A 50,158-nucleotide genomic window follows, 5' to 3' on the forward strand; every position below is an offset into this window, starting at 1 on the left:
GAGCGCTACCGCACCCGCGCTGGCGTCGAGGGCAGCATCTCCCAGGCCAAGGCGCGCGATGTCAACCAGGTCGCGCCACACTCCTCTTCGAGGACAGGCTCAACGTCCAGTTGAACCCTATGGACTTACACAAAGATCCTTACACGCCCCTGGGCCTCGGCCAGCCTGTCACGTCACGGACTTACGCGACCTTTCGGACACGCTCGTGGCTGAATACGACGGTTGCGCCGGCAGGAATCGGATGCCCGTCCAGGCCGGCAAGCGACGAGGACGGCAAGAACACGGTGTCACCTCCCATGCTGCTGGGCGCACGGAAAGGGCTGACTGTCGGCGATGAGTGGCTCGCTGATGGCAGCGGGCGACTCATCGCCGCGTGTATGCGCAAGGCTAGTGTGGTGAGCTCACGGTGATGGTGAGCAGCGTGGGGTTGGAATCGGATACGGCGCCGGACTGGTTGGCGCCGCCTATGGGCGTGACATCATCGTATGGGAATGCATAGCCGAGGCCGTTGGTCTCGGTTGCGTGCACGATGCGTGCGTAGTGGTTGGTCGGGCTGTTCGTGTAGTACGTCGCCGGGTTTTCGCCGTCCGGTTGGTTCGAGTCGATCAGCAACGTGGTGCGGTTGAAGGCAGCTGCCAGCCGGGGGACGATCGCGAGCATGGTCTGATTCATGCCTGCGGTGTTGAACGGTCCAGTGGCGCAGCTGAAGATGTCGCTGGTGCTCGGAGCCGCGAAGGAGCCGGCGCCGTTGAATGTCAGCAGGTTGCCAGTGACGGTTCCGGTGACGTTGCCCGCGCTGTTCTGTGTGTCAACAGTCAGAGATGTTGACGAGTAGTGCTGCCATGCCTGGCTGACGTAGGGCTCGAAGTAGCCCTGGAAGAGCGACGAATCCATGACCATGCCGTTGTACGGGCTGAGCGCGCGCAGGTTGTGTCCGTTGGAGGTGACGATGAGTTTGTCCCATCCCTGGCCGTCGGAGGCGGCCTGCTGTTGCAGGCCCGAGCACACCTGGTCGACGCCACCGGTGGGCAGACCGGACACGTTCTGCTGTGCACCAGAGGCGTTGATGAGCGTCAGCCCGATCGGCAGGCACGCGAAATCGACCGCGCTGATGTTCGCGTAGAGCTGTGAGTCGTTGTAGGTGAGCTCGCAGAAGTCCCACGCGAGGTTGATGTTCGGGTCAGATGGGTTGCTGACCGACGGCTGTACCAGCGCGGGCCCGGGGTTGAGCAGGAACGTGAGCGGCGATCCTATGGAGAACCATACCCGCGCGGCGGCTAGGTGGGGGATGGTGACGGTGCGCGCGGCCGCACCCGAGGCGTTGAGCGCTATCGCGCAGTCCGCGCCCAGTGGGCTGAGCGTGGCCGACGGCGACGAGGGGTAGTACACCGTCGCGCCGTCCGATTCGAGCAGACAGAGGGCGTTGTTGTTGTCAATCGCCAGCCCTGTGACGTAGGCGTAGACGGTGTCTGATCCGGTGTTGTTGACCAGCGCGAGGTTCAGTGTGCTCGCAGTGAGCGGCTGGGTTGCCGCACGCGCCGCCGGGGCGTTGACTAACGACGGCGCGGCCGCTGCGGAGACTCCGAGGGCTGAGACTGTCAGGAATGTCCTTCGTGTCACCATGATGTACGCACTCTTTCCCGTTCGTTGTTTGGGCGTCTTGCCGGGCCTGCGTACGTAAGCGCAAACCGTACGTAGCCAGGGTGGGTGATTGGGCTCGTTGTTAACCGGTGCAGCGACGCCTGGCGAGTGTTCCTGTGTGGATGATGTTTGCGTACCATCGGGCGCTGTCCTTGGGAGTGCGTCGCTGGCTGGCGAAGTCGATGTGGACGAGGCCGAACCGTTTGGAGTAGCCGTGGGCCCATTCGAAGTTGTCCAGTAGCGACCAGACGAAGTAGCCCCGCACGTCGGCGCCGTCGGCACACGCCCGGTGCACGGCCTCGAGGTGTGCCTGGAGGTAGGCGATGCGTTCCGGGTCGTGCACGGTGCCGTTCGGTTCGCAGTGGTCCTCGTAGGCAGCGCCGTTCTCGGTGATGATGAGGGGTAGGGCGGGCAGCTCGTCACGCAGTCGCAGGAGTAGCTGGTGAAGGCCGCCGGAGTCCACGGGCCAGTCCATTGCGGTGCGTTGGCCGGGTACTGGCGGGAAGCTGATGTTGTCGCAGCCGGGCCAGGCTCCCGGCTGCGCTGTGTCTGGGGAGGGCCGTGAGGAATCTGCCGCGGCGACGGCGGTGGGGCTGTAGTAGTTGATGCCGAGGAAGTCGACGCGTTGTCCGATGTCTGCCAGGTCAGGCTCGTGGACGAAGGACCAGTCGGTGATGTGCGCGGTGTCCTTGAGCAGGTCGTCGGGGTACTGGCGGTGGAAGAGCGGGTTGAGGAAGATCCTGTTGGCCAAGCCGTCGATCCTGCGGGCCGCTTCCAGGTCCTCGGGTGAGGTGGTGTGGGCGCTGACGGCAGCGAGGTTGAGGGTGATGGACAGTTGTGCGGTGCTGGGGAGTACGGCGCGCAGTGCGATGGTGGCTCGGCCATGGGCGAGGTTGAGGTGGTGGGCGGCGCGCAGGGCGTCGGCGGCGTTGGTGCGACCGGGGGCGTGGACGCCGGAGCCGTAGCCGAGGAAGGCTGAGCACCATGGCTCGTTGAGCGTGGTCCACATCGGGACGCGGTCGCCGAGGGCGCGGGCGACCAGGGCCGCGTAGTCGGCGAATCGGCTGGCGGTGTCGCGGGCGGGCCAGCCGCCGGCGTCTTCAAGTTCTTGGGGGAGATCCCAGTGGTAGAGGGTGAGGAGGGGTGTGATCCCGGCGGTGAGGAGTTCGTCGACGAGGCGCCGGTAGAAGTCCAAGCCGCGTTCGAGGGCGGGGCCGCGGCCGGTGGGCTGGACGCGGGGCCAGGAGACGGAGAAGCGGTACGCCTTCAGGCCGAGGTCGGCCATGAGGGCGACGTCCTCACGGAAGTGGTGGTAGTGGTCGGTGGCGATGTCGCCGGTGTCGCCGGTGCGTACCCTGCCGGGCGTGCGGCTGAAGGTGTCCCAGATGGACGGGGTGCGACCGCCCTCAGTGGCTGCGCCCTCGATCTGGTAGGCGGCGGTGGCGGCGCCCCACAGGAAGTCGGCGGGAAAGCGGAGCGTGGCGGAAGTGGCGCCGGTCAGGACCTGGTACGTCATGGGATGGCCTTCCGTGCGGTCGGTGGATTGCAGGGAGGGTTCGGGGCGGCTCATCCCTTGACGGAGCCCTGCACGATACCGCTGACGATCTGCCGCCCCAGCAGGGTGAAGACGAGCAGCACCGGCAGTGTTCCCAGCAGGGCGCCGGTGAGGATGACGGACTGGTCGTGGACGTAGCCGTTGCCCAGGGCGTTGAGGGCGACCTGGACGGTGGGGTTGTCGCCGGTGAGGGCGATGACGGGCCAGAAGAAGTCGTTCCAGGCGGCCATGAAAGTGAGCATGCCGAGGACGGCCATGCCTGGGCGGGCGACGGGCAGCACGATGCGCAGGAAGATCCGCAAGAGGGAGGCGCCGTCCACCCGACCGGCCTCGACGAGCTCGTCGGGCAGCGCCTGCAGCAGATACTGTCGCATGAAGAACACCCCGAACGCGGATACGAGGGTTGGCAGGATCACGGACTGGAGCTGGTTCACCCAGTGCAGCTTGGCGATGACGATGAACAGCGGTATGACGCCCAGCTGGGGTGGGATCATCATGGTGCCAATGGTCAGGGCCAGCAGTGCGTGACGGCCGCGGAAGCGGAGTTTGGCGAAGGCGAAACCGGCGAGGGTGGAGCACAGCACGGTGCCGACGGTCACCGATCCTGCCACGATCAGTGAGTTGAGCAGGGCCTTGCCGAGATCGGTCTCGGCAAGGACTTCCTTGATGTTGCCGGTCAGCCTCCCGCCGGGCAGCAGCGCCGGAGGAACGGCGTTGATCGCGGTGTTCGGCTGGGTGGCGGCGACGACGGTCCAGTAGAACGGGAAGGCGAAGACCGCGGTCGCGGCGATCAACACGGTGTAGGCGAGCCAGCCGGGGCGCAGGTGACGTGCTCCGGGAGCGGCGGCTCGTCGGGCCTGCCGGGTGCGGCGCAGCCGGGCCGTGAGTGTGGCGGCGGTCAACGTAAGGCCCTCCCTTTCCGTCCGAGTGCGCGTTCGTCGCAGGAGCGCAGCCGGGCGATCCCCGTGTTGAGCGTGACGAGCACCACGATGATCAGGAACATCACCCACGCCACGGCGGCGGCCCGGCCCAGGTGGAAGAAACTCCAGCCCTGGTCGTACAGGTAGAGCCCGAGGGTCTGGTACTGGTGCGAGACACCTCCGCTGGGACCGCGGGTGCCGCCTTCGTACAGCAGAGGCTCGCCGAACAGCTGGGTGGCGCCGATGGTGGAGACGATGACGGTGAAGATGATCGTCGGGCGCAGCCCGCGTATGGTCACATGTCGGAACTGCTGCCAACGCGAGGCGCCGTCGATGGCGGCCGACTCGTACAGCTCGGCGGGGATGGACTGCATCCCGGCGAGGTAGATCAGCGCGTTGTAACCGGTCCAGCGCCAGGTGACGATCGTGGAGATGCCGACCTGTGAGGCCCAGGTGCCGTTCTGCCAGTCGATCCGGTGGACGCCTACGAGCCCCAGGGCCCAGTTGATCAGGCCGTAATCGCGACCGAAGAGCTGGGCGAAGACCAGCGTGGCGGCGGCAACCGAGGTGGCGTACGGCATCATCATGGCGACTCGGAAGAAGGTCCGCCCGCGCAGACGGTAGTTGAGCAGGTGGGCCAGGCCCAGCGCCATCAGCAGCTGCGGGATGGTGGAGATCGCCCCGATGGTGAAGGTGTTGCGCAGCGCGTTCCAGAAGAACGGATCGTGCAGCAGCCCGGCGTAGTTTCCCAGCCCCGCCCATACTCTCTGCCCGGGGTCGGTCAGCTCCACCCGGTACAACGAGATGTAGGCGGTGTAGATCAGCGGGAACAGCCCGAAGGCGGCGAAGAGCACGAAGAACGGTGCGACGAACGCGTACGGCGAGTACTTCACGTCCCACCGACCACGGCGCCGGACGTGGCCAGCGCCACGTCGCTGCGGTCCCACGGTGAACCGGGGAGGGGTTGCTGTCTGTGTCATTGGGCGACCGCGTTCGCGATGTTATTCATGGCGTTCTGCCAAGCTTGTTGCGGGGAGACGCCCTTCTGCTCGACCTCGGAAAGCGCGTTAGTCAGCGCGGTGTTGACATCCCCGTCATGCACCCCGAGCACCTGCACCGGCATGTTCTTCGCCGAGTCACCGAAGATCTGGCCGACTGGCGCGTTGTTGAAGTACGGGTCGGTGTAGTTCTGCACGGCGCCGATGGCCTGGGTGTTGGACGGGAAGTTGCCCTCCTTCTCGAACAGCGTTACCTGCTGATCCTTGGCGGTCAGCCATGCGATCAGGTCGTAGGCTTGCTTCTGATGCGGGGAGGTCTTCGGGATGGCCAGGTACGAGCCGCCCCAGTTGCCTGTGGCGCCCGGCCCCGGTGCGATGTCCCACCTGCCTTTCCCCGCCGCGCCGGCCTGGCCCTTGATGTAGCCGGTCATCCATGCCGGACAGGGAAGGGTAGCGAAGGCGCCGGTGCTGAACGCCTGGTTCCACTGCGGGGACCACTGGGTCAGCTTCGCGGTGATTCCGGCCCGCGCCGCCTCCACTGAGGTGTCCCAGGCGCTCTTCACCAGCGGATTGCTGCCGTACACCGGCTTGCCGCTCTGGTCGTAGTAGCGCACCGCCTGCTGGCCCGTCATCGCCGTGAACAAACCCGTCGCGCTGTCCGTCCAAGCACTGTGCGCGGGAGCGTGAGCCTGGTACTGCTTGCCCAGACCTACATACCCGGTCCAGGTGGACCACTTCTGGGCCAGGGCCGCCCGGTCGGTGGGGAGCCCCGCCTGCTTGAGCAGGTCCGAGCGATAGCAGATGGCCTCCGGCCCGATATCCGTACCCAGCCCCAGTACAGCCCCGGAGGGGGTGGTCGCGACCTTGATCTTCCACGGCAGGAAGTTCCTCGTCACCGAGGAGGCACCCAGGGTGTTCAGATCGGTGAAGTCGGATGCCTCCTGCCGCACCACCGTCGCGATCCGCCCGACCTCGACGCCCTGGATGTCCCCCAGGCCGCTGTCGGCTGCCAGGTGTGTCTGCAGTGCCTGCCAGTAGTCGGCCTCGTTCTCGGTATCGGTTTCCTTGATCACGATGTTCGGGTGCAGCTTCTCGTACTCGGCGTACAACCCCGCTTCCTTGTAGCCGAAGGTCCCAAACAGGTCGATGGTTAAGGTGATCTTGCCACCGCCGTTCGCGGAGGAGCCGCCTGACGAAGAGCCACAGCCGCTGAGCAACGCGGTGGCGGTCAGGACCGTACAACCCAGCGCAACAATCCCGGTTCGCCTCGTTCTGGCCGTGCGCATGAAAGCCTCCCTTGACTTCATCCATGCGTGAGAGCGCTCTCGAGCTCATTGCGGAGGAGAATGCCTTCCCTTGGAGTTCGCGTCAAGGGTCGAAGCCGCCGCAAGCAGAGCCCGCAGGCCCGCCCGGCCTGCCAACCGGGAGCCTCGGGGCGGCTGTTCCGGGGAGCCAGTGCAAGTTGTGTCGCGCGTATTGACAGAGGCGGGGTCCGCTTCTAGCGTCAGCGGCTTGAGAGCGCTCTCGATATGTTCCACCGCCCGGCCCGAGCCGCGGCCCGGCGAACACCCTCACCCCCGAGGTGCCTCGATCATGAGAACTAGAGTCGCTCGGACACCGGGGCCAAACACCCCACCAGGCCACCGTACCCAGCGCCGAACGCTGGCCCTGCTCCTGGCCTTCGCGCTGCCGCTGGCCGCCCTGATCGGCCTGACCGTCACGGCGAGCCCAGCGGCCGCCGGTGACGTGCCGCCCGCGCCCCCAGGCTGGACCACCGCCTTCAGTGACGACTTCAACGGTTCGGCCGGATCCCCCCTGAACAGCTCCAACTGGCTCTACGACACTGGCACCAGCTATCCGGGCGGTGCTGGCAACTGGGGTACCGGCGAGGTGGAGACGATGACTAACTCCACCAACAACGTCTACCTCGACGGCAACGGCCACCTGGTGATCAAACCGATCCGGGACGCGAACGGCAACTGGACCTCGGGCCGGGTGGAGACCCAGCGCACCGACTTCGCCGCTCCTCCCGGGGGCGAGATGGAGATGAGCGCCTCCATCGAGCAGCCGAACCCCACGAACGGTCTCGGTTACTGGCCCGCCTTCTGGGCGATGGGCGCCGCCGCCCGCCCGGTCGGCGCTACCAACTGGCCCTCCATCGGCGAGTTGGACATCATGGAGGACGTCAACGCGCTCAGCGAGCACTCCACCACCTTCCACTGTGGTGTGGACCCGGGCGGCCCCTGCAACGAGACCACTGGCATCAGCAGCGGTCTGCAGGCCTGTCCTGGCTGCCAGACTGGCTACCACACATACTCGGTGATCGTGGACCGCACCAATACCTCCGCCGAGCAGCTGCGTTTCTACCTTGACGGCACCCAGACCTTCGCCGTCAACGAAAGCCAGGTCCCCATCCAGACCTGGCAGGCCGCGGTCGACCACGGCTTCTTCGCCATCTTCGACCTCGCCATGGGCGGCGCCTACCCCAACGCCATCTGCGGTTGCAACTCACCCTCCGCGGCGACTTCCTCCGATGCAGGCATGAGCGTCGCCTGGTTCGCGGTGTACCAGACCAACGGCGGCTCCACACCGACTCCCACGCCCACACCGACTCCCACACCCACACCGTCTCCGGGTTCGTGCACCACTGTGGCGACCTCCGACATCTCGGCCGACTGCAACGACGCCGCGTCCTCGGGGCTCGCTGCGGCCACCCCGGCCACCGACGACACCAATCCCAGCGGCGTGGACGGCAACCAGATCGCCCAGCTGTCCAACGGCGCCTACCTGCGCTACGACAACATCGACTTCGGATCCACCGGATCCAGCCAGTTCGATGCCAGGGTTGCCTCAGGCGCCACAGGCGGAGTGAGCGGGCTGGTCGAAGTGGTACTCGACAGCCTCAGCAATCCGCCGATCGGGTCCTTCTCCGTCGGCAACACCGGTGGCTGGAACAACTGGACCACCATTCCGGCCAACATCGCAGAAACCACCGGCACTCACACCGTCTACCTGGTCTTCAACTCCGGAGCCAGCGCGCCCTACGTGAGCCTGCACTGGTTCACCTTCCCAACCAGATGAGAGCCGACCGGCTACGACAGCCCCGGCCCGGATGACCGGTAGAAGAAAGCTCCCGGCCTGCAGAGGCGAGGAAAGCCCGCATACCCCCTCTGCAGGCCGGGTCCCAGATCCCTGACGCGAAGAGTGCCGTCTCCCCACCCTGGAGGTCCGGATGCCCAGGCGATGAACACTTCCTGGCGGGCATGGCGGCCGCGGCCTCCATGCGCACACCGGTGGTACCCGGCTCCCGCGCGCCCGCCGCCCCGGCAGCCGTGGCGAGCCGGTCGCCGAAGTGAGGCCCATCGGCCGACGGAGCACCCCAGCCATCGAGCGACTGCGGCGGCGAATTCCACGACCGGCCTCTCAGGCCGACGCCCGTACTACCAGCCGAGTACCCGTGATCACCGATGACTGGGTGCCAATGACGGCAGCGGGATCACTGCCTTCCGCCCCCAGTCGTCGCAACAGCAATCGGGCCATGATCCGCCCCATGCCCTCAATTTCCTGACGGATCGTGGTCAGTGGCGGATCGGTCCATTGCGCCACTGACTCCACATCGTCGAACCCGACCACCGCCACGTCCTCGGGCACGCGCCGCCCCTTCTCGCGCAGTACGTACAACGCACCCGAAGCCATCAGATCAGACGCCACGAAAACCGCGTCAAGGTCCGGGCGTCGCGCCAGCAGGGCGGCCATCGCCCGTCCTCCCCCCTCCGGCGTGAAGTCACCACACTCCACAAGCTCGGGGTCGGCGGCGTCGATCAAGGCGTCGCGCCAGCCGTCCAGCCGGTCCATTGCCGAGGTCTGATCCATCGGCCCGGTGATCGTGGCGATCCTACGGCAGCCCCGATCGAGCAGGTACTGGGCGGCCAACCGCCCACCACCTCGATTGTCACTGTCGACATACAACACACTCGCGTCGGTCTCACCGCCCAGCCAGCCAGGGCGACCGCCGAACACGGTGGGCAGGCCGCTCTTCTTCGTCATCGCGGGCAGGGGGTCGTCCCCGTGGAGCGAGAACAGCAGCGCCCCGTCGACATGACTGCCGGCGAGATACCGCCCGACCCGCTCGTAGTCCTTCCGGTCCGCCACCAGCAACAGCACCAACTGGCAGTCGGCGGCCGACAGTTCCTTACTGATGCCGCGCAGTTGCTGGGCGAAGAACGGGTCAGAAAACACCCGGTCCTCGGGCTCGGCAATCACCACGGCGACTGCTCCGTTGCGACGGGTCACCAGGGTGCGCGCCGCCAAATTCGGCACGTAACCGAGCTCCTCGACAGCCCGCTGCACCTTATCCCGGAGCTCGGCCCGAACCCCCGCCCCACCGTTGACCACCCGGGACACGGTCGCCCGCGACACCCCGGCGAGTGCCGCCACCGCCTCTAGCGTCGGCCGCAACGTATCGGCCTGGGACCCTGGGATCGGCGGCTTGGTCACGTTCAGGCTCCTCGCTCACAGCGCGTCCGGCACGGCAGGTCGTGCTGGTGACAGGATACCTAGAACATCTGAGAGCGCTCACAGCATGCCTATTCTGTTCGCCCGACCCCAACGAGAGAGGCTTTCCGGCGGTTCGAACCGGTCTTGTCCGCCGACACCCACCAGGTCGGCAGAGTCCAGCAGAGTTCGACGGCGTCGAGTCCGAGCCCGGCCGTCTCAGCTGCGCTCGATGGTGAGTTTTAGGAAGTGGGTGGAGCAGGAGATGCACGGGTCGTGGTTGCGGATGGCCTTCTCGCACAGGTTGGTCAGCTCGGCGTCTGTGGGCTCGCCGCTGCCGAGGTGTTCTTGGACAAGGCGGCGCAGGTCCTCCTCGATCGCGCCTTGGTTCTGCGCGGTGGGCGGGACGAGGTTGGCATCGGTGACCGTGCCGTGGGCGCCGAGGGTGTAGCGGTGGTAGAGCAGGCCGCGGGGTGCCTCGGTGGCTCCGTGGCCCGTGGCAGCGCGAGGCGGCACATCGAGGTACGGGCGTGGTGGCGGTTCGTAGGTGTCGATGATGCGCAGCGCCTCGTCGACGGCGTAGAGCACCTCGACCGCCCTGACGATGATGGAGCGGAAGGGGTTGCGGCATACCGCGCCCTGGCGCGGGTCACCGAGCCCGGCGTCCTGTGCTGCCTGCAGAGCGATCGGGGAGAGCCACTGTCCGCTGATCGCGTAGCGGGCGAGGGAGCCGGTCAGGTGGCGGTGGCCGTCGAGCAGCGAGTTGAGTGCGGTTGAATGCGGCAGCTGAGTCTCCACGACGTGGTCACCGAACTCCCGGACGCCGAACGTGCGGGTGGGCAGCGCGCGGTCGGAGTCGGCGGGCAGCCCTGCCGTGCTCGGTGCGCTCATCGCGGTCGGGTTACCTGATTCGATGGCGTACGTGCCGGGTTCGGCGAGGGCCAACAGCTCATAGTCGCATCCGGCGTCGGGGAAGTCGAAACCCGCGACCCACTGCACGGTCTGTTCGGCGTCGTCACGGGCGCGGCGCAGCCTCTCGACGAGCGGGCGCAGTTCGGATGCGGCCGGGGTGCGGTAGAAGCCGCCCAGGCGGATGTTGACGGGATGGATGGCGCGGCCGCCGAGGAGTTCCATGACGGCGTTGCCGGCTTGCTTGAGGCGCAGGCCGCGCTCGACATCGGTGCGCCAGGTGCGCGCCAGGTCGATGGCGCTGTCGGCGCCGAGGAAGTCGGGTGCGTGCAGAAGGTAGATGTGCAGGGTCTGACTTTCGATCCATTCGCCGCAGTACAGCAGGCGGCGCAGCGCCGCGAGTTGTCCGTCCACGATCACGCCGCAGGCGTCCTCAACGGCACGGCAGGCGCTCATCTGGTAGGCAACCGGGCAGATCCCGCACACCCGCGAGGTGATGTCCGGCGGCTCGGTGTACGAGCGTCCGCGTAGGAACGCCTCGAAGAAGCGAGGTGGTTCGTAAATCTGCAGCCGGGCCTGGTCGACCTGGTCGTCGCGCAGGCGCAGGTGCAGTGCTCCCTCGCCTTCGACGCGGGCGAGGGAGCGGATGCGCAGCACCCTGGATTCGCGGTGGGTCACCCTCGCAGTTCCTTCCGTGAGGCCGCCTCGAATTCGGGGGCGGCGGTGTTGTAGGTGCGCAGCACCCGCACCACGTCCAGGGTGTTCATCCCGTCGCGGCGCAACAGCGGGATGAAGGCAGGGAAGTTAGTGGAGTTGGACGGTCCGAAGCAGCCGTAGCAGCCGCGCCCGTAGGCGGGGCACAGCGCGCCGCAGCCGGCGTGGGTGACCGGGCCGAGACAGGGCGTGCCGTGAGCGACGATCACACATACGGTGCCGCGTCGCTTGCACTCGAAGCAGACGCTGTGTTCCGGGACGTCCGGGGCGCGGCCGACGAGGTAGGCGGTGATGACCTCGATCAGCTGGCCGCGGTCGATCGGGCAGCCGCGCAGCTCGAAGTCGACCGGGACGTGGGCGCTGATGGGGGTGGAGGTCTCCAGCGTCTGGATGTAGTCCGGCCTGGCGTAGACGGCGGCGCGGAATTCGGCGACGTCGGCGTAGTTGCGCAGCGCCTGGACACCGCCTGCGGTTGCGCAGGCGCCGATGGTCACCAGGCGGCGGGAGACCTCACGGATGTGCCGGATACGCTCGATGTCCTGCTGCGTGGTGACCGAGCCCTCGACCAGCGACAGGTCGTACGGGCCGGGCCCGGGGGCACTGGAGGCCTCGAGGAAGTAGGAGATCTGCAACTTGTCAGCGATGCCGAGAAGTTCGTCTTCGCAGTCGAGCAGGGTTAGCTGGCAGCCGTCGCACGAGGCAAACTTCCATACGGCGAGCTTGGGGCGTCCCGCGGGCCGGTCGGTGTCGGCGGTCATCTCACAGCTCCCGTACGCCAAGAAGAGGTTGGGCACGGAACCAGTCGACGACAGGACCGTCGCGGCACAGCAGCAGGGGGCCGAGCTGGCAGTGGCCGCAGTGGCCGGTGCCGCAGTGCATGGTTCGCTCCAGCGACACGCGGATCCGGTCAGGAGCAAGGCCTCGATGGACGAGGTCGCGGGCGGTGGCTCGGATCATGACTTCGGGGCCGCAGACGAACGCCGCGGTCTCGTGCGGGTCGAAGGCCGCCCGCTCCAGCAGTGTGGTGACGACGCCGACGTCGCCCGTCCACTCCGCGTCCGGACGGTCGACGGTGACTAGGACCTGGGCGCCGGCCGCTTGCCAGTTGGCTGTCTCCTGGGTGTAGAGCAGGTCGCGGGGCGTGCGGGCGCCGATCAGGACGTTCAGCCGCCTGTATCGCTCGGGGGCGGCGAGCGCGGCGAGCACCACCGGCCGCAGCGGCGCCATTCCGATGCCGCCGGCCACCACCAGCACGTCCTGCCCGGTAGCGGCGGGCAGCTCCCAGCCAGTGCCGAACGGGCCTCGCACGCCGACCATCTCGTCGGTCCGCACCTGATGCAGCGCACCGGAGATCGCGCCGACGGTCCGGATGGTGTGGGTGAGGCGCCGGCCCTCGATCCCGCAGACGGACACCGGGATGTCGCCGACGCCGAACGCATAGACCATGGCGAACTGGCCGGGGGCGAACGGCGGCAGCGCCGTGCCCACCGGCTCCAGCGCGATCGTCGCGACGTCGGGCGCCTCGATCGCGTGCCCCACCACCCGGTACGGCAGGGGAACCCCGGCTGGGCATACCTGCACCTCGGGCGCGATCACGACGCATCACCACCGTGCGTGGCTGCTCCGGTGCCGGGTGGCCCGTACAGGTCGAGCAGGCGGATCCGGCAAGCCCGTAGTCTTCGTCCGATGGCTACCGATGCGACGCATTGGGTTACTGCCAGACCGAATGCGGGATCCTCCGTGATCGCTGCGCGCATCTGACGCGCGTCGAACTCGTACGCCTCCACCAGGTCGCGGGTGGTCGCGCCCAGGTGCCAGCGGTGCGGCTCGAACAGCCAGGACCAGCCGAGGAGTTCGCCCTCACCGAGGGTCTCCACGACGACCGCGCCGCGGCCCGGGTCGTGGACGTCGAGGGCGACATGCCCGCAACGCAGGATCCAGAACCGGTCGGCCGGGCCGTCCTCGTCGAAAATACGGGTGCCAGCCGGGAAGGACGTCTCACGGGAGAAGGAGAGCAGCCGCTCACGATGGCCGGGAGACAGCGCGCCCAGAAATCCATGGCCGACGGTCGTCCCCGCCTTTTCCGCGCGCTCGTGTGCGTCGTTCATGATGCCGCCTGCTCCGACGCGGCCGCCCGCTCGTCGTTGAGCGCATGCGCTTCCTCGACGATGTCGATACCGACCGGGCACCACACGATGCACCGCCCGCAGCCGACACACCCCGAGCTGCCGAACTGGTCATACCAGGTACCAAGCTTGTGAGTGCACCACTGCCGGTAGCGACTGCGCGAGGAGGCACGAACCGGTCCACCTTGCAGATGCGTGAACTCCAAGTCGAAGCACGACTCCCAGCGTCGCCACCGTTCGGCGTGATCTCCGGTGAGGTCGGTGACCTCCTCGGCGGTCGTACAGAAGCAGGTGGGACAGACCATGGTGCAATTCCCGCACGTCAAGCAGCGCGCGGCGACGTCGTTCCAGCGCTCCGCCTGCAACGTCTCCCGCATCAGAACCTGCAGGTCGACCGGAGGCATGGTCCGGCCCATGCGGCCGACGGCCTCGGCGACACGCTCGCGAGCCGCCGTCTCGGTGGCGGCATCCGCAAAGCGGCACGGCAGCTCGGCCAGCACCGCCTCGCCCTCCGCGCTGCCCACGCGTACCAGGAAGCGGTGCCCTTGGTCGTCGATCACCTCGGTCAGCGCCAGGTCGTAGCCATCATCCACGGCCGGCCCAGTGCCCATAGACACGCAGAAGCACGTGGCTCCCGGCTCGGTGCACTCCACCGCCACCAGGAAAGCCCCCTCGCGCCGCCCACGGTAGGCCCGGTCGGCGTACGGACCGCCGGTGAGCACTCGGTCCTGCACCGCGATAGCCCGCAGGTCGCACGGCCGCACCCCGAGGAACGCATACGAAGGCGGCGGTGTGTCGTCCTCCGCCATTACCAACTCGCCGTCGGCGCGCCGCTCGGCGCTCCACTCCCGTACCCGTTGCGGGTGCAGAAACGTCTTCCACGACTGCGGGCCTGCGCTGTGTGCGAACGCGGCTCCGTCCTCGCGCCGCTTCAGCCGGTAATGGCCGGCCTCGAGCTCGACTCCCCAGCCGTAGGGGAGTTCGTCGCCGCCACAGACTTCGGCCAGCACGATCGCGCCGTCGCGAACGGTCGGCCCGATCACGGTGCGGCCGTGCCCGGTCAGGACGCTGATCAGCGCATCCAGGCCATCTTTGTCGATCACCGAATGGGGGGTGCCATCCGGCATGGCGCACCTCCCAGCCCTGCCAGTGCCGTACCGGACTGTGATCTCGTCCGAGCCTGTCGGGGCCAGTATGGGCGGTCTTCTCTCGGCGGGCATGGGCCTTCGGTCCCCGCTGTGGTCCGGGTGGCCCCTGTTCATCCCTCACATGGCTCAGCTGGGTCTGCCCCGCGTCGGCCGGGTGATACGAGCGGGAATGATGAGGGTCATGGACGTGCCTGCTTACCGCGTACCAGGACACCGCGCGCGGATCGCGGTCATCGGGGTCGGCAACGAGTTTCGGCGTGATGACGGCGCAGGTTGGGCAGTGGTCGCTGCCTTGACCGAACGGGCCGAGCGGTACCCGGTGCCAGAGGGGACCGCGCTCCGGGTATGCGACGGCGAGCCGGCCCGGCTCATCTCACTGTGGGAAGGTACTGACCTGGCCATCGTGGTCGACTCGGCTTTCGTCGAGCCTGGGCAGCCCGGCCGTGTCCACCGCCTGGAGCTGGACGGTGACCAACCGGCCCTGGACGGTGGCGCCACCAGCTCGCACGGGCTCGGGTTCGGCGACGCTGTCGAACTCGCCCGCGTGCTCGGCCGCCTCCCGAGCCGGCTGGTCGTCTACGCGGTGGAAGGCGCCGACGCCAGCCTGGGCACGGGCCTGTCCGCCCCGGTCGCGTCTGCGGTGGAACCGCTCGCCGAACGGATCGCGGACGAGATCACCCAGTACGCCCGAAACAACAACGGGGACAGGGGCGTGTAGCGCCACCAAACCCGTCTCGATCGGGTACGGAACCTCAGCTTCCACCCTGGAATGCAGAGCTGGGCGGCCGAAGGCATCGGCTGCGAATCGCCCTGGAGCAGGCCCAGCACGAGGACGCGGTCCGGCGCCGCCGGGCCGGCGAAGCCCGAGGGGAGCAGCAGGAGGAGCGGCAGTCAGGTCCGGATGTCCCCGGCAGGATCCGGGCGGCGGGCCATTCGGCCCCTGCGGACGGTCGCCCGACAGGTGATCATCGATGTGGAAGGAGGCGCGCCATGGCGACACAGACGACGACCGAGCCGATGGCAGGGACGGCGACCATCATCCGCAAGGCATCGCACCCGCGCGTGGCGCCGAATCTCGGCGACTACGAGCGCGAATGCGCGCGGTTCGACTGGGCCCGGGCCCGTGAGCAGCTGTCCGGCCTGCCGGGCGGCAAGGGGCTGAACATCGCTTACGAGGCGGTCGACCGGCACGTGGCGCACGGTCGGGGCGGCCATGTGGCGCTGCGCTGTATCGGCCGTGACGATAGGGTCCGCAAGCGCATGATCAGTTGAGCTGCCGCCGGGGCGGGCGGCAGCCGGCCCGGCAGCACCGCCCTCATCGCCATCGCTCGGCAGCGCTCCGCGCCAAAGGGGGCATGCACCCGGAGGGGATTTCCTCTGAAGTGATCACTCGTTTGGCCGCCACCGGTCGCTCTGGATCGTAGGTTGATATTCGATGGCATAGAGCCCTGATCAGCCATGGGGACCTTGCGGTGAGCCCTCCCCAACCCATACAACCGTATCAACTTTCGCGAGAGGCAGGGACCTCCATGCGGTTCAACAAAGGTGACCGCGTACGTTTCTCACCCCAACCCGATGTCTCGGATCGAACCGAGCAGGGCACCGTCATGGATGTCGTACAGGACCGTAAGGGCCGGACTTTCTATGAGGTGCAGCGTGACTCGGACCCGTCCGGTCCTGATCTCTTTCTTCGGGAAGACGACATAGCGCAGACGTGATCACCTCCAAGGCCGGCCAGAAAGAGAAGGTCGGGCATGAGCGTTCACCAGGCGTCGGGGCGGTTCAGGTCAGGGGCCCGACGTGGTAGGGGCGCATCATTTCGTTGTCCTCGTGATCGAGCATGTGGCAGTGCCACATGTACCGGCCCTCTTGATCGAACTTCACCCTCACCCGCGTGACCCCGTTCGGATACGTGATCACGGTGTCCTTGAAGCCATTCTCCCAGGGTTCGGGAGCACGTGCTGCCTGTCCGGTCGGCTGCCGGTCTACCACCTGGAACTGGACTTCGTGGATGTGGATCGGGTGGGCGTCGGCCGTGAGGTTGTGGATCTCCCAGATTTCGGTCGCCCCCAGCGCAGGGTTCTCCGTTATAGGGTCGGCCCAACGCATGGGAACTGGCTTTTCGTTGGGATCCAGGGTGCCGAGTAGCACAGCGCGGGTCCCCACTCCGTTCAGGCGGGCGGATTTCTCCTCGTTCAAGGAGACCTGCCTCGTTCGGCTCGCGGGGCCTATCGGTGTGAGCGCGGGGAGGGTGAGATGCCTGGGCGGTACCGTGGTGTCCGGGGAGGTCAACGGTTTCACGGTGAACTTCATGACCTGCCCGGTGGTCCTCGGTTCCGCCGGGGCGAAGTCGGTACCCACCTTGCCGCCCTGGTACGCACTGTCCGGACCCTCATTGATGAGGTATAGATCGGTTCCGACGGGGATCGATGTGTAGTCGACAATGACGTCTGCGCGTTCCGCCGGCGCTATCAGCAGCTGGTCGCGCTCAACGGGTGCCGGCAGGAAGCCTCCCTCACTTCCGATCTGCCAGAACGGCAGCGCGGGCGGCACCGGTCTGTGCGCGAGCCGATCGGCGACGATCTTCAGAACCAGGTACCTGGAGTTGCATCCGTTCAGGAAGCGGAACCGATAGCGGCGCGGCTCGACCGGGAGCACCGGCCAGGTCCTGCCGTTGGTGACCAAGGTGTTGCCGAAGAACTCGGGGTTCCAGATCGGCGGTATGTCGCTCCCCGGGATGTAGGGTCCCTTGAATCCGTCGGCGAAGGCTCTGCTAGCTGGATAGAAGAGGCTTCCGTCGGTGTTGAACGACCGGTCCTGGATCACGATCGGTATTTCGCAGAATCTCCCTGTGGGCGCGTCGCCGCGTTTCGGTGCAGGGCCTGGGAGCACACCAGGCGGCAGGTCGTCGGGCCCGCCGCGTAGAAGATAGAAACCGGCCAGGCCGGCGTACACGTTCAGCCGGGTGATCCCCAGGGCGTGGTCGTGGAACCAGAGTGTCGAGGCCCGCTCGCGATTGGCGTACTGGAATACGGCCTCCCCGTTGCTCCAGCCTTGCCCGAACCGCTCTTCGAACTTCTCTCCAAATTTGCGGTAAAAGGAACCGACGGGGGCGTATCCCGCGGGGATGCCGAGTGCGTTGGGCAGGTACCACGCCTCAGCGTAGCCGTCGCTTTCCTCACTGCTCTGTCCCCCGTGCAGGTGGGTCACAATGGGTACCGGGCCTGTGTACGGACCGGGGGTCGAGGCGTAGGTGGGGCGGGAATCCCGGCCAGACATTCCGCCGGGCGGATACGCCCAATGCAATGTGGGGTCCACCGGCAGCAGATGCGGAAGGTAGTTGCCCTTGCAGTCGCGTAGTTGGTTCACCCAGGTCACCCGCACCGCCTGGTCGAACTCCGCCTCGATGGTGAAGGAGGGGGCGTTGAAGGTTTCTGGATGCTGGGTGGATCCGTATCCCCATACCGTTGTGGCCGGTTGACCAGGGGGAAGGATTTGCTGCCGAAACTGGCGAACACCGATCGTGTAGGAGTCCAGGCCCGTCTTCCGGTCCCGGCGGTCCCACGGCATCACCGGCGGTATCAGCAGCTCGGTGACGTACTTTTCTATTGCCACCGGATCCATGGCTCCAGTCGGTGCATGGACCTGTGATGCAGTCTTAGGCAGGAACAGACAGCCGCCGCCTATAACTCCGGCTTTCAACACGTATCGCCTGCTGATCACCTGGACCCTCCATCGGATAGCCAGCAGCGATACAGGCCGTGAGGCACGCTCCGAGATACCACACCGTGATGGGGTGCTTTTCTGCACATGCCGTGGACCATGAGGTGGTGCCTCCCTCCAAGCTCGCCCCTGGCCCTCGACCGGGGCGCCGCAGGTATAGGACCGCATCCTTCCGCTCCTTTCTGGATAACACGAATGGCCCAACTCCGCTGCCCGATGAGATCCACAGGGGTGCCGGCGGCCCCGGGCCGGCTCCGATCAGAACGGCCCGGATCCGGTCGCCAACGGGCGGTCGGTCGAGACTCCGCTGAATATCAGCGCTCGCAGCGGTCGGCTTCCGGCCCGGCAGTCGACATAGCCCTTCGGACCTGCCGACCGGGCCGATCGGCTCTGCCGCGCCTGCGGCGGTGTGGGTGACCCTTGGGCTATGAAAACGCAACCTGGCATCAATGGTGCCGGGCTCGGCCCGGGCAAGAAGACCCGCCTCAATCGGATTCTCCGCCAGCACGGCCTTTGCAATGGCACGGCGATGTTCCTGCCGTACGACCACGGGCTGGAACACGGCCCGCGGGACTTCTTCGACAACCCCGCCGTCAGCGACCCGGCCTACACCATCCGGCTCGCGATCGAAGGCGGCTTCAACGGCATTGCCGTCCAGATCGGGCTGGCCGAAAAGTTCTACTGGGACTACGCCGGCGAGGTACCCCTGGTCCTGAAGCTGAACGGCAAGACCGACATCCCCCCGGACGCCGAGGCGCTCTCCCCACTGCAGGCATCCGTCGCGGACGCGGTCCGTCTGGGTGCCGACGCCGTCGGCTACACGCTATATGTCGGCAGCCCCGCTCAGGAAACCGACTTCCGGCAGCTACGGCAGGTGCGGGTAGATGCACAGCGGTTCGGCATGCCCCTGGTCGTGTGGGCGTATCCACGCGGCGCCGCAATCGAAGCGAAGGGCGGCCGGGACTCCTTCTACGCCGTCGACTACGCGGCCCGCACCGCCAGCGAACTGGGCGCCGACATGGTCAAGGTCAACTTCCCCCACCCGGAGAAGACATCCGGCGTCAAGGACGCCTACCGGCGCGAGTTCTCCCCGCAGCAGGCGATCGATGCTGTGGTGCGGTCGGCGAACCGTACCCTGCTGTTGGTCTCAGGAGGGGAGAAGCAAGGCGACGAGGCGATGCTGGAGAAGGCGAGGCAGGCGATGGAGGCGGGAGCGACAGGTCTGATCTTCGGGCGCAACGTGTGGCAGCGTGAACACGACGAATCGCTGCGCTTCGTGGCCCATCTCCAAGACATCCTCGCCAAATACCCCCAGCCCGGAACCCTCCAGGTCTGAGCCCCACGGGAGAAACGATGGCTGATCCGACCATCGTCGGGGTAGACGGATCCGGGCGCAGTCTGCGTGCGCTGGTATGGGCCGCCCACGAGGCAGTGCTCCACGGCCGCACACTGCGCGTCGTCCACGTCCGCCCGAGGAACACGAGTACGGCCTGTCTGCGGGAGCACGCGCTTACCGGTCACACGAGCACGACCGGGGCGTGGTGGAGGCCACCGCAATAGCACGGGAGGCCCACACCGACCTGGAGGTGACCTGCGACCTGCCCTCGGGCTCCCCGGCAGCCGTACTGCTAGCCGAGTCCAAGCATGCACACACGGTGGTGCTCGGCGCCAAGGGTATGGGCGGCTTCGCCGGCCTGCTGCTGGGGTCGGTCGCCGTGCAGGAAGTCGGACACTCCGCGTGCCCCGTGGTCATCGTCAACCACGCCACCACCGGCCACCATCGCATCGTCGTCGCCGTCGACGGCTCGGCTCACTCCCGAGCAGCCCTGGTCTACACCTTCCGGGTGGCCAGCAGCACGGGCGGGGGGCCAGGGCGGCGTGCACGAGACGGAGCGGGAGACCTCGAAGGGCGGCCTCCTGCGCTGCCCACTCGCCCGCAACGTGACTGTCCCGGGATCCGTCGATCCCCACCACGACAGAGCGGGTCATGTACGCTCCTCCGCCCCAAGGCAGGCAGGCATTCCACGGCCATGAACGCCGCAGGTGCGCCTCCTCGCACGTCACCTCGCCGAAGCGGGTCCCGCGGCCCAGCCAGAAGACCATTGTGGATCTGGAACACAGCCGACACCACCCGAGGGCTGTAGGTCACCCGGGATGAAACCGCTCGACCACGAGGCGTCGGTGCCGGTACGCCTGGTCCTCGACGGGACGACAGCAGGTGTCATCCACGCCATCTGCGGAAGGCGAGACGCCGGCAGCCGAATCACCGTGGTCCGGCCACGCTATGCAGTCGCAGCACGCCCCGTGCGGGCCCCAGGCCGGTCCGGCGCGCCGGACCCTGGCAGGGGCCGGCGCGGCCACCAACGTGTTCCTCCGCGCCGCACCCGATGCACACAAGTCGAATCGTGGATGAGCTACGGGCTTTGTCCTCGTGATGTTCTGGGATGCGGTATGGGTCGCATCGGGGGACGGTTGAGGAGAGGGGGAGGGGCCTTCACCCGCGCTTTTTTGGGGGGGGGCTTGCCCGTAACTGACCTGTACGAAGGGCGTGTGACGACCATGACGACACCGGCGTTGGTTCCCGCGCTTCATGAGGTGCGCGACGCCAAAACCGCGATTGCCAACAAGTTCACCACGCACACAGCGGTGACGCCGCGAGGGCCGTATCGCGATACCTTGCAGCGTCGCGTTGGCGACGCCCGGGGCCATATCCGTCGCATCGACGAGCGGCTGGGCGCGTTGCAGCGCCGTGGACCGTTGTCTGCCAGCCTCGGGGGTGTTTGGCGTGTGACCGCTGCCGTTGTCCGGATGCCGTTCGATGTCGTGGTGGGGGTCCCGGCCGCGGCGTTGCGCAGCACCGCCGATATGCACACGTTGCTGAAGAACGCCGAGGAGGAGTATGCGGTCACGGCCTTTGCCGTGGCCACCGAGCGGGCCGGGGAGCGCATTGCCGATGATGCCGACGATGCTCTGAGCTTGAGGTTGTTGCGCTCCATCCGCCTTGATGACGAGGAGCTGCTGATGGAGCTCGAAGAGGGCCTCGACCAGCAGGCCGGGGCGGTGGTGGTTCAGGCCGCCATGAGTTCGGGACGTGGAGGGGGAGCCGGGAGGGTGGGTTCGGTCCTTGGCGGTGTGACCCGGAGGTGGGGGATGGCCGAGGGCCTGTGGCAGGTGGCCGGGAAGGTGACGGCGGGCGTGGCAGGCCAGGTGCGGGGCGGGCGTCGGCACGCTGTGGCGGCGGAGGCGGAGCTGCCGATCGCCGATTACGGTCAGCTGGCCGCCTATCAGATCACGGAGGTGCTGCCGCAGCTGTCCCAGGAGGATCTGGCGGTGGTGGACGCGTACGAACGAGCTCACGCGGGCCGGGTGACGATCCTGAACCGGACCGTGGACCTGCAAGGCCCCGAGCCGTGGCCCGATTACGACCGCATGCGGGCGGACGAGATCCGTGCCCGGCTGCGCCATGCGGGCAGTGACCTCGCGCAGCAGGCTTTGGACTACGAAACGAGTCACCGAGGGCGCTCCACCGTCCTTACGGCCGCTGCTGAGCGCGCCGGCGCGTGAATCACGGTTGCCGTATTCGGTCCGTCGAGGAACTGGCCTACGCGGTGCTCGCGGCCGTGCGCCGGTGATTCGTGGTCCGCAGGGGGATCCGGTGTTCGGCAGGGAAGACGTAGAACGCCAGCAGCGCGCCGTTGTCGATGAACTTCTTGACGGCTTTGGGGAGTTTCGCTCGTACAGCTGGCAGACCGTCGTGATCGCGACCTGCGCGCGCTGCTTGTCCTCGGCGCTGTAGATGTCGGGCCGATTGTGTCGATGGAGGGCGAGGTGGGGTGAGAACAGGGCGTTATGTGTATATCGCACTGATTTCGTCCGAGAAATCCTTGACCACCGTGTGCCGTCTCAGCTTCAGCGACGGCGTCAAGTATCCGGATTCTTGGGTGAACTGCGTATCAAGGATGCGGAACTTCTTGACAGCCTCGGCGTGTGAGACTGCCGCGTTGCCGTCATCGACTGCTCGCTGGATCTCGGCAAGCAGTTCTGGGTCGTTCCGCAGCTGCCCCACCGGGGTATCGGCAGGCTTGCCGTGCCGCTCGGCCCAGCGGGACAGGAACTCTCGATCCAAGGTCACCAGAGCGCCGATGAATGGCCTGTTGTCGCCGACGACCATGCACTCGGCGACAAGCGTGTGCGCGCGGATGCGGTCCTCGATGACCGAGGGGGCGACGTTCTTGCCGCCCGCCGTAACGATGATCTCCTTCTTGCGGCCGGTGATGGTCAGGTACCCGTTCTCGTCCAGCGCGCCGATGTCCCCAGTGTGGAACCAACCCTGTGCGAGCGCGGCCGCAGTCGCTTCCTCGTTGTTCCAGTAGCCGCTGAACAGGTGCTCGCCGTGGAGCAACACCTCGCCGTCGTCGGCGATCCGCACCACGCTGCCCGGCAGCGGCTGCCCCACCGTGCCGATCTTCGTGCGGTCCCACGGGTTGAAGGCCGTCGCCGCACAGGACTCGGTGAGGCCGTAGCCCTCCAGCACCGTGAAGCCGATGCCCCGGTAGAAGTGGCCGAGCCGTTCGCCGAGCGGTGCGCCGCCGGAGATGGCGTGCGTGGCGCGGCCGCCGAGGGCCGCGCGAAGCTTGCGGTAGACGAGCCGGTCGAAGACTTTGTGCCGGAGATTCAGGGACAGGTTTGGTCCGGTCTCGGTGTCCAGGGCTCGGCTGTATTCGGTCGCTGCGTCGGCCGCCTGATCGAAGATCTTGCCCTTGCCGCCTGCCTGTGCTTGCTCCCGTGCGAAGTTGTAGATCTTCTCGAAGACCCGCGGCACGCCGAGTAGCAAGGTGGGCTGGAACGCTGCCAGTTCGTCGGTGAGGCGCTTCACGTCACCGACGTGTCCGAGCTTGATTGGCGCCATTGTGCAGACCACTTCGACCATGCGGGCGAAGATGTGCGCGAGCGGCAGGAACAGCAGCAGGGAGGACTCGCCGGTTTCGAACAGCGGTCTCATCCGCTCGACGATGTTGCCGCACTCGGCAAGGAACGCACGGTGGGTCAGCAGGCACCCCTTGGGGCGTCCTGTGGTGCCCGAGGTATAGACGATGGTTGCGGGGGAGTTTGGCAAGGTGGTCGCGGTACGCTCGTCGACCGCTGTGTCGCAGACATCTCTGCCTACTGACAACAGTGTCTCGACCGCACCCGCGTCGATCTGCCACGTCTGCTTCAGGCAAGGAAGGCTTTCGCGAACGGCCTCCACGGCGGACTCGTGCGCGGCGCGTTCCACGACGCACGCCACCGCGCCCGAATCGGCGAGCACCCACTGCACCTGCTCGGCGGAGGATGTCTCGTAGATAGGGACCGAGACGGCTCCCGCGCTCCAGATCGCGAAGTCGAGCAGCGTCCACTCGTACCGGGTGCAGGACATGACCCCGACGCGGTCCCCGGGGGCTACGCCCAAGGCGATCAGCCCCTTGGCGGCGGCCCGCACTTCCGCCAGGAAGGCGGCGGCGGTGACGTCCTGCCATATTCCGGCCATCTTGCGGGCCAGCACGGCAACCTCGGGATACTGAGTGGCGTTGCGGTGGATGAGATCCGTGAGGTTGCCGTTCGCGGGAACCTCGTACCGAGCCGCAAGGGTAAACTCACGCACGGTTTGTACTCCTTGTCGGCGGCCGGATGCGTCGCTGGCTGCGTTCGTGATCAAGATCGGCTGGGGCTCCGGGGACACAGAGCGTAACCCGCGGATACGGCCTGGATTATTGGTTCAGCATGCGCGCTGCACGTCCTGATGAAGAGGGCCCGGCCGTCCCCGGCTGAGGGCCGACCTACCCACGGTGATGTCCGTCGGCCTGCGCTCGCTTGTTGGGCGCAAAGGCCGCTGTCCGACGAAGCAGGACGAGCGGTGGTACGGCGAAAAAGGCGTCCAAACCTCCTGGCCCGGAGTACCGACTGCCCCGGCGCCAGGAGGTTTGGGAGCAAACGGCGGGGAGGACGACCCTCTTGTTGGGGTGTTCAGCTTGCACGTGCGCTCCTAGCCTCGGCTATCCGCTGCTCCGCACCTCGCGTTCCGTCCTCCTCGTCACTTTCAGTAGACTCCACCGGCCTGCGCATTTACAGGGCCTGACGGGCAACGTCAATGGGTCGTTCGGCCCATGCGTCACAAGGCCCCGGGACCTGTGCTGCGACGGGGTAGGCAGGGTGAGTACGGAGCGTGACTTTCCACATCCGGTCCACCAGCGGGATCATGAAGCGGATACCAGGGTCGCGCACCCCGTGCAGCCGGCCGAGTCGGAATGAGCACCCCGCGTTGTTATTGCCGCGCGATTGCGACTCCCAGATTCGGCACGATGACTGCCCTCCTCGACGCCAGAGTGCCTCCAGCGTGCACTGGCACCGCCGCAGCAGGTGTGGGCCGTGCGGCACCGAGGGCAGGGACGTTCATCCCTGGAAGTTTCATACGCCATGTTGTGTTCTTGTCTTATGCGACGGTCGGCGGGTTGAACGCCGGCCGACGGCCGTGACGGAAAGGCGGCGGCTGCACATGACGGCACAGTCGGCGGGTCACGACGATCGCTCAGGCTCGGGCACGTCCGCTTCCGGTGTGCGCAGGGGCTTGGTACTCGGCGGCGGTGGATCCCTGGGCGCTGCGTGGACGATCGGTGCGCTGTGTGTGCTGGAGGACGCCTGGGGATGGGATCCGCGCAGCGCAGACATCATCTTGGGTACGTCCGCCGGTGCCATCGTGGGGTCGCTGGTGGCGCTGGGGGCGCGCCCGCGTGACATCCTCAGCCATCAGCGCGGCGACACGGCGCAGTCCGGGATCCGTGTGGACTACGACACGTGGGTCGGTGGCGCGCTGCCGCGGATCCCCAGGCCGGGGATCGGCTCGCTGAAAATGCTGTGCGATGCGGTCAGGCACCCGCACCGGATGCCTTTCACGATGCTGCTCGCAGCCTGTGCACCGCCCGGGCAGGGAAACCTGAACGGTGTTCGCGACCTGTTCCGGCAGCTTGAGATGGGCGATCGTTGGACTCACAACCCGGCGTTGCGCGTGGTCGCGGTGGATCTCGACCGCGGCGTGCGCGTGCTGTTCGGAGCCCCGGATGCTCCCTGTACCGACCTTGCATCCGCGGTGACAGCCTCGTGCGCCCTGCCTGCCTGGTTCGCACCGGTGGAGATCGGCGGGCGCCGCTTTGTGGACGGCTGTGCGTGGTCGGACACGAACCTTGACCTGGTGGCCGGGGAAGGGTTGGACGAAGTGTTCGTGCTGGCGCCGACATGCGTGCGGCACATGGACCACCCGCGAAGCGTCCCCGCGCAGGTGGAGCGTCAGCTGCGGCGCATCGCGACCTGGCGCCTGCTGCATGAGGCGCAACTTGTGCGGCAGGCGGGTGCCCGGGTACGGATGATCGTGCCGGGGCCGGAGGATCTGGCCGCCATGGGCGCCAATCTGATGGACCCGCAGCGCCGGCTGTCGGTCCTGGAGACATCGCTGCGGACCACCGCTGCAGCTCTCCGCAAACCCCGGCTGGAGAGGGCAGCCTCGGAGTCTGGGCCGGGCGTGCGAGGCACGCGCGACCCGGGTACCGTCGCATGAGAAGGCCGTCCTTGCACGCAGCCGACGTGCCCGGATGAGATCCCGGCGGCGGCGCGCGATGCGCCGTCGCCCTCGCTTGTGCGCGCTGAAGAGGCCGGCGAGGCCTCGGTGGGTGATGATGAAGCCCATGGCTGGTGAGTGCAGGCGTGGCGCGCGGCGTCTCCCCGTGGCGTCGGTGCTGTTCTCGTCGTTGCGGGGCTTTCGGTCGCGGTGGGCTGGCGCCGATGTTTTCGCTGCGGTGATGCTGCTCGCGATCGCTGTGCCGGAGCAGTTGGCCACGTCGCATCTCGCTGGGATGCCGCCGATCACCGGCTACTACGCTTTCGTTGCGGGCTCTGTGTTCTTCGCACTTCTCGGGTCCAGTCCGCAGATGTCGGTGGGTGCTGATTCCACTATCGCGCCGCTGTTCGCCGTAGCGGTCGCGCATCTGGCCCCGACCGGGTCGGCCCGCTATGTCGACCTGGTCGGGATCCTAGTGGTGGCGGTCGGGACCATGGTGGCTATAGTCGGCTTGCTGCGTCTGGGGTGGATCGCCGAATTCCCCTCTGCGCCGATCATCTCCGGGTTCCTTGCCGGTGTAGCCGTGATCATCGTGGTCCATCAGCTGCCCGATCTGCTGGGGCCTCCTGCGCCGGGAGGCACCACCGTGCACCGTATCTGGGTCATCGCGAGCCGCCTGCCGGACGTGAACGGGTGGTCCTTGGGCATCGGGCTGGTCGTGCTGGGGGCAGTGGTGGGCGCTGAGCTGATGGACCGGCGTCTTCCCGGCGCGTTGGTGGGGCTGATCGGTTCCACGGTCGTCGTGGCAGCGATGGGTCTTCGGGCCCATGGAGTGGAGGTGCTCGGCGCCTTCGCCCCACCGTGCCCCTCGCTTCGGCTTGGCGGGGCTGTCGTGGTCCGCGATCCGAAGCGTCGTGCCGGTTGCCGGGGTCGTCTCCCTTGTGGTGATCAGCCAGTCCGCCGCGACTACGCGCGCGTTCGCAGACGCAGGCGGTTACGCGGTGAATGTCAGCCGTGACTTCCTCGGCGTGGGAGCCGGCGTGGCCGCGGGGCTGACAGGTTCCTTCCCCGTCAATGCCAGCCCTCCCCGGACGGCGGTGGTCGCCGCGGCGGGCGGCCGTTCGCAGGGCACTGGGCTGGGCGCAGCGGCGGCGGTGGTGGTCCTGATCCCCAACGCCGGGCTGCTGAGGGACGTGCCGCTGGCCACGTTGGCAGCGGTGTTGCTCGCCGTGGCCGCACGGATGTTCCCTACCCGGGAGCTGCTGGCCATCGGGCGCTTCGACCTGTTCGAGTCTGGGCTGGCTGTGATCACCTTGCTCACGGTGGCTCTGGTGGGCGTCGAGCAGGGCATCGGCGTGGCGGTCGGCTTGGCCATCCTGGACCGTACCCGGCTGAGCGCCCGCCCCCAGTTGCACGTCCTCGGCCGAATCCCGGGCACCACCAGCTGGGCACCGCTGTCCAGTGCCGAGCACGCCGCCCAGGTGCCCGAGGTCCTCGTGGTGCTCTATGCCACGCCTTGTGGTACGCAAACGCGGTCCACTTCCGTACCCAGCTGGACGCCGCGCTGGCCCGCACCATCGGGACTCCGCACGTGGTTGTGCTCGACGCCATCGGCATGAGCGATATCGACTTCACCGGAGCGCGCTCGCTGCGCCAGGTGCTGGACGAACTCGACCGACGCCACATCATGGTGGCCATCGCCCGCGTGGGAGAACGCGTACGAAGAAGCCTCGCCCGGGCCGGCCTGCTCGCGCGCATCGGGGAGACCCGTTTTTTCGCATCGGTAAACGAAGCGGTCACCGCGATGCGACCAGAGGAGACTTGAGCGTGATTCCTCGTCACGGCAGCTCATGCGCCTGGTCCAGACCAGCCGACGTTCACAAATCGGCTTTCAGACCGGGTATTTGGTGCGGATTCTGCTGCGGCGGGCCGGTATGGCTCGGGTTGCGCAACTGCCGCAGGAACGGGTCGGCCGTCTCTCGGCTGGTCACCCGGATCCGTGCGTCCACCGTGAACACCCCGTCCGGGCGTGCAATGACCGGGTTGAGGTCGAGCTCCGCGACCTGCGGTAGATCATCGGCGAGTCGCGAGATCCTCAGCAACGTCTCCCGTAGCGCCGCGACATCGGCCGCGGGGGTCCCCCGTTGGCCCTGCAACAGCGCTCCAGCGCGCGTTGAATTGATCAGGTCGTTCGCGTCGGCGCTGGTCAGTGGGGCGAGCCGGGCAGCATGGTCGGCAAGCGCCTCCGTCGCTACACCGCCGAGGCCAAAGATCACCAGCGGTCCGAATAGCGCGTCCTGGATCACGCCAATGATCACTTCGGTGCCGCCTGTCACCATGGGCTGGACAAGCACGCCTGTGAGCAGGCCTCCAAAGACGTCGTCGAATCGACGGTAGGCCGCGCGCACCTCCTGGCTGTCTCGCAGGTCGAGCGCGACGGCGCCGGCAGCCCTCTTGTGCAGCACCCCTGGCACATCCGCCTTGAGCACGACGTGTCCGCCCAACTTGTCAGCCATGGCGACAGCCTCGTCCTCGCTGGTCGCTGCCGGGCTCGGCACCAACGGCACCTGATAGCAGCCCAACAGCTCGCCGGTCTTCCGCGGCGGCAGCCATCCGCCGCCGGGCACGCGTCCGAGGAATCCGGCCACCAACTCCCGCGCGTCGGCCTGGCGCAGATCGGGCAGCGCTTCCCCGTCTTCGGACGGCTGTGCGAGCCAGGCCCCGTAGCGGACCGCGTGCCCGAGGGCGCGCGCCGCACTCTCCGGGTAGGCGTAGGCGGGCACTCGGCTCGCTACCGCCGGCGGAGCAACTGCAGGCCTATCCGACCGTGTATCCCGCGCGCGGTGGGTGGATCGGGCAGCAACACGGGTGGTGCGCGCAATGAGCCGCACTCCCTCCGACTGGTCGAGCACGACCGTGGCGAGCGGGATGCGGATGTCGGCCGCGCACACCGCGGGGAGCAGGTCATTCGTCGCGGTCGGAAGGACGAGGGCGAGCATCGCGTCCACCCCGTCGTCTGCCGCGATCAACTCCAGGCAGCGCCGGAAGCGCGCAGGTGTGATCGCCGCAGTGGTATCCACCGGGCCGGTGAGCGCACCCCCGGGCGGGATGATTTTCCCCAGCCGCCGCTGAACAGAATCCGATGGCGTGTGCACGATCAGGCCGCAGTGCACGCAGGCATCCGCGGCCAGCACCCCGGCGCCGCCGACGTTGGAGACCACGGCCACGCGTGGTCCAGCCGGCACCGGCTGAGTGGCGAGCAGCGCGGCGGCATCCAGCAGTTCCCCGAAGGTCTCGGTGGCGATGAGGCCGGCCTGCTCGAACAGGGCCTCCCGGCTGGTGAGCGGGGTCGCGATTGCTGCGGTGTGCGAGGCTGCCGCCAGTTGGGCTTCCTTGGTGCGCGCCGCATACACGGTGAGCACGGGCATGGTCCGGCCTACGCGACGCGCGGTGCGCGCGAACTTCCGCGGACTGCCGAACGATTCCAGATACAGCACGGCGAGCCGTGTCAGTCCGTCCTGCTCCCACCAGGTGAGCAGGTCGTTGCTGGACACGTCGTACTTGTTGCCGACGGAGGCGAATGACGAGACGCCGATACCGATCCTGGAGAGGTGGTTGAGCATGGCGAAGCCCAGTCCGCCAGACTGCATGACCAGCCCGGCCACGCCCGGGGCGGGGTGGGCGGCCGCGAAGGTGGCGTCCAGGCTGATTCCCGGTACGGCGATGCCGAAGCAGTTCGGGCCGACCAGACGCATGCTGTGCCGTCGGCAGGCAGTCAGCAGCTCCTCGCCCTGCCTGGCGTCCAGCGCGGAAGTGATCACCACGAGGCCGCGGACGCCACGCCTGCCGCACTCCTCCGCGACGCCGGGCACCGAGGCCGGCGGCACCGCGACAACCGCCAGATCAACAGGTTCGGGAAGATCGGCGACCGACGGCAGGCAGCGGATCGCACCCAGTCTCTTCGCGTGCGGATTCACCGCGTACACGCGGCCCGAGTAGCCGCCGCTGATGATGTTGTGCAGGATCGAGCGGCCGACCGTGCCAGGCCGACGGCTGGCGCCGACCACAACCACCGACACCGGCCGCAGCAGCGGCCGCAGGCTCTCGATGTCTGCGAGGCTCTCCCGGCGCGACACCGCATCCAGGTATGCATCCGCCTCGGTCAAGGCGGCGACCTTGGGGATGGGCATCGTCACCTCGACCACATTGCCCTCGAGCCGGCGCTCAACGGACAGGCCGGCGTCTGCGAACACCCGCAACATGGCGGAGTTTTCGGCCAGCGTCTGCGCGCAGAACGCTTCCACATGCCGAGCCCGCCCGATGGAAACCAGGTGTTCCAGCAGCAGGGTGGCGATGCCGTGCCCGTGCAGGTCATCGGCGACCGCGAAGGCGACCTCCGCAACGCCTGCAGTGGCAGTCCGTTCGTAGCTGGCGATGCCGACCACCCGGTCGCCCAGCCAGGCCAGCAGCGCGACATGATCGGGGTCGGGCGGGCGGCATACGCGTTGTGCCTCCTGCTCGGCGGCCCGCCTGCTGATGCTGAAGAAACGCAGGTAGAGGTTGTCCGGCGACATTGCCCGATTGAAGCGCCGAACCATCTTCAGGTCGTCCGGCTCGACGGGCCGGATCTCGATGGTCGTACCGTCTGCGAGCAGAGCATACGAGCGCCTGGATGTGGTCACGGCGCTCATGTGGTCGTCTCCGGCGCGGTCATTGCCATCGGGTGCGAAAGGTGATCAATCATGAACCATGGTCCACTCGAAAATGCTGGCCCAGGATGGGACCGGGCGCACTATCCAGGGTGGCTCGCCAGGGGCCTCACCGCATAGGCGCTTCTCGTCCGGGCTGCAGCCGGTCGGATGGGCGCGTTCGACATCCACCACCGGAACCGAACCCCGGCGTTTGCGGGCGGGGGTCCGGGCGATGTCCAGGAAGGGCATGTCGCCGCGGATAGAGACCGTCGGTGCGTCCTTCACACCGCGCACCTGCAGGTCGGCCGTCCCGTGCCCTTAGGCTGGTGCCGCGCCTCGTGTGGCGCGGGCGCCTAGCAGCGTGGGGTCAGCTGCTCGACCGTCCGAACCGCGGAGACCGTGGCGACCGCTCCGATGGGGCGCACCAGCGTCTCGTAGCGGTGCTCCTCGTCGGGTCGCCATTCGCGTCCCGGTACCGTGCGCCGCGCCTCCGCCACCACAGCATGGAATCTGCGCTCGGTCACGGTCGCCTCCCGCCCGCTGCCGCCTTTCGATATCGCCAGCTCAACCCCGCCCCGGCTCGCCGCGGCAAGGTCCGGAACGGACCAGAGCGGGGACGAACGTCCCCAACGCACGAGACACCGGTGCGGGCGCTCAGAGGGAGGGAGGCCCGCTCACGGCCCGCAGAAAGCTCTCCCGGTGCCGCGCCGCGATTGCCGTCGCAGCAGGCGCCGCCATTTCGGCGTCGCCGTCTTCGGCGACGAACACGTGCAACCTGGAGTTGGCGCCGACTTCGGCGATGCCGCAGCCCGTCCGGCCGTAGTCGACGACGCCCAGATGTACGAATTCCTTGGAGTCTTACCTGTCGGCGATCGTAAGAGAGGCCGATGTCGGCAAGGCGTGGTTCGCCGACCCGGAGGCGCACCGAACATCACACTCAACGGCTTCGCCGAGGCCGGCATGCGCGCCGTGCGTCACTCTGGAGACCGGGGGTGGTGGGTTCCCCGTGCACGACCTGGAGGTGCATCCCGATGGTCCGTCCCGTTTCCGTGGGTCTGAACGGTTCTCCCGAGAGCGTCGCCGCTGCGCACTGGGCGGCCCGCGAGGCACGGCTGCGTGGCGTGCCGCTGCGGCTGGTCTATGCCTGGGAGTGGCTGCCGAAGCATCTGCCGCCGACGCCTGCAGAGCCCGGCTTCGACCAGCACTGGCCAGAGCGCATGATGGGCGAGGTGGCCAAGGACATCGAGTCCCGCCACCCGCAGCTGAAGACCACCGTCGAGCAGATCGAGAACCTCCCGATCCCGACGCTGCTCGAAACGGCCGAGGAATCCGAAGTGCTCGCGCTCGGGTCGCGCGGCCTGGGCACCATCGCAGGCTTTCTCGCGGGCTCCGTCTCACTGGCGGTCGTGGCGCGGGCGGTGCGTCCCGTCGTCCTGGTGCGCGCCACCACCGGGCATGAGACGGCGGAAGCGGTGGGTGAAGTGGTCGTCGGCGTCGACCTCGGTCAGCCCTGCGAACCCCTGCTGGAGTTCGCCTTCGACTTTGCCGCGGCACACCAGGTGCCGGTGCGCGCCCTGCACGCCTGGCACTCGCCGCCCAGCTACGGCTACCTGCCCAAGGAAGTGGACGTCGGCGCCCTGGGCGGGCAGGAGCGGGCGGGGCTCGCCGCGGCACTGCGGCCGTGGCGCGAGAAGCATCCGTCGATCGCGGTGTACGAGCAGCTCGTCCCCGAACGGCCGGCGCATCACCTGATACAGGCAGCCTCCGGGGCCGCACTGCTGATCGTCGGACGCCGCACCGAGCCGGCGCGGTTGGGTACGCACCTGGGTGCCGTCGCCCATGCGGTGGTACACCACGCGCCGTGCCCGGTCGCCATCGTTCCCCATCCCTGACCGGGCCCGCCTGCCTCGTGCCGCGCACCGAGCAGGGACCTTGGGTCCACGGTCAGGTCCCGGCCGTCCCTATGCCCGCTGCCCCGCCCGGGCCACCGTGGGAGCAGTGGCCGGCAGCGGCGGAGGTGAACGGTATGCGAGCGCTGGTCTATCAGGGACCGGGAAAGTCGGCTTGGGATTCTGTGCCCGATCCGGAGATCGAGGATCCGGGCGACGCGATCGTGCGCGTGGACACGACGACGATCTGTGACACGGACCTGCACATTCTGGGAGGGGATGTGCCCGAGGTCAGGCCGGGAACCGTGCTCGGTCACGAAGCCGTGGGCGAGGTGGTCGAGGCCGGGAGCGATGTGCGCACCGTCCGTCCCGGGGACCGCGTGCTGGTCTCGTGCATCTCGGCCTGCGGCCGCTGCCGCTTCTGCCGTACAGCCACCTACGGCCAGTGCCTCGGCGGCGGAGGGTGGATCCTCGGACATCTGATCAACGGAACGCAGGCCGAGTACGTTCGCGTGCCGTTCGCGGACACCTCCACGTATCCGCTCACCGCAGGGACGCAGGATGACGCCGCGGTGCTGCTGGCCGACCTCCTGCCCACCGCCTACGAGGTGGGGGTGCTGGGCGGCGGCGTACGGCCCGGGGACACCGTCGTCGTGGTCGGTGCCGGGCCCATCGGCCTCGCCACGATCCTGACGGCGCAGCTGTACTCGCCGGGCAGGATCGTCGCGGTGGATCTGGCCCCCGCCCGGCTGGAGGCGGCCAAGCAGCTCGGGGCCGACGTCCTGGCCCACGCCGCCCAGGAACCGGAGCGGCTGATCGACGACCTGACCGACGGCCTCGGCGCGGATGTGGCCATCGAGGCCGTCGGACGGCCGGAGAGCTTCGGACTGTGCACGCGCGTGGTCCGTCCCGGGGGGCATGTCGCCAACATCGGCGTGCACGGCAAGCCGGCGACGCTGCACCTGGAAGACCTCTGGATCAAGGACGTGACCATCACCACCGGACTCGTCGACACCTACTCCACGCCCGACCTGCTGCACATGGTGGCCGCAGGACGGCTACAGGTCTCCCCATTGGTCACCCACGCCTTCGCGTTCGACCGGATCCAGGATGCCTACGACGTCTTCTCCCACCCGGCCGACACAGCAGCGCTGAAAGTCGCACTCCACCGGGAGCCAAGCCATGAATTGCTGCTCCCGCAGCCGTGAGAGGTAAGGATCATGAATCACCGAACAGTCGCAGACCTCATGACGCACATGGTGGTACGAGTGCACCGCGACACCCCGTTCCAGCAGATCGCCGCGCTGCTCGACGAGCACGCCATTACGGCCGTTCCCGTGGTGGACCCGGGCGACCAGCCGGTGGGCATCGTCTCCGAGGCCGACCTGCTCCGCAGCCAAGCTGATCGGCCGGATCCCTCGGGTCGCAGCGACGCTCCGGCGCGGCCGGCCCACAGGCGCACCAACCCGGACCACAGGCGCACCAAGCGCGAGGCGACGACCGCGCAGGAACTGATGTCGAGCCCCGTGGTGTGCGCGCGGCCGGAGTGGAACGTGACCGAGGCCGCTCGGGTGATGCTGGACCGCAGCGTCAAACGGCTGCCGGTCGTCGACGAGGCGGGCCGACTGGTGGGCATCGTCAGCCGCGGCGACCTGATGCGTGTCTTCCTACGCCGGGACAGCGCCATCCGCGACGAGATCATCAAGGACGTCCTGATCCGGACGATGCGGGAGTCGCCGTCCGCGGTCCGCGTCGATGTCGACAACGGCATGGTCGTGCTCACCGGAAGTGTCGCGCGCGCAAGTCTGGTCCCGATGCTGGTCGGGCTGTGCCAGAGCGTGGACGGCGTCGTACACGTCGAGCACCACCTGCACTCCGAACACGACGACCTCGCCGATACCAGCACGTACGCCTCCGTCGGCACCGAAACCACCGGGACGTGACAGGCAATGAACGGCAAGGCGACGCGGCGGGTGAATCCAGGTGACATCGGCCGACGAATCGCCGAGCGGCGCCGGCAACTCGGCCTGACCCGCCAGGAGACGGCCGAACGCGCCGGCATGTCCGACAGCTACCTGCGCTACGTCGAGGAGCAACCGGCCGACTTCGACATGCACGGACTGCTGCAACTCGCCGGCGCATTGGACACCACGGCCTCCGAACTCCTCGGCGGCGGCGTCGATCTGCCACCCGGCACCGGCAGGGCGGCCTACCACCCGCGGCTTGAAGCGATGGACCGCGACGAATGTCTCACCCGAATCTCTACCCATGGGCTCGGCAGGGTGGCGGTGACCACCGCCGACGGCCCCGCGATCCTCCCGGTCAACTATGCGGTCGTCGACGGCGCCATCGTCTTCAGAACCGCTCCCGGCAGCCTGCCCGCAGCGGCAGCCGGGCGCGAAGTGGCCTTCGAGGTCGATCACTTCGATGAAGCACTCAGCCAGGGTTGGAGTGTGCTCCTCGTAGGTGAGGCGGAGCGCATCAGCGATCCCGCGGTGTCACGACAGCTGGACGAACGCGCCTACTCCAAGCCATGGGCCGGCGGAGAGCGCGAGGTATGGGTGCGCATCGAACCGCTGAAGGTCACCGGACGGCGGATCCTCACCGGCACCGCTCACGACAGCTGACGGAAGGAGGGCTTGGCGATGCTGATGCATCGGACGGTTGAGGAGGTTATGACGAGCACGCCGATAAGTGTCGGCCTTGACGCACCGTTCAAGACCGCCCTCGCGGCAGGACGGTCGACGGTCTGCCTCGTGCCTTGTTCACCGCGTGCGTCACACAGCCTCCTCGTCTACGCTGCGTCCGGCGGGACCACTGGTCTTCGGAACGTGTCAGAAGCGGGTGCCGCTGCAGTATGGGGCGTACAGGTCCAGCAGCCGGGTACGCGCGGCCATCAGGCGGCGTCCGATGACCGCTGCAACACCGAGTGCGACCGCTTGCCCGAGTTCGGGGTCTTCCGTGCACAGCGCGCGGACCGCGTTGGCGTCGAACTCGTCGGCCGCCACCTCGGTCAGCGCCCGCGCGCCCAGGTGCCACACATGCGGCGGGAACAGCCAGGACCAGCCGAGCAGATAGCCGCTGCCGAGCACCTCGACATCGGCGGCTCGGCGTCCGGGGACGTGCATGTCGAGTGCGACCCGGCCGGAGCGCAGAACCCAGAAGCGGTCCGCCCTATCGTGCTCTTCAAAGATCCGCAGGCGCTGGCGAAGCTCACCTCATGACCGAGCCTGATGAGGGCTTGCCGTTTGTCGTCCGGGAGGGTGTGAAAGAAGCCGCTGCCCAGGGCGGTGCCGGGGCCGGTCATGACGGTCGTCCTTCCTGGCCGAGGGTCTCCGGGCGCCACTGCTGCCGACGGGTGGCGGTCAGGCGGCATTCGACGTCCACGACGCCCTCCACCGCGCGGGTGAGGCGCGCGGCGATGGGGATCAGCGCGGGGTCGGGGATGTGGCCGCGCAGCGTGACCGCGCCTTCGTCCACCGTCACCTCCGGCGGCGGCGAGAGGTTGGGGAAGAGCAGCCCGATCACGTCGCGGCGGACCTCGTCTTCGATGTCCAGGTCGGTGCGGAGGAAGACCTTCAGTAGGTCGCTGCGGCTGACAACCCCGGCCAGGTGCCCCTCGGCGTCGATCACCGGCAGCCGCTTGATGCGGCCGTGCGCCATGACCCGCGCGGCCTGGGCGAGCGTGGCGTCGGCATGCACGGTCAGCGCAGGGGTGGACATCAGCTCTTCGGCGGTGGTCGCCCCCGCCTTGGCGAGGTCGGCGAGGCGGGCGGTCTGCTCTATGCGGGAGGGGTCGCTGTCGCGGAACTCCTGCTTCGGCAGCAGGTCGGCCTCGGAGACCACACCGATCACGCGGCCCTCGCCCTCCAGCACGGGCAGCGCACTGACCTTCCACTGCTCCATCGTCCGCACGATCTCCTTGAACGAGGCGTTGGGGCCGACGGCGACGACGGTCTGCGTCATCACGTCGCTGACGATATGCGGGCTGTGCGGCATGGTGGGCCTCATCTCAGCGAATCAGGGGAGAGATCCTTCACGGCCAGCGTCAGGCGACGGGCCCCCTCTGCCTATGGGTCTTTCGGCCCGCGCTGAGGCCGAACCGCCCAGGACCCCGTCGGGCCCGACTGGCCAGCGGCGGCCACTGCCGGAAACCTGGAAGCGAGGGGATCGCGAAAGGGGCGACGTGCGATGGCCGACCAGGAGGCGACGGTCCCGCGGATCGTGGTGGGCGTCGATGGCTCCGAGCCGTCGAAGGCTGCTCTGCGGTGGGCGCTACGGCATGCTGAGCTGACCAGTGGAGTGGTCGAGGCCGTGATCGCGTGGGAGTTCCCGTACTTGCGGTACGGATACGGCTGGACTCCTCCCACGGCAGGAGCAGACGAGCTGTTCGACTACGAAGGCACCGCCGAGGTGATCCTTACGCGAGCGATCGACGAGGTCGTCGGCACCGGAGGCCGGAACAGTATCCGCACGCGGGTCGCGCGGGGCAATGCGGCAGCCGTGCTGTTGGAGGCCGCGCGCGGGGCGGAGTTGCTGGTGGTGGGGAACCGCGGGCACGGTGGGTTCGCCGAGGCACTGCTGGGTTCGGTCGGTCAGCACTGTGTTCAGCACGCCCCCTGCCCGGTGGTTGTCATCCGCGGCCAAGGCGCTCATGGACGCGCTGCGTAAGGAGTCCGCACCGGCTATCTGGAACCGCGACCTTGCGCAACAGGCGCCCGTCCGGCATGCAAGGTCACGGCTAGCCACGTGGCCCAGCCGAGCGGCTGCAGCAGCCAGTAGCTGAAGATCCGGTACAGCAGGGTCGCGGCAATGGCCTGATCCGCGCGCAGGCCGTAGAAGACCAGCAGCGCGGCGAGCCCGGTTTCCACGATCCCGATGCTTCCCGGGGTGAGCCGCAGGCTGCCGGGTATCTGTGTCAGCCCGTACGCCAGCAGGAGGCCGCGCCACGGCACGCCAATGCCCAGAGCCCACAGGCTCGCGGCGAGACATGCGGCGTCCAGCACCCAGTTGAGCAGGGCCAGCCCGAACGGGTGCAGCCAGCGGTGCAGTCCCGGCTGCAATGCTCGCGCCTCCTGCATCAGCCTCGTCAGCGCCTCTTCAGCCTGATCAAGCCTGCGAGATCGTTGCCCGGCCCACGTCCATACCTGCCACATGCCGTCCCGGAAGCCCTCGAACCGGGACAGGACCAGGACGGCAAGCCCGGCAGCCAAGGCTAGGACGAGCAACCCGATCAGCGGCCGCAGCACGGCTCCGGGCCCGCCGAGCCCGGCCGCCAGCGCCCCGAGCACCAGCAGCAGACCGAGGCTGACGGCGGACAGCACCCCGGCGACCACCAGCACCGCGGCGGCAAGCGTCTGCCTTACCTCGCGGCGGCGCAGCTGTCGATAGAGCCAGGCCGCGGAAAATGCCGCCCCGCCCGACAACGCCCCCGCCACTGCGTTGGCGGCAACCGCCAGGCAGGTCATGAACCGCAAGCCGAAGGCTGCTCCGCCCGCTCGCAGTAGCCGGCGCTGCACCGCAGCGAAGCACACCAGGGACCCCGCCTCACAGAGCGCGGGCACCACCAGCCTGTCCGGCCGCACCCTGGCGAGTAGCCCCAACGCCGCGGCGAGCTCATGCCGATGGGACACGGCGAGGAGCACGGCACCCGCCACCAGCACGACGGCGGCCAGCCACCATCCCCAGCCGGGCCGCCGACCGAAGGTTCTCTCCTCCACTCCCGCCTTCACCGCCTCAGCGGCCGCTTCGACCCGCCCTCCGTCCTCCAGGGGCCGAGGCTCGGTCCGCGCGCGACGATGGTTCGCAATGAGGCGGAGGTACGGTGTCGTGCGGATCACCTCCGGTCCCCCCATGGCCGACCTCCTCCAAGCGGGCAGGCGACCGACACCCTCGCCACCGAGCATCCGGCGGTGCCGATGACCCTGGCATGGGCCGAAAGTCCCTGGCGGGGGCCCATCGGCTCTGGCGGAGGCCCGCCGCCTGGGGTGTCCTGATACCGGATCGGAGCGGTGAAGGGAGGCCGACGATGAAGGCCGCTGTCGGAGACTTGGTCATCGTCGAAAGCCCGACGACCGGAACGCTGCGCCGTGAGGGTGAGGTCGTGGGGCTCCACCATGCGGACGGCACACCGCCGTATTGGACGGCTCCGAAGCCTCCATGCCCGCAGTGCAGTTCGCTTTCGAAGAAGCCGCCTTCCGAGGCGCCCATCTGCTCGCGCTAGCGGCATGGCAACCGCCCTCTTTTGGCGGCGGTCGCGCGGAACAGGCCGAGCAGGAGTGGCGACGGCTGCTGGCGGAGGCAACGGCGGGGTGGCAGGAGAAGTACCCGGACGTGCACGTCCGCCACGAACTGCTCCGCGGACACGCCGTCCAGATACTCTCCGAGACGGCCTCCTATGGGCTCGCCCTTGTGGTGGGCAGCCGGGGGCGCGGCGGGTTCCCGGGCCCGCCCCTCGGATCAGTCAGCCCATGGCGTCATCCACCACGCTACGTGCCCCGTCATCGTCGTCCCCCACGGGCCCGTGCACGTCCGACGGTGACACTGGCGTCCCTCATCACACGTAGGTCGTTCGGGGAAGCTGCCATGTCTGCCCTACCTCGACGACGATGCCGCGGTGTCCTCCCTCGTCCCAGGGCAGCCGCCGGTCAGGGCGGAGCTCCCCAGATGCGTATGGAGCCACCTCGGCGCACGGTGAAAGCCGAGGACGGTCACGACTGCCCACCTGCTGGTGCGGAGCGTCGCGCCCGCCAACGGCTCAGTCGTACCAGGCGAAGATCGGGATGGAGGCGACGATGCAACCGGCGGTACCCGCGCTGCGTGAGGCCCGCCAAGCCGAGGCCGTGGCCGTGGCCGTGGTGGCCAACCGGTTCATGGCGCATGCGGCAACGACCCCACTTGGCGACCGCAGCGCATTGGAACGCCGTGTCGGCGACGTGCGGGATCACGTCCGCTGCATCGACCAGCAGCTGAGCAGGTTGCAACGTCATGGGCGGGCACGCTTGGCATTCCTCTGCGTCTGGAATCTGAGCACCGCGGCGGCCCGGAGGCCGTTCGATGTGGCCATCGGCGTCCCCGCCACCTTGCCGCGCCGCCACCGAGTACCAGCTACCGAAGGACGCCGAGGAGGAGTACGCGGTGGCGGCCTACGCAGTGGCGATGGGCCGAGTCGGCGAAGCAATCGCCCACCAGGCCAGGGACGAGGCCAACGCGGGCCTGCTGCGCTCCATTCGCCAGGATGACGAGGACCTGCTCGCCGAGCTCGACGGCAGCTTGCAGCAGCGTGCGCGGTTGGTGACCACCACTACACTGCGATCGGCGTCGATTCTGGACGTCGACGTGCCTGTGCTTAGAGCGCACGAACTCGTCTTCAGCGGCACCAACTGCACCGGAGGTGAGGCGCGGGGCGTGGTCTTCGCTACCGGCATGACGACCGAACTCGGCCGGATCGCAGCATTGTCGGAACGTGTCACACAGGAGCCGAGCCCTCTGGAACGGCAGGTCAGGCGGGTAGCGTGGCTGATCGCCTGGGTCTCGGTGGCGCTGGCTGCGGCGTTCATCCCGGTGGCCACCTTCGGCGCCCGCCTGTCCCTGCTCAACGCACTGGTCTTCGCAGCCGGCCTGCTCGCAGGAATGGTTCCCGAGGGTCTGCTGGCGGTCATCACCTTGGCCCTCGCGGTGGCGGTCAAGGCGCTTGCGACGCGTGGCGCGCTGGTCAAACGGCTGAGCGCGGTGGAGACCCTCGGCTCGACGGATGTCATCTGCACCGACAAGACGGGCACGCTCACGGAGAACCGCATGCGCCCGACGGCCGTGTGGACTGCGCGAGGGCGCCGGGATCTGGACGGAGTCGCACCCGGCTCATCCCTCGCACCCAGCGACTGCACGCTGCATTTCCCACCCATTGGGGGCCCGTCAGGTCTTCGGCGGAACCGGCGGTACAGGGAGCACGAGTGCCGCGAAGGCATGCTTGGGGACGGCCGGGAACCTCGGGTCGACGGCCTCCACGCGCTGGTACGGCTTGCCCTGGGCGGGCCGGGGGTCTCGGCCGCCTTTGTTGGGCCACAGAGCCATCGCGCGTTCGGCGAGGGCGGTGATGGTCAGAGCCGGGTTGACCCCGAGGTTGGCGGAGACGGCCGCACCGTCGACGACGTGGATGCCGGGATAACCGTGGAGCCGGTGGTAGGGGTCGATGACGCCGTCGGCCGGGTCCTCGGCGATGGCGCAGCCCCCGAGGAAGTGAGCGGTCATCGGGACGTCGATGATCTCGCCGATGCTGCTGGCCGCGAAGCCGTTGATCTCCTCGGCGAGGATCCGTGCCGCCTCCATCCCTTCCGGGATGTAGGACGGATTGGGCGCACCAAGCCCCTGGCGCGCTGTCAACAAACCCTTTCCGGGTTGCTTCGGGCGCAGGTAGGTGGTGAGCGAGTTGTCATGGGTCTGCATGACCAGGCCGATGATGGTCCGCTCCGACCACTTCCGGTTGGACAGGGCGCGCAGCGAAAGGATGGGGTGCTTGGCGTTGTGGACGGCGAAGGAGAGCCAGCGCGGGGCCCGCCCGCCGTACGGCACCTGCAGCACCGCCAACAGGCCCATCGCGTTCGAGCCCTTGCCATAGCGCACCGGCTCGATGTGGGTGGTCGCGTTGGGATGGATGGAGGAGGTGATCGCCACGCCGCGGGTGAAGTCGGGCCTGTTGCCGGTCAGCTTCATGTAGCTGTACTCGTCGGTCTCGGCGCCGACCAGCGCCTCGGAGTTGGTGCGGGTCAGCTCGCCCAGCCGAGGTGAGATGCCGGGGAGCAGGCTTGCTGCGTACATGGTGTGCAGCAGTGTCTGCGTGCCGTAAGTGCCGGCGGCGAGGACGACCTGCCCGGCGCGGTATACGCGCGGCCGGGCCTTCCTGCGGCGCTCGGTCGGTACGGCTATCACGCGGTAGCCGCCTTCAGGATCTTCGGTGAGGCCGACGACGGTGGTCATGGGATGGATGACGGCGCCGGCTTTCTCGGCGAGGTACAGGTAGTTGTCGCAGAGGGTGTTCTTGGCGCCGTGCCGGCAGCCGGTCATGCACTCGCCGCACTGCAGGCAGGCGTGGCGAGGTGGCCCCGCGCCGCCGAAGTACGGGTCCGGTACCTTCTGGCCCGGCCTCGCCTGCACGGTCCCGTTGCCGTCCCTGCCGTCTCCGAAGAAGACACCGACCCGCGCCAGGTGGAAGGTGTCGCCGACGCCCATCTTCTGTGCTGTGGCCTTCAGATGGATGTCGGAAGGGGTCATCGTCGGGTTGAGCCGCACGCCCAGCATCCGTTCGGCCTGGTCGTAGTACGGCTCCAGCTCGGCCTGCCAGTCGGTGATGTGGCCCCACTGGCGGTCGCGGAAGAACGCCTCCGGCGGGACGTAGAGGGTGTTGGCGTAGTTGAGCGAGCCACCGCCCACCCCGGCGCCGGCGAGCACCAGCACGTTGCCCAGCAGATGGATGCGCTGGATCCCGTAGAGGCCGAGGGCCGGCGCCCACAGGAAGTTGCGCAGGTCCCAGGAGGTCTTCGGCAGCGTGCCGCGGCTGAAGCGACGGCCTGCCTCGAGGACGCCTACGCGATATCCCTTCTCGCTCAACCGGAGCGCGGCGACCGCCCCGCCGAAACCGGAGCCGACGACGACCACATCGTAGTCGTAGGTGGTGCGGCGTTCCGTGGATTGCTCGTCATGCTCGGACACTTGGCGGACCCTCCATTTCAGTGAGATCACAGTTCTCCGGCCGGAAGCTTGCGGACGAGGACCTTCCCGGACGCGACGCGCGGCAGCGTCTTCACGAAGACCACGGAGCGCGGGACTTGGTAGCGGGCCAGGCGTGTCCGCACGTAGTTCCTGACGTCGTCCGCTGTCAGCTCCTGCCCCGCACGGCGGACGACGAAGGCCCGCAAGGCCTGGCCGAAATCCTCGTCGGGAATGCCGATGACGGCGGCGTCGGCGACAGCCGGATGGCCGGCGAGCAGGTCGGCCACCTCGCCCGGGAAGACATTCTCGCCTGCCGAGACGATCATCTCGTCGTCGCGCCCGTCGACGAAGAGCCGTCCGGCCGCGTCGAAGTGGCCCACATCGCCCGTGGGCATCAAGCCACGCACCCTCTGCCCGGTACCGCCGCCGGTGTAGCCGGTGAACTGGCCGGAGGCGCCGATGTGGATGGCGCCTGTGGCGCCACGGGGCAGTTCGCGGGCGTGCGCATCCAGGAGCTTGACGGTGGTACCGAAGGGTGGGCGTCCGACGCACGAGGGTGCTGCGCGTAGATCCGCGGGAGTGGCAATGGCCGCACAGGCGGCTTCTGTCGTGCCGTAGAGGTTGTAGAGGACGTCGCCGAAGACAGACGTAGCCCGCCGTGCCAGCGTGCTGCCCAGCGGAGCGCCCCCGCTGAGGATGATCCGGAGCCCGGACAGGTCGTATCGGGCGATGGTGTCCTCACCGAGATCGAGGATGCGCTTGAGCATCACGGGGACGAGGACCAGGCCGGCGCAGTGCTGCGATGCCATGCTCGCCAGCACCTGGCGCGCATCGAAGTGCCGACGCGTCACCACGGTGCTGCCCAGCGCCAGGTTCAGGCCGGTGGCGAGCAGGCCGAGGCCGTGGAAGACCGGCGGCGCGACGTAGGCTGCCTCACCGGAACGGAAGGGGACCTTCGACAGCACGGCGCCGCTCAGGGCGAACCCCTCCAGCCGTTCTCGCCGTGCGCCTTTGGGGCTCCCGGTGGTTCCGCTGGTGAGCACGATCAGCGGGCTGTGCCGTATGGGGGGCGCGGGCGGGGCGGTATCGCCTTCGGCGATGAGAGACTCCAGGGTCCGGTCCGGTGGTGCGTACGAGGTGCGACCGGTCCAGGCGACGAAGCGGCTCGTCACGGTGTCCACGGTGGTGGCGAGGTGTGTGAACTCGGCGTCGTACACCAGGGTGCCGACGCCCTCCCGGGCGCACACCTCCCGTACCTGGGCCGCGGCGAAGTCGACGTTGAGCAGGAGTATCCCGGCCCCGGTCTTCGCCGCCGCGAACACTGCGTCGAGCAGCCCCCGGTGGTTGCGGCACAAGATCCCCACTGTCGAGCCATGGGTGATGTTGATCGCCTGCCACGCGTTGGCCAGTGCATTGGAACGGAGGTCCAGCTCGGTGAAGCTGAGTGTGCCCGCCTCGTCGGTCAACCCTGGCCGGTCGCCGTACCGCAATGCCGCCACGGTGACGGCTCCGCCGAGTGATCCGTAGGCCAGCAGCGCAGACACTATCGCCGGTAGCCGATCCAGCCGGTCAAGGCCGGACCTGTCGGCTCTCACCCAGGTGATCAGTGCCTGCAGCTCGGCCCACCTCCTCGCCGGACTGCAGCTCGCGGGCAGCCGCATGCGATCACCGCCTCTCGCAGTCGCACCCTCGAGGAGACCGCACCGGAGTGTTATGGGACCGCCGGTTTCGGCCGGCCCGCCTGATCTACTGAGGTCGTTTCGGCTCCCTCATCACCTGCCGTTGCAGGGGTCCGGTGTACGAGGGCCTCAAGCAGCGCGATCCGGCGTACGACCCCGACGAGTCGGCCCTTGTGGTCGGTCACCGGCAGCGGCTTGAGGCGGGAACGGGCGGCCAGCCAGGCGGCGTCGGCGACCGGCGTCGCGAGGTAGACGCTGATCGTGGGTGCCGTCATCAAGGTGGCCGCCGTCTCGCCCTGCGCCTCGTCGTGCAGACGACGTTCGCGCAACCTGCTGACCGGGCCCGGACGGTGGTCGGTGGCCTCCACGGCGGCCTTCGCCAGCAGGTCGGACTCGGACACGACGCCGATGACGCGGTCGTCGGCGTCGACGACCGGGACGGAGCTGAGGTGGAGACGCGACAGCAGCCGGGCTATGTCGAGGAAGGGCATCCCGCCGGGAACCGAGACCGCTGGAGCGTCCATCACCTCTCGTACCCGTGGCTCGTCCTCCGCAGCCGGGGACGGGACCCGCCGAGGCGACGGCTGGGCCTCGCCGAGCGTCTGTGGCCGCTCCGTGGCGCGGGCCGCCGACGCTGTGGCGACGGCGCCGAGATACCGCAGCAGCATGTCTTGGCGCTGGTGCTCGTCCGGCCGCCACGTGCGGCCCGGCAGGGTACGGCGCACTTCCGATCCGGCAGCGTGGTTCTCGCGCTCGCTCACGGTGACCTCCCATGGCCGGTAGGAACCAGTAACCCGGTGACCGGTCCGTAAGGCCAGCCAAGTAGGACCAGTCTTCCGCCAGCGCACCGGGGGGCGACAAGGTGCTCAACGGCCCTGGCATGGGACGGATGGCCCAATGTCACGGGACAGCGCAGATAGCCCAACAGCGTGCGACAGCCTCTGGTGCGTGTGGACACTGGAAGAGGGGCCGAGCAGGAGGAGGGCTCTCGTGGCGGCGTTCCGCGATTTCCTGATGCGGTTCCGTCCGGCTGGCACCCCCGGGGCGGCCACCGGTGTCCCTGCGGACCGCTCGGCCGAGATCGCTGCCGAACTCCAACCCTCCTTGTCTCTGCTGGACGACGCCGAATCGCAGGCCCGGTCGATACGGGACGCGGCAGGTCACGATGCCGAACGAATCCGGCGCATAGCTGACCAGCAGGCTGCGCAGATCGTGGCGGAGGCGAGGGAGCGCGGTCCTTCGCCTCGGAGACGATCTCCGCCGCCTGCCGCAGCGCGCCGCGCCGCGTACGTTCGTCCTCTTCGCAGGCCCGTGCCCGTATCGCCCTGGTTGCGGACTCGGCTGCGTCCGGGAGCGAGAGAGGCAGCTTCAGCTCGGCCGCTAGTTCGACGGAGCGGTCCGCTCGTGAATGGGCCGTTCAGCACTTGTCGCCGACCGCACAGATGTAAGACTGGTCGTGGATCAGGAGATCAAGCGGGATCAGCACAGGTCAGCGGGAGATCGATGACGTGGCCGATGTGGTCGATCACTTCGCTGTGGTCTGAACAGCTGGTCAGGAGGCTGGAGGTGTGACGGTACTGCCTGTCACCGTCGGTCTCGACGGTTCTGCGGAAAGCCTGGCCGCGGCGGGCTGGGCCGCGCGCGATGCACGGCTGCGCGAGGCGCCGTTGCGTCTGGTGAGCGCTTGGCCTGGGCAGCCGGACGTCGCGCCCGGTCTGGAGGCCGAGTGGCATCGGTGGGCGGAACACATGCTGCGCGCGACCGCCTCGGATCTGGCGTCGAGCTACCCGGAGCTGCGGATCACGGTCGAGGAAGTGCGCGGTGACCCGGTGACCGTCCTGCTCGACGAGGGCGAACGCGGCCAGATGGTCGTGCTCGGCTCTCGAGGAGTCGGTCAGATCTCCGGCTTCTTCCTCGGGTCGGTCGGTCTGGAGCTGGCCGCCACCGCGACCCAGCCGGTCGTCCTGGTACGAGCCGAGACCGATGTGAGCAGGCAGGGCGAGGTGGTCGTGGGGCTGGCGCTGCGGCGCCCCAACGACGGGCTGCTGGAGTTCGCCTTCGAGGCTGCCGAGCGGCGCGGCGCCGTTCTGCGTGCTGTGCATGCCAGCAGGGTTCCTCCGATCCACGGCGTTGCCCCGTGGGTCGTGGATACGGCGCTGGACGAGGCCAGGGAAGACAAGGGACGCAGGCTCGGCGAGACGCTGGCCGTGTGGCGGAAGAGATTCTCCGGCGTCCGGGTGTGCGAGGAACTCGCCTCCGACGCGCCCTCACGCCGGCTGGTGAACGCGGCAGCCGAGGCCTCGCTTGTCGTGGTGGGACGCGGGCCGCGTCGTCCCGGTCACGGGGCACGCCTCGGGCCCGTGAGCCAGGCGGTGGTTCACCATGCCCCGTGCCCGGTGGCGATCGTTCCCGGGTAGCGGACGCCGAAGTCGTACCCGGGTGGTCTCATATGGCCGGAGGTGGCGGATCCATGGTGGATCAGACATTCTCGTCAGGGGACGCCGGATCTGCCTGCCCCGACCACGGCTTCCGGCCGGCGACGCAGAGCATGCCGGGCTGGACGTGGACCTACGAGGGGTATGACCCAGGCCAGGAAAGGCTGCGTGAAGCCTTGTGCACGCTCGGCAACGGCTACTTCGCCACACGCGGCGCCGCCCCGGAATCGGCCGCAGGGCCGGCGCACTACCCCGGCACCTACGCCGCCGGCTGCTACAACCGGCTGGTCTCCACCGCCGCCGGACGGCGCGTGGAGAACGAGGACCTGGTCAACTTGCCGAACTGGCTGCCCTTGCGATTCCGCGTCTGGCCACATGACGCCATCGGTACGAACGGCATGAATCGCACAGAGCCTGGCTGGCTGACCTGCGACGCCAACGAATTGCAAGCGTACCGGCAGATCCTGGACCTGCACCGGGGCGTCCTCACTCGGCAGCTCCGGTTCGCGGTCGGGCCGGGCGGCCACCTCGACGTCGAACAGACCCGCCTCGTCCACATGGCAGATGCTCATCTAGCCGGCCTGTGTACCTACTTCACCGCTCGGAACTGGACCGGACGGCTGGAGGTGGAGTCAGCGATCGACGGCGAGGTGACCAACGCGGGGGTGGACCGCTACCGCCAGCTCAACGGACGTCATCTCACCGGCTGGCGCACGGGAGTTGCCGACGCCGACACGATGTGGATGCACTGCCGTACGACCGCGTCGGACATCAGCATCGCCTTCGCCATGCGCACCCACGCCCGTGCCACGGCAGACAACTCCCGGACCGACCTAACCCCCACAAGGGCAGCCCGTCTGCTGAACGTCCATCTCGCCTCCGGTGCTGTTGCCTGCGTCGAGAAGACGGTCGCTCTGCACACCTCGCGCGATGCCGCGATCAGCGACCCGCTGAACGCGGCGATCGACAGGATCGTCGATGCCCCCGGCTTCGAGCAGCTGCTCGCCTCACACACCAGCGCGTGGCAACACCTCTGGAAGCGAGCCGAGTTGAAGGTACCCGGCGAGGCGGGACGGATCCTGCGCCTGCACCTGTTCCACGTACTGCAGACCCTGTCACCCCACACCGCCGAACTCGACGTGGGCGTGCCAGCGCGCGGGCTGCACGGCGAGGCGTACCGCGGCCATGTCTTCTGGGACGAGCTGTTCGTCCTGCCCTACCTGAACCTGCACCTGCCCGAAGTCTCGCGCGCCCTGCTCACCTACCGCCACCGCCGGCTGCCGCAGGCCATCAGGGCCGCCCACGCCCACGGCCGGAATGGCGCCATGTACCCCTGGCAGAGCGGTTCCGACGGGCGTGAGGAGTCGCAGACGCTTCACCTGAACCCACGCTCCGGTCGCTGGCTGCCTGACAACACTCATCTTCAGCACCATGTCGGCTCGGCTATCGCGTACAACGTTTGGCAGTACGGACAGGCGAGCGACGACAGCGAGTTCATGCACACCAAGGGCGCCGAGACGCTGTTCCAGATCGCCCGCTTCTGGGCCAGCACCGCCACGTGGGACGCCTCCACCGGCCGCTACCACATCCGCCGCGTCGTCGGCCCTGATGAGTACCACGACGCCTACCCCGATGCCACCGAACCGGGCATCGACGACAATGCCTACACCAACGTCACCGCCGCCTGGGTGATGCGCCGTGCCCTGGACCTGGCCCGGGCCCTGCCTGTCCCGCGCCGCCGGGAGCTCTTCGAGCGCATCGCCTTGAGCGGCGAGGAACTGGACGGTTGGGATGAGATATCCGGACGGCTGTATGTGCCCTTCCACCAGGGCGTCATCAGCCAGTTCGAGGGATACGCGGACCTCGCGGAACTCGACTGGGCGGCCTACCGGGACCGCTATGGCAGCATTCAGCGCCTCGACCGAATCCTGGAAAGCGAAGGCGACACCCCCAACCGGTACAAGGCATCCAAACAGGCCGATGTCCTCATGCTCGGCTACCTGTTCTCACCGAGTGAACTCTGCGGTCTTTTCCGGATGCTCGGCTACGAGTTGGACGACGAGATGTGGCGCCGGACGGTGGCGTACTACCTGTGCCGTACCTGTCACGGTTCCACTTTGAGCCAACTCGTCCACAGCTGGGTGCTGGCGCGGGCCCGGCCCACCGAGGCGTGGCAGTGCTGGCAGGACGTGCTCACCGGGGACGTGGCGGATCTGCAGGGCGGCACCACGACCGAAGGCATCCACCTCGGTGCCATGGCCGGGACCCTCGATCTGGTGCAGCGCGGCGTAACGGGGCTGGAAACACGCGAGGGCGCGCTGTGGCTCGATCCAGCTCCGCTTCCCGAGCTGTCGGAGTTCGGATTCTCCATACGGTTCCGGGGGCACTGGGGAGTGGCTTTGCGCATGCGACACGGCCGGCTGTATATCAGCGTGCCTACCTCGGACGCCACACCGATCCACGTGATCCTCCCGGACCGGGCGATCACCGTCGTGCCGGGAGACACCGAGGGGCTCGACCTGTCCGCCTCCTCATGACGGTGTCGAGACGTCGACGTGAGCCGGCCGGAGCATCGAGGTGACTTCGTGCGCAGCCTGGCTTTCGGGTCACAGCGAGCGAATGGAACGACCGCTCACCTCGCTGGGCACGATGCGGATCCACATGCCTCGTCGTCCTGTAGGGTTCCATAAGTCCCGCACGGGCGCTGAGATGCGTGTTCGCCGGGCCTTGGCTGATTCTCTGTCAGGCACCGCGGTACTCGTGGATAAGTCCGTTGAGGATGTCGTGGCGCTGGATGCGCTGTGCCGGGAAGGGGACGATGTCCGTGGCGTCGGCCGGGGCCCGAAGGTCTAGGGCGCGGTGCGGCCTTCCGGTGTTGTAGTGCTGGGCGTACTCGGCGAGGACGCGCCGCGCGTGCCACTTGTTGTAGATCAGCAGACGGTCCGTGGACTCTGATCTTGCCGTGCGTATGAACCTTTCCGCATGGGCGTTCATCTTCGGCACCTGCGGCGCGCTCTTCAGGATCGAGATGTCCTCAGCGGTGAAGACGGCGTCGAAAGCCTGAGTGTAGCGGCTGCCGCGATCGCGCAGTAGGTAGCGGAAGCCGGAGGCCCGGTCGCCGAGGTCGGCGAGAAGGTATCTCGCGAGTTGTGTGCCCCAGGCCGCGGTGGGGTGGGCGGTCACGCCGAGGATGTGCACGGTGCGGGTTTCGACCTCCATGACGAAGAACGCGTACAACCGCTTCAAGATCACGGAGTCCACGTGGAAGAAATCCGCGGCCAGCAGGCCGGAGGCCTGCGTGCGCAGGAACTGGCGCCAGGTCGGTCCCGTGCCGGCGCGGCGGGGTGCCGGACCGAGGCCGGCGCTGCGCAGGATGCGGCGGACGGTGGAGGCTCCGACGCGGTGGCCGAGGCGCCGCAGCTCGCCTTGGATGCGGGTTGATCCCCACGTGGCGTTGTCGCGGGCCAGGCGCAGGATGAGGGCGGTGAGCTCCTCGGAGATCGGTGGTCGGCCAGTGCGCGCGGGTTTCTGCTTCCACTTCCAGTGCAGGAGGCGTCGGTGCCAGGTGAGGAGGGTGCCGGGGGCGACCAGGCGGTGGCGGCGCAGCCTTCCGGGCAGGTGCCGGGTGAGGGCCGCGAGGACCTCGGGCCAGGCAAGGCGTGGGCGCACGCCGAGCTGGCGACGCAGCACCGAAACCTCGTGGCGCAGCGCAAGCAGCTCGATGTCCTTCCCCTTCTCCGACCGCGGCAGGAGCAGGAGGAGGCCGAGGAGCCGGAGGAAGACCAGGTAGAGCACGCGCAACGCCATGCAGTCCGAGACTGACATGTTCGTGAGGCGTTGCAAAACCCCTGATCAGCGCCCGTGCGGGACTTTTGGAACCATACAGGACCTTGTTGGCTGATGTGATTGTTCGTCTGTCGTGATCTTCGGGTTGGGTGGA

General features: G+C 68.1%; 40 protein-coding genes and 3 pseudogenes. 20 read left to right on the plus strand and 23 right to left on the minus strand.

Annotated features, from left to right (window positions below):
* Nucleotides 1-387: 387 nt before the first annotated feature.
* The 5 genes from NGB36_RS30655 to NGB36_RS30675 all read right to left on the minus strand — a co-directional run bounded on the left by NGB36_RS30655 (nt 388) and on the right by NGB36_RS30675 (nt 6,400).
* On the minus strand, nt 388-1,623 hold the full coding sequence (locus NGB36_RS30655) for a glycoside hydrolase family 64 protein (protein ID WP_255923866.1): 1,236 nt from the start codon (nt 1,621-1,623) through the stop codon (nt 388-390).
* Nucleotides 1,624-1,723: 100 nt separating this feature from the next.
* Entirely contained in the window at nt 1,724-3,157 is a 1,434-nt protein-coding gene (locus NGB36_RS30660) for a GH1 family beta-glucosidase (RefSeq protein WP_255923867.1), read from the minus strand.
* 50 nt (nt 3,158-3,207) lie between these two features.
* Entirely contained in the window at nt 3,208-4,098 is an 891-nt protein-coding gene (locus tag NGB36_RS30665; protein ID WP_372509569.1) for a carbohydrate ABC transporter permease, read from the minus strand.
* A complete protein-coding gene (locus NGB36_RS30670) occupies nt 4,095-5,096 on the minus strand; it encodes a carbohydrate ABC transporter permease (RefSeq protein ID WP_255923868.1) in 1,002 nt (333 codons plus the stop codon). Before NGB36_RS30670 ends, NGB36_RS30665 begins: the two co-directional genes overlap by 4 nt.
* Nucleotides 5,093-6,400, minus strand: coding sequence for an ABC transporter substrate-binding protein (locus NGB36_RS30675; protein WP_255923869.1), 1,308 nt, complete (start codon nt 6,398-6,400; stop codon nt 5,093-5,095). The genes NGB36_RS30670 and NGB36_RS30675 overlap by 4 nt, the downstream gene beginning before the upstream one ends.
* A gap of 307 nt (nt 6,401-6,707) precedes the next feature.
* Here NGB36_RS30675 and NGB36_RS30680 point away from each other — a divergent pair, with 307 nt between their 5' ends.
* Nucleotides 6,708-8,195 (plus strand): carbohydrate-binding protein, encoded by a 1,488-nt coding sequence (locus NGB36_RS30680; protein WP_255923870.1) that lies wholly within the window; start codon nt 6,708-6,710, stop codon nt 8,193-8,195.
* A gap of 342 nt (nt 8,196-8,537) precedes the next feature.
* Here NGB36_RS30680 and NGB36_RS30685 read toward each other — a convergent pair whose 3' ends face one another.
* The 6 genes from NGB36_RS30685 to NGB36_RS30710 form a co-directional block, all read right to left on the minus strand.
* Complete coding sequence (locus NGB36_RS30685; RefSeq protein WP_255923871.1) at nt 8,538-9,611, minus strand: LacI family DNA-binding transcriptional regulator; 1,074 nt, start codon at nt 9,609-9,611, stop codon at nt 8,538-8,540.
* A gap of 216 nt (nt 9,612-9,827) precedes the next feature.
* Nucleotides 9,828-11,195 carry a Ni/Fe hydrogenase subunit alpha gene (locus tag NGB36_RS30690; RefSeq protein ID WP_255923872.1) on the minus strand — a complete coding sequence of 456 codons (1,368 nt, stop codon included), beginning with the start codon at nt 11,193-11,195 and terminating at the stop codon, nt 9,828-9,830.
* Nucleotides 11,192-11,989, minus strand: coding sequence for an NADH-quinone oxidoreductase subunit B family protein (locus NGB36_RS30695; protein WP_255923873.1), 798 nt, complete (start codon nt 11,987-11,989; stop codon nt 11,192-11,194). The genes NGB36_RS30690 and NGB36_RS30695 overlap by 4 nt, the downstream gene beginning before the upstream one ends.
* A gap of 1 nt (nt 11,990) precedes the next feature.
* Entirely contained in the window at nt 11,991-12,827 is an 837-nt protein-coding gene (locus NGB36_RS30700; protein WP_255923874.1) for an FAD/NAD(P)-binding protein, read from the minus strand.
* Entirely contained in the window at nt 12,824-13,339 is a 516-nt protein-coding gene (locus NGB36_RS30705) for a cyclic nucleotide-binding domain-containing protein (protein ID WP_255923875.1), read from the minus strand. The genes NGB36_RS30700 and NGB36_RS30705 overlap by 4 nt, the downstream gene beginning before the upstream one ends.
* Nucleotides 13,336-14,484 (minus strand): 4Fe-4S dicluster domain-containing protein, encoded by a 1,149-nt coding sequence (locus tag NGB36_RS30710; RefSeq protein ID WP_255923876.1) that lies wholly within the window; start codon nt 14,482-14,484, stop codon nt 13,336-13,338. Before NGB36_RS30710 ends, NGB36_RS30705 begins: the two co-directional genes overlap by 4 nt.
* A 202-nt stretch (nt 14,485-14,686) precedes the next feature.
* Here NGB36_RS30710 and NGB36_RS30715 point away from each other — a divergent pair, with 202 nt between their 5' ends.
* On the plus strand, nt 14,687-15,223 hold the full coding sequence (locus NGB36_RS30715; RefSeq protein WP_255923877.1) for a hydrogenase maturation protease: 537 nt from the start codon (nt 14,687-14,689) through the stop codon (nt 15,221-15,223).
* Between the two features lie 272 nt (nt 15,224-15,495).
* Nucleotides 15,496-15,777 carry a hypothetical protein gene (locus NGB36_RS30720; RefSeq protein WP_255923878.1) on the plus strand — a complete coding sequence of 94 codons (282 nt, stop codon included), beginning with the start codon at nt 15,496-15,498 and terminating at the stop codon, nt 15,775-15,777.
* Nucleotides 15,778-16,287: 510 nt separating this feature from the next.
* Here NGB36_RS30720 and NGB36_RS33535 read toward each other — a convergent pair.
* Nucleotides 16,288-18,228, minus strand: coding sequence for a multicopper oxidase family protein (locus NGB36_RS33535; protein WP_255923879.1), 1,941 nt, complete (start codon nt 18,226-18,228; stop codon nt 16,288-16,290).
* A 427-nt stretch (nt 18,229-18,655) separates the two neighbouring features.
* Between NGB36_RS33535 and NGB36_RS30730 the strand changes: the two genes are divergently transcribed.
* Together NGB36_RS30730 and NGB36_RS33975 are read left to right on the plus strand one after the other, a co-directional pair.
* Nucleotides 18,656-19,564: a class I fructose-bisphosphate aldolase gene (locus NGB36_RS30730; protein ID WP_255923880.1), complete on the plus strand. Its 909-nt coding sequence runs from the start codon at nt 18,656-18,658 to the stop codon at nt 19,562-19,564.
* Nucleotides 19,565-19,581: 17 nt separating this feature from the next.
* Nucleotides 19,582-19,925: pseudogene (locus tag NGB36_RS33975) on the plus strand (universal stress protein); the annotation flags it as partial.
* A 58-nt stretch (nt 19,926-19,983) separates the two neighbouring features.
* Here NGB36_RS33975 and NGB36_RS33980 read toward each other — a convergent pair.
* On the minus strand, nt 19,984-20,331 hold the full coding sequence (locus NGB36_RS33980) for a universal stress protein (protein WP_372509570.1): 348 nt from the start codon (nt 20,329-20,331) through the stop codon (nt 19,984-19,986).
* A gap of 447 nt (nt 20,332-20,778) precedes the next feature.
* Between NGB36_RS33980 and NGB36_RS30740 the strand changes: the two genes are divergently transcribed.
* Nucleotides 20,779-21,792, plus strand: coding sequence for a hypothetical protein (locus tag NGB36_RS30740; protein WP_255923881.1), 1,014 nt, complete (start codon nt 20,779-20,781; stop codon nt 21,790-21,792).
* Nucleotides 21,793-22,075: 283 nt separating this feature from the next.
* Here NGB36_RS30740 and NGB36_RS30745 read toward each other — a convergent pair whose 3' ends face one another.
* A complete protein-coding gene (locus NGB36_RS30745) occupies nt 22,076-23,869 on the minus strand; it encodes an AMP-dependent synthetase/ligase (RefSeq protein ID WP_255923882.1) in 1,794 nt (597 codons plus the stop codon).
* 891 nt (nt 23,870-24,760) lie between these two features.
* On the opposite strand from NGB36_RS30745, the gene NGB36_RS30750 reads away from it, so the two are divergent.
* From NGB36_RS30750 to NGB36_RS30765, 4 genes are all read left to right on the plus strand, one after another.
* Nucleotides 24,761-25,816 (plus strand): patatin-like phospholipase family protein, encoded by a 1,056-nt coding sequence (locus tag NGB36_RS30750; protein WP_255923883.1) that lies wholly within the window; start codon nt 24,761-24,763, stop codon nt 25,814-25,816.
* Nucleotides 25,817-25,943: 127 nt separating this feature from the next.
* On the plus strand, nt 25,944-26,834 hold the full coding sequence (locus tag NGB36_RS30755; protein ID WP_255923884.1) for a SulP family inorganic anion transporter: 891 nt from the start codon (nt 25,944-25,946) through the stop codon (nt 26,832-26,834).
* On the plus strand, nt 26,731-27,435 hold the full coding sequence (locus tag NGB36_RS30760; protein WP_255923885.1) for a SulP family inorganic anion transporter: 705 nt from the start codon (nt 26,731-26,733) through the stop codon (nt 27,433-27,435). Before NGB36_RS30755 ends, NGB36_RS30760 begins: the two co-directional genes overlap by 104 nt.
* On the plus strand, nt 27,333-27,641 hold the full coding sequence (locus NGB36_RS30765; protein ID WP_255923886.1) for a sodium-independent anion transporter: 309 nt from the start codon (nt 27,333-27,335) through the stop codon (nt 27,639-27,641). Before NGB36_RS30760 ends, NGB36_RS30765 begins: the two co-directional genes overlap by 103 nt.
* Nucleotides 27,642-27,693: 52 nt before the next feature.
* Here NGB36_RS30765 and NGB36_RS30770 read toward each other — a convergent pair whose 3' ends face one another.
* Nucleotides 27,694-30,507: a bifunctional acetate--CoA ligase family protein/GNAT family N-acetyltransferase gene (locus NGB36_RS30770; RefSeq protein ID WP_255923887.1), complete on the minus strand. Its 2,814-nt coding sequence runs from the start codon at nt 30,505-30,507 to the stop codon at nt 27,694-27,696.
* Nucleotides 30,508-30,860: 353 nt separating this feature from the next.
* Nucleotides 30,861-31,031 carry a hypothetical protein gene (locus tag NGB36_RS30775; protein WP_255923888.1) on the minus strand — a complete coding sequence of 57 codons (171 nt, stop codon included), beginning with the start codon at nt 31,029-31,031 and terminating at the stop codon, nt 30,861-30,863.
* A gap of 507 nt (nt 31,032-31,538) precedes the next feature.
* Between NGB36_RS30775 and NGB36_RS30780 the strand changes: the two genes are divergently transcribed.
* From NGB36_RS30780 to NGB36_RS30795, 4 genes are all read left to right on the plus strand, one after another.
* Nucleotides 31,539-32,399 (plus strand): universal stress protein, encoded by an 861-nt coding sequence (locus NGB36_RS30780; RefSeq protein WP_255923889.1) that lies wholly within the window; start codon nt 31,539-31,541, stop codon nt 32,397-32,399.
* Nucleotides 32,400-32,533: 134 nt separating this feature from the next.
* The gene (locus NGB36_RS30785; protein ID WP_255923890.1) at nt 32,534-33,604 is read left to right on the plus strand and encodes a zinc-dependent alcohol dehydrogenase family protein; all 1,071 of its coding nucleotides are present in this window, start codon (nt 32,534-32,536) and stop codon (nt 33,602-33,604) included.
* A 12-nt stretch (nt 33,605-33,616) separates the two neighbouring features.
* Nucleotides 33,617-34,339: a CBS domain-containing protein gene (locus NGB36_RS30790; protein WP_255923891.1), complete on the plus strand. Its 723-nt coding sequence runs from the start codon at nt 33,617-33,619 to the stop codon at nt 34,337-34,339.
* A 30-nt stretch (nt 34,340-34,369) separates the two neighbouring features.
* Entirely contained in the window at nt 34,370-35,023 is a 654-nt protein-coding gene (locus NGB36_RS30795) for a helix-turn-helix domain-containing protein (protein ID WP_255923892.1), read from the plus strand.
* 207 nt (nt 35,024-35,230) lie between these two features.
* Here NGB36_RS30795 and NGB36_RS30800 read toward each other — a convergent pair whose 3' ends face one another.
* Both NGB36_RS30800 and NGB36_RS30805 read right to left on the minus strand, forming a co-directional pair.
* Nucleotides 35,231-35,596 carry a cyclic nucleotide-binding domain-containing protein gene (locus NGB36_RS30800; protein WP_308288956.1) on the minus strand — a complete coding sequence of 122 codons (366 nt, stop codon included), beginning with the start codon at nt 35,594-35,596 and terminating at the stop codon, nt 35,231-35,233.
* 103 nt (nt 35,597-35,699) lie between these two features.
* Nucleotides 35,700-36,395: a CBS domain-containing protein gene (locus NGB36_RS30805; RefSeq protein ID WP_255923893.1), complete on the minus strand. Its 696-nt coding sequence runs from the start codon at nt 36,393-36,395 to the stop codon at nt 35,700-35,702.
* A gap of 192 nt (nt 36,396-36,587) precedes the next feature.
* Here NGB36_RS30805 and NGB36_RS30810 point away from each other — a divergent pair, with 192 nt between their 5' ends.
* A complete protein-coding gene (locus NGB36_RS30810) occupies nt 36,588-37,067 on the plus strand; it encodes a universal stress protein (protein ID WP_255923894.1) in 480 nt (159 codons plus the stop codon).
* A 14-nt stretch (nt 37,068-37,081) separates the two neighbouring features.
* On the opposite strand, the gene NGB36_RS30815 is transcribed toward NGB36_RS30810, so the two are convergent.
* Nucleotides 37,082-38,116, minus strand: a complete 1,035-nt coding sequence (locus NGB36_RS30815; protein WP_255923895.1) for a lysylphosphatidylglycerol synthase transmembrane domain-containing protein — start codon at nt 38,114-38,116, stop codon at nt 37,082-37,084.
* A gap of 308 nt (nt 38,117-38,424) precedes the next feature.
* Between NGB36_RS30815 and NGB36_RS34105 the strand changes: the two are divergent.
* The 3 genes and pseudogenes from NGB36_RS34105 to NGB36_RS34145 form a co-directional block, all read left to right on the plus strand.
* Nucleotides 38,425-38,535 (plus strand): annotated as a pseudogene (locus NGB36_RS34105) (DUF1918 domain-containing protein); the annotation flags it as partial.
* A gap of 20 nt (nt 38,536-38,555) precedes the next feature.
* Nucleotides 38,556-39,368: a universal stress protein gene (locus tag NGB36_RS30825; protein ID WP_255923896.1), complete on the plus strand. Its 813-nt coding sequence runs from the start codon at nt 38,556-38,558 to the stop codon at nt 39,366-39,368.
* A 453-nt stretch (nt 39,369-39,821) separates the two neighbouring features.
* Nucleotides 39,822-40,211, plus strand: a pseudogene (locus NGB36_RS34145) (HAD-IC family P-type ATPase); the annotation flags it as partial.
* A 99-nt stretch (nt 40,212-40,310) separates the two neighbouring features.
* Here the strand turns inward: NGB36_RS34145 and NGB36_RS30835 are convergent.
* The 3 genes from NGB36_RS30835 to NGB36_RS30845 all read right to left on the minus strand — a co-directional run bounded on the left by NGB36_RS30835 (nt 40,311) and on the right by NGB36_RS30845 (nt 44,544).
* Nucleotides 40,311-42,104: a GMC family oxidoreductase gene (locus tag NGB36_RS30835; RefSeq protein WP_255923897.1), complete on the minus strand. Its 1,794-nt coding sequence runs from the start codon at nt 42,102-42,104 to the stop codon at nt 40,311-40,313.
* Between the two features lie 26 nt (nt 42,105-42,130).
* Nucleotides 42,131-43,648: an AMP-binding protein gene (locus tag NGB36_RS30840; protein ID WP_255923898.1), complete on the minus strand. Its 1,518-nt coding sequence runs from the start codon at nt 43,646-43,648 to the stop codon at nt 42,131-42,133.
* A gap of 167 nt (nt 43,649-43,815) precedes the next feature.
* Nucleotides 43,816-44,544: a CBS domain-containing protein gene (locus NGB36_RS30845; protein ID WP_255923899.1), complete on the minus strand. Its 729-nt coding sequence runs from the start codon at nt 44,542-44,544 to the stop codon at nt 43,816-43,818.
* An 807-nt stretch (nt 44,545-45,351) separates the two neighbouring features.
* Here NGB36_RS30845 and NGB36_RS30850 point away from each other — a divergent pair.
* A complete protein-coding gene (locus NGB36_RS30850; RefSeq protein ID WP_255923900.1) occupies nt 45,352-46,200 on the plus strand; it encodes a universal stress protein in 849 nt (282 codons plus the stop codon).
* 131 nt (nt 46,201-46,331) lie between these two features.
* Nucleotides 46,332-48,755 (plus strand): glycoside hydrolase family 65 protein, encoded by a 2,424-nt coding sequence (locus tag NGB36_RS30855; protein ID WP_255923903.1) that lies wholly within the window; start codon nt 46,332-46,334, stop codon nt 48,753-48,755.
* 205 nt (nt 48,756-48,960) lie between these two features.
* Here NGB36_RS30855 and NGB36_RS30860 read toward each other — a convergent pair whose 3' ends face one another.
* Nucleotides 48,961-50,025, minus strand: coding sequence for an integrase core domain-containing protein (locus NGB36_RS30860; RefSeq protein WP_255923901.1), 1,065 nt, complete (start codon nt 50,023-50,025; stop codon nt 48,961-48,963).
* Nucleotides 50,026-50,158: the final 133 nt, after the last annotated feature.

Source organism: Streptomyces humicola, from assembly GCF_024436035.1.
Classification (GTDB): domain Bacteria; phylum Actinomycetota; class Actinomycetes; order Streptomycetales; family Streptomycetaceae; genus Streptantibioticus_B; species Streptantibioticus_B humicola.

Excerpts from the sequence above, each read along its gene's own strand:
- NGB36_RS30770 (WP_255923887.1), bottom strand. The coding sequence starts at position 30,507 with ATGAGCGCCGTGACCACATCCAGGCGCTCGTATGCTCTGCTCGCAGAC.
- NGB36_RS30825 (WP_255923896.1), top strand. The coding sequence starts at position 38,556 with ATGCCCGCAGTGCAGTTCGCTTTCGAAGAAGCCGCCTTCCGAGGCGCC.
- NGB36_RS30750 (WP_255923883.1), top strand. The coding sequence starts at position 24,761 with ATGACGGCACAGTCGGCGGGTCACGACGATCGCTCAGGCTCGGGCACG.
- NGB36_RS30655 (WP_255923866.1), bottom strand. The coding sequence starts at position 1,623 with ATGGTGACACGAAGGACATTCCTGACAGTCTCAGCCCTCGGAGTCTCC.
- NGB36_RS30705 (WP_255923875.1), bottom strand. The coding sequence starts at position 13,339 with ATGAACGACGCACACGAGCGCGCGGAAAAGGCGGGGACGACCGTCGGC.
- NGB36_RS30695 (WP_255923873.1), bottom strand. The coding sequence starts at position 11,989 with ATGACCGCCGACACCGACCGGCCCGCGGGACGCCCCAAGCTCGCCGTA.
- NGB36_RS30790 (WP_255923891.1), top strand. The coding sequence starts at position 33,617 with ATGAATCACCGAACAGTCGCAGACCTCATGACGCACATGGTGGTACGA.
- NGB36_RS30855 (WP_255923903.1), top strand. The coding sequence starts at position 46,332 with ATGCCGGGCTGGACGTGGACCTACGAGGGGTATGACCCAGGCCAGGAA.
- NGB36_RS30670 (WP_255923868.1), bottom strand. The coding sequence starts at position 5,096 with ATGACACAGACAGCAACCCCTCCCCGGTTCACCGTGGGACCGCAGCGA.
- NGB36_RS30660 (WP_255923867.1), bottom strand. The coding sequence starts at position 3,157 with ATGACGTACCAGGTCCTGACCGGCGCCACTTCCGCCACGCTCCGCTTT.
- NGB36_RS30810 (WP_255923894.1), top strand. The coding sequence starts at position 36,588 with ATGGCCGACCAGGAGGCGACGGTCCCGCGGATCGTGGTGGGCGTCGAT.
- NGB36_RS30730 (WP_255923880.1), top strand. The coding sequence starts at position 18,656 with ATGAAAACGCAACCTGGCATCAATGGTGCCGGGCTCGGCCCGGGCAAG.
- NGB36_RS30805 (WP_255923893.1), bottom strand. The coding sequence starts at position 36,395 with ATGCCGCACAGCCCGCATATCGTCAGCGACGTGATGACGCAGACCGTC.
- NGB36_RS30785 (WP_255923890.1), top strand. The coding sequence starts at position 32,534 with ATGCGAGCGCTGGTCTATCAGGGACCGGGAAAGTCGGCTTGGGATTCT.
- NGB36_RS30675 (WP_255923869.1), bottom strand. The coding sequence starts at position 6,400 with ATGCGCACGGCCAGAACGAGGCGAACCGGGATTGTTGCGCTGGGTTGT.
- NGB36_RS30755 (WP_255923884.1), top strand. The coding sequence starts at position 25,944 with ATGGCTGGTGAGTGCAGGCGTGGCGCGCGGCGTCTCCCCGTGGCGTCG.
- NGB36_RS30860 (WP_255923901.1), bottom strand. The coding sequence starts at position 50,025 with ATGGCGTTGCGCGTGCTCTACCTGGTCTTCCTCCGGCTCCTCGGCCTC.
- NGB36_RS30780 (WP_255923889.1), top strand. The coding sequence starts at position 31,539 with ATGGTCCGTCCCGTTTCCGTGGGTCTGAACGGTTCTCCCGAGAGCGTC.
- NGB36_RS33980 (WP_372509570.1), bottom strand. The coding sequence starts at position 20,331 with ATGGTCTTCTGGCTGGGCCGCGGGACCCGCTTCGGCGAGGTGACGTGC.
- NGB36_RS30710 (WP_255923876.1), bottom strand. The coding sequence starts at position 14,484 with ATGCCGGATGGCACCCCCCATTCGGTGATCGACAAAGATGGCCTGGAT.
- NGB36_RS30715 (WP_255923877.1), top strand. The coding sequence starts at position 14,687 with ATGGACGTGCCTGCTTACCGCGTACCAGGACACCGCGCGCGGATCGCG.
- NGB36_RS30720 (WP_255923878.1), top strand. The coding sequence starts at position 15,496 with ATGGCGACACAGACGACGACCGAGCCGATGGCAGGGACGGCGACCATC.
- NGB36_RS30680 (WP_255923870.1), top strand. The coding sequence starts at position 6,708 with ATGAGAACTAGAGTCGCTCGGACACCGGGGCCAAACACCCCACCAGGC.